The sequence below is a fragment of the Chryseobacterium sp. WG23 genome (assembly GCF_024586575.1).
Lineage (GTDB): Bacteria > Bacteroidota > Bacteroidia > Flavobacteriales > Weeksellaceae > Chryseobacterium.
In genome coordinates this window covers 115,344-173,014 of sequence record NZ_JALCZE010000007.1, presented here as the reverse complement: position 1 = coordinate 173,014, position 57,671 = coordinate 115,344, and the positions used below count along the sequence as shown (strand labels likewise).

The following is a 57,671-nucleotide window of genomic DNA, read 5'->3' as shown; positions in this document are numbered from 1 at the left end:
ATCAGTTTCCGGTAGATATGATCCAGGGCGGGGCAGGAACTTCAATCAATATGAATGCGAATGAAGTAATTGCCAATATCGTGTTGGAAAAATTAGGAAAAAACAAAGGAGAATATGAATTCTGCTCTCCAAATGATCATATCAACCTTTCTCAATCCACCAATGATGCCTATCCTACTGCTATTAAAATGGGATTATTGCACATGAATATCGGGTTGGTAGAAAGGCTTGAGAAAATTGTGGCGGCTTTCCGTGCTAAAGGAGTAGAATTCCAGGATGTCATCAAAATGGGACGTACCCAGCTTCAGGATGCTGTACCCATGACATTGGGACAGGAATTTGAAGCCTATGCAGCTACACTGGAAGAAGATATCTCTAAATTGAATAATAACGCCAGCCTTTTTGTAGAGGTAAATATGGGGGCCACAGCCATTGGGACAGGATTAAATGCTCCGGTAGGCTATGCAACCCTTTGTGCTAAGAATCTGGCCCAAATCACCGGGTTCCCGATTATTTCGGCACCGGATCTTGTAGAAGCTACACCGGATACGGGTTCTTATGTGATTTATTCATCAGCAACAAAACGCCTTGCTGTAAAATTATCAAAAATATGTAACGATTTGAGATTGCTTTCCTCAGGACCAAGAGCCGGTCTTTTTGAAATCAACCTTCCTCCAATGCAGCCGGGATCATCCATTATGCCAGGTAAAGTAAATCCTGTAATTCCGGAAGTAGTGAACCAGGTATGTTTTAAAGTATTTGGAAATGATCTTACAGTAACGTTTGCTGCAGAAGCAGGGCAATTACAGCTTAACGTAATGGAGCCGGTACTTTCTCATGCAATCATGGAAAATATCAATTTCCTTTGCAATGCTCTGGATACCCTTCGTGATAAATGTGTAGTAGGAATTACTGCCAATAAAGAAGTGTGCCTGAATATGGTAAAACACAGTATTGGTATTGTAACAGCACTTAACCCTTATATCGGTTACAAGCAGTCTACAGAGATTGCTAAAGAAGCATTATCCTCCGGAAAAAGCGTTTATAATCTTGTTTTGGAGAAAGGAATTCTTTCTCAGGAAAAATTAGATGAAATTCTGGATCCTAAAAATATGCTGAAACCGCATAACAAATAATATCAATCAATAGGTGATAAATGATGGCGATTGTTTTACATCATTTATCACTTATTATTCATCATTTATAAAATAGTAGTGAGGTTTTTAATCATCATTCCTGCCCATAACGAAGAAAATAATCTTTCATTTACTTTAGATTCTTTACAGCAGCAAAGCAGTAAAGATTTTAGAGCCGTTGTGGTTAATGACGGTTCCACAGACCGTACTGCTGAGGTTATCCGGAAATATACCGAGACTGATTCCCGTTTTGAAACCATTAGCCTTCAGAAATCTGAGCATCAGCCGGGCTCTAAAGTTGTTCATGCTTTTAAGAACGGTTTGCAGAAACAGCCTATAGATGATTTTGATATCATCTGTAAATTTGATGCCGATATCATTCTCCCTGAAAATTATCTGGAAACACTAGAAAAAGCTTTTGCCGGTAATCCTGCCTATGGATTGGTAGGTGGCTTACTGTATGTGGAGAAAGACGGACACTGGGTATACGAAGGGAACTCCAATAAAAATCATGTAAGAGGTCCAATGAAGGCCTACAGGAAGGCCTGTTTTATTCAGATCGGAGGCTTAAGGGAAACATTAGGCTGGGATAATATAGATGCTATACTCCTTGAGAACCTTGGATGGAAGGAAGTTGTTCTTCCGGAACTTCAGGTAAAGCTTATTAAAGTGAAAGGAGCCGATTATACCATACGGCCTGCCGATTACTATGGCAAATATTTTTATTTTCTGGGTTTAAACAGATTTCTGGCCTATATTGCCTCTTCCAAAGAAGCGATGAAAAGTAAATCACCATCATTTTTCTTTGACATTATTTCATCGTACGAAAGCTGCAGGGCAAAGAAAATGGAACTGAAGATCACAAAAGAAGAACAGAAGGCAGTAAATGACCAACGTTGGAAAATGCTGAAGAAAAAATGGCTTAACATGTAAGTTGAAAGATATATTCAGTAGAAACAGGCGTTAACCATTTAATAAAAAGAAAAGTCATCCGGCTTTAGTCAAGACATAAAAAGATCACCGATAATCCATGAAAAAAATTGCCTATATAGAAATAGACACCCACGCAGAAATAGCACAGTCTTTCATGGATATCATGAGGGATACTAAGGATTTTACCATAGATTATTATTTTTCAAAAAAAATTAAGGACCGGATCAGCAAAAATGAAGAAGCTGTATTTCTGTCAGACAGTTCCATGATCTTAGACCAATTAAAGGAAAAAGGATACGATCTGATTATTATTGGAACGGTTCATCGTTTTTTTAATACGTTTTTAGCCATAACAAAGAAATATAATACGGCGGTTATTGCCCATAATCTCAATTTTACCAAAGCCTCAAAGCTGGATCTGGTAAAAAGTGTCTTTAAAAAAGATGTGATGTACAGACTCAAATTATGGATGAAAGAAGGGTTGTTATATTCTTCTAAAGTATACCAGGCTTCAGGAGCACTTTTGGTTTTAGACGAGGCTATGAGTTCAGAAAAATATCAGTTTTTACCTCTTTTTTATACAAAGAATGGTCATGCTGCTGAAAACAAGGATAGGGTAGTGGTTATTCCCGGTGGTGTATCGCAGAAAAGGAGAGATTACCACTATATTTTTAAAACACTTAAAAATGCTAAGACCGATAAACCCTGTGAATTTGTATTTCTTGGAAAAGCAACAGGAAGCGAATTAAAAGATTTAGAAAGACTGTCGCAAAAATTACCGGATAATATCCGCATTACTTATTTTTCAGAAAGAGTTTCTGCTGAAGATTTTGAAAAATGGATGCAGAAAGCAGATGTTCTTTGGTGTCCTATTCAGGAACAAACGGAGTTCTTCAGTTTGAAAGAGACTTATGGGGTCACAAAAATGACCGGTAATCTCGGTGATGCTGTGGCATACGGAAAATGGGCTGTTTTCCCTGCCAGATACCCATCAAAACTAGACTTTATCATTCCTGAAAAAGGAAATATTCTGGAACAGCTGAATGAGCTTTCCTATCTTCATTTTAATTTTCAGAAGCACTATAGCAAAATAGAAATTCAGAAAAAAACAGAACAAATTTTATTCAGGCTTATTTCCAAATAACCTGGTTTGATTACAATATTTACCTATAAAAAGAAGCTCTGACTTATGTTAGAGCTTCTTTTTGTTGGGGTATTTTGGTTTTTCACAACAGGGTGTATTATTAATGATATTATATATTTTTACTATAATTATTGTAAAAATGATAAATTTCAATATTAAACTATTTTTATTTAGAAAAATTATAAATAACTTAGCGCTCTAATTATAAAAAATTGAAACGAATTGTATTAAGCACAGCCCTATTCATGGGGTCTGTTACGATTTTATGTGGTCAGGAAAAGAAGATTGACCTGAATGCCGGTACTTTTGAAGTTAAAGGTTGCAGAATGATATACGCTAATAAAGACGATATTACCTATGCAGGAGGATGTGAGGTTATTGTAAAGCAACCCGGGCAAGCTCCTAAAACTATTTTTTTAAAAAAGAATGAAAAACTTGTTGTTAAAGACGGAAAAACGGCTATTGTTTATACTGACGTTGTTTCAGATATTAGGATAGATGGAATAGAACTTACAGCCAAAAAGAAGAACTTCTCTGAAATAGAAATCAAACAGGAGGCTCTTCAGAATATACAGTCATTTTCTATTGGTGACGTCCTTCAGCAATTGCCGGGGCAGTATATACAGCCTTTTGATAATGCACAATTCAAGAATATTGTTTTTCGTACAGCAAGTGGAGCTTCGGTGACATCGAGTTCTACATCCTTAAGTGGAGATGAGGCAGGAAACAAAGCTTTTGGGGTACAGGTAATGGTGAATGACATTGCGTTGTCTAATAATGAAAATATGCAAAGCTATAATTCTGCATACGGCTCACCATTCGGACTCAACTTTACCGCCACAGCCGGAAAATCAGGTACATTGACTCCTTCACAGCCTAATTTCGGGGTTGACCTGCGCGAAATTCCTACAGAAAATATTGAAAGTATAGAAGTCATCCAGGGAATTCCTGATGCTAAATACGGAGATCTTACTTCCGGGCTGATTAAGGTGACTACATTCGCCAAAAGGTCTCCTCTGCGTTTGGATGCATCCATAAGGGAAGGTACTTATCAGCTGGGACTTACCAGAGGGTTTTCTCTGAAAAATGATCAGGCACTGAATATTTCTGCAGATTACATGAATTCTATTGTTGATCCCAGAACAAGCCTGGTAGGTTATGACAGGTTTAGCAGTAATGTTCTTTGGGGGATTAATAAAAACAGTATAAAAAATAAACTTTCTTTTGCTTTCTCTCAAAATACAAGCAATGGGAAAAGAGATCCTGATGACCTTCAGGGTATTGTAATCAGCAGTAAAAATAAAAGTTTTTCATTAAGCAATAATTTTAAATATCTTTTTAAGGGAACTAAAAAAATAGTTAGAAGTATTGGAGCAGATGTAGGACTAAGCTATGGCACTCAGCGTACGGAAAGAAAATATTTCCTGAATCAGGGAGCCCGTCCCTACGGTAATGCAATGGAAAATAGCGTGTACTATGCGCCTTATACGCCGCCAAGTTATGAAAATATGACCTATGTGGACGGAAAACCGATCAATGTTTACTTCAACACAAGTGCTGATGGTGTGTATACTACGTCTAAAAGATGGGTTCATTCCTATTCTGCGGGATTTAATTTCAGATACGGTGATAACCTTGGAAGAGGAAAATATGGTACAGCCGGACAATTCTCTACAATTGCCACTACCGGAGGAACGGCAAACGGAGTAAGAGATTATAATTATCAGGATAATGTATTGGCTAGTACGCAATACGCTTTTTATGTGCAGGATAATATTTTTAAAAGATTAAATAACAAACATGGGATAAGGGCCAATCTCGGATTGCGTTATGATATTCAGAATGGAAGATCAACCCTCTCTCCAAGGGTGAATACTTCTTACCAGATGGGGGATCTTACTTTTCGTGCCGGAGTGGGACTGACTTCCAAAGCACCTTCACTTAACCAGTTATATACAGGACCAAGGTATTTTGATATGCTGTTGGGAGATTACCGTATTCCGGGATATTACACCGTTGGAATAATGCAGACAGTGGTAACCCCCGGAGATAATGTAGACCTTAAACCTTCAAAAAGCTGGAAAACAGAATTTGGAATAGATTACAAACTGCCTTTCGCTGCCATCAACCTAACCGGATATTATAACAAACTTTTTGATGGTTTCAGTACCCTATCCGTAGCAAAAATGATGGATAAGGCTAAAGTGGAAATAACTGCAGTGGGAACCGATGTTCCTACTTTTGAGATCGTGGGTAAGGAAAAATTCCATTATTTACAAAACAGGATTATAAACGGCTATGAATCTACCGATAAAGGATTGGAGCTTATGGTATCTTTTAAAAAGATAGAAGCACTGAACCTGATAACAGGCTTTAATGCTTCCTACGTAAAGACGAAGAGTAAAAAGAATGAAGATATACCTACAATAGCAGCCCTTTCTATTCCGGACCCTGTCTTTCAGTACGGATTGTATAATGACACGTATTCCAATGCCAATATGGCAAGAGCCAGCTTTAGTTTTGATTACCACCTGCCATCTTCCGGATTGATTATAGGGCTCCGCACTGACCATTTTTTAATCGATGAAAGAATAACATCCGGCAGCAGTATTTATCCCATTGGATATATAGATTCGGAGCTTAATACGGTGATGATTCCGGAAGCGGAAAGAAGTAATCCAAAATATCAGACCCTTTTCAGAAAAGCTTCTGAAGAATCTTTATCCGGCTTGGGGAAGAAAACATTACACAATATACATCTTCGGGTTACAAAAGATTTCTTAAGCGGTTTCAGGATTTCCATATATGTCAATAATGTTTTCAACCTTAAGGCATACAATGAATACGGAACACTCTATACAAACTTTAGCCCGGCATCTTTCGGAGCTAATATTTCATATAAATTTTAATAAAAGACTTTTTGTACTATGAAAAATATAATAACTTATTTGTTTTTACCCCTTCTTATGCTTACAGGATGTAAAAGAGAAGATGATTTCGGTAGTGGGAGTGATCTTCAGCCTGTACCATTTACTATAGCCGCTAAATATGATGCAAAGTTAGATGGTAAAGAAGCTGTGAATGTCAATATCACTCTGGAAAATACCTCTACCGGAGATAAAATTATTGGAAAAACTGATATCAATGGAGAATTAAAATTCAATGCCATTCTTCCCGGAACCTATACCATTACCGCAGACATGACGATGTCTAAAGAAGATTATGAAGATATGTTTGAAATACCTACGATCAATCCTGAAGTGTATTTCGGAGGAATGCAGGAAAAAGTTATTGTTAATGTCAATGTTTCCGCAGCAGTGATCACCCTTTCTTCAGGAAGGATAGAAGATCTTGTCATCAAGCAGGTATACTATGCGGGTTCTTCTACCACTGAAGCAGCAAGCTTCAGAGACCATTTCCTGGAGATTTATAATAATTCTAATGAAATGATCTATGCTGACGGTTTATATGTGGGGCTTCTGGAAGGGAATACAAACAGTAATGTGACTTCATATACTTTATCTAACGGGCAGTATGACTGGAGTAAATCCACAGGAAACACGATCGGAGGAAGTGCCAATACGGATTTTGTATATGCCAGTACCATCATCAGAGTTCCCGGAAGCGGAAAAGAGCATCCTATCCTCCCGGGGAAAAGTATTGTAATTGCCCAGACGGCAATTAATCATAAGGCTCCGTATGATGATATTAAAGGACAGTCTGTGAGTATAAAAAAACCAGAAGAGACGGTAGATCTTAGTGGAGCGGATTTCGAAACCTACCTTGGAGATTATTTTACAGCCAATGGAGGAAGTCCTTATCTGTATGATATCCAGAATATAATGGTTCCGGATATGGAAATTGTGCATTGGGCGTTAAATTCCAAGGATATGTTACTGGGAGTTACTTCAAGACCTGCATTGATTGTTTTTAAAGCAACACCGGGAGAAATTTCTTCTTTTGCAAAAGTACCGAGTCCTAAAAATCTAAATGGGGCATTGTTCGTAAGAATTCCTAAAGAAATTATTATTGATGGGGTAGACACTACAGATAAAGAGCAGAAAGCTCCGAAAGACTTACCGGTAAGTATTGATGCTACGAGAGCTTTCATAAAAAATGATGCAGGGTCACCTTATCCGGATTACAGCTCTTATTCCATCATTCGCAAAACAAAAGAAATTATCAAAGGCAGAGTGGTTCTGGCGGATACCAATAACTCACAAAATGACTTTACAACTATAAAAGCTAACCCACGAGGAAATGCACAATAATCATAAAAACAGACTATCATTCAATAAATGTCTACTGCTATTCCTGCTGTTAATGGCGAATCAAAGCTTATTTTCCCAGGCTACGAGGCTCGATAGTATCGATATCAGTACAGTAGAAAGAAATATCAGGCTGGAAAATCCATACCTGAGCTTTTTCCATCCATTGGACTTCTCTGCTACCTCTTTTAATTATTCTGTTCACAAACAGGAATTTAAAAGAGTGCAGTCACCTGAGAAATCCGAAGGCTTTAATTTCAATTCACAAGGTGTATTTCAGCTTTCTCCGAAAGTTGCGCTTTCCGGAAGGCTTAATGCTGTCCGGGAAAAAGAACACGCTGTTCCTTTTATCTTAACAGAAGAAAGAACCACTAATCAGTCTTTTATCCATAACCCGTCCTATTTTTATGCTCCCCGGGCGGCAGATTGGTTGAAACAGGATTATAATATTTATGGAGTACTGGCATACAGGCCTTTGAATTTCCTGATTACCCAGTTGGGAGTGGAAGGTAACTTTACAAAAGCATATAGAGATGCTGATCCCCGCCCGAAAACGGACCATTATGTGTATAATGTATTTTCAAAAATCGGTCTGAACTGGAAACAGCATAGCCTTTTTGCAAAAGGAAAATATTTTAATGATTACAAGGTAAATGACATTATGTACGTCAATATGAATACCAATGTTCCTTCTAGTGACAGTGTATATATCCGCTATAATGAAGGATATGGAAATCAGTACAAGGGAACACTGTATTCTTCAACCGAATATAAGTCTGACGGTTATATCTGGGGAGGCGAATATGCATTCAATAACAGGAATATTCACTTCAGTGCCGGATATGATTATCAGTATTCTATTGAGCGGTTTTATAAAATATACACTTACAAAGATACAGACAATCAGAGTTATAGAGTTTATGATAAATATTCAGGATTAAGAACCGATAAGCATAGTATGTATGCGAACTTTTTGGGGAAATTTAATGGATATAACTGGGCTTCGAGACTCGATTTCTGGGACCAGCTGGATGATAATTTCAATTATGAACTTAAATACAGAACCTATAGGCTGCATCAGTACCAGCTGGGATGGAATAACAATCTGAGCTGGTTTAATTCAAAAAATGAATCTCAGAAAATTCGTCTGGATTTGTTGTATGGACAGAATAGTGTGAAGGATATTTCGGTTGTCCTGAACCGGGAAATTAATTATTTTCAGTACCATCTGGGATATGAAAAGGAATTCCGTATCAATTCCGATGATAAACTGGCGCTGGGAGTGGATCAGTATCTCTACCTTCCTGTTCATAAAAGCTTTGAATATACTCCTTATGAGAGTAGTAAAGAAAATATATTTGTACAGAGAATTGCCATACCGGATTATGCTTATGATGCTTCCGAAAAACTGGGGCTTACGCTTAATCTGAAATATAAAATGAACAGGGGAAAGATCCGATATGAAATGGAAGGAGTTTTAACACAAAACTGGCTGGCTGCCAATCAGTATAAACAAGCGGTACCTGGTTATAATGGGAATGCGAACTTTATTGCTAGTTTTGCACTGAAAGTATTTTATTAAAATGAAGGAAAGATATCTGGCAATACTCGCTATTGCATCAGTGATCATAATGTCTGCCTATACATCCAATGATTCCACAGGGTATACGGTAACAGAGCTGCGTGAAATGTATGGAAGCGGAAATCATGCTTTATGGCCTAAACTCTCTCTTTTTGATGAGGCTAAAGAAGGATTTCAGGATATAGGAGCACTCCCTGAAATGGAATTTCCTGCAGATAATCCGTATTCTGAAGATAAAGCAGAATTGGGAAAAATGCTTTTTTTTGATCCGCGTTTATCAGGATCCGGGCAGATTTCATGTGCCAACTGTCATAATCCGGATCTGGGTTGGGCAGATGGAAGCAGGGTTTCTTTTGGCCATAACAGGCAGACGGGAACCCGAAATGCTCCTACTTTGGTGAATATAGGGTATGCTAAAACTCTATTCTGGGATGGAAGGGCAATGACACTGGAAGAACAGGTAAAATCTCCGATTGAAAACCCTGTAGAAATGAATCTTCACTATAAGCTGGCGACAAAAAATATACGTAAGATAAAAGGCTACAGAACCTATTTTCAAAAAGCATTCGGAACTAAGGAGGTTACTGAAGACAGGATTTCCCGGGCGATTGCAACTTTTGAAAGAACATTGGTGAGCCCGGCCTCCCGATTTGATAAATTTATCGGAGGAAAGAAAAATGAACTTACCGATGCTGAGATTAACGGGCTGCATCTATTCCGTACTAAAGCGAATTGTATCAATTGCCATAATACACCTTACTTCTCGGATCAGAAATTTCATAATCTCGGTCTTACGTATTATGGCAGGAAATATGAAGATCTGGGAAGATATACGGAAACGCTGAAAAATGAAGATGTAGGAAAGTTTAAAACACCTACCCTGAGAGAAGTTGCAGATAATAAACCTTATATGCATAACGGCCTGTTTCCGGAGCTTGCCAATGTCGTGATGATGTATAATGCAGGAATGGGAAGAGAAACACCTAAGGCCAATCAGATGAATGATCCGAAATTTCCTCATAAATCAGGGATGATTGTCAGGCTGAATCTTACAGATGATGAGGTTTTTGATATTGTAGCTTTTCTGAAAACACTTAACAGCTATAAATATAAGATGAGGCCTCCTGAACTTCCTGCTCAATAGATACGGAAATCTTCAGTGCACGCTCTATTGCATAAAAAACGTTCCGAACCGGAGCGTTTTTTTATATTATTCTATGGATTTTAAGTGAAGTGGAATGCTAATATTGGTGCCGTAACGCCATTTCTAAACTATGTGTATTGTTTCTGAAATTAAATACTAGCGCATTTATTTAAATTTAAAAACACTTTTAATAAACCTCATATTCAGGTAATCTTCAATCGGGAATATCCTGGTGAAATAGTTTCCTATATAGATCAGTATCAATACGACAGCCGGTTTATAAAACAGATTGATAAGATTGCTGTTGAAGTTAGGAAGAACAATAGCTACGGTAATTGCCAAAGTACAGATAATGGAAACAAAGATCATCTCAATAGTCAGAGGAGAAACTTTAAACACGATATAATTAAAGATGATTTTGATGATATTGTAAACAGATAATGAAATAGCAGTAGATAGGGCAATTCCGATGAGTTTCAGATCAGTATTTTTAATGAAATAATAATTCAGACCAATGGTTAATCCTGCCAATAAAAGCATCACCAGAATATTGAATCGGTAGTATTTTGAGAGAGAAATAATATTTCCATTGAAGCCGGTTGCCAGATCTATTAAAACGGCAGATCCCCAGATCCAGACCACAGGCTCATATTCTCTGAGCATAGTTCCATTTTTGGGCATAAACTGGGTAAGATAAGGAAAACCCACCATAATGCATGAGAACAGCACGGCACCTAAAAAGTATAAAGAGAGTGAGGTCTTCTTGTGAAACCTGTCCAGCTCTTCCATATCTCCGTCAGCAAGTGTTTTGTTGATAATAGGAGCCGAAATATTAAATAATCCCAATTGGGGAATGGAAATCAGCGAAATAAGGGCATACAGCACAGAATAAATTCCAACCTCTTCCATACCCATAAATTCACCAATCATAAAACTGTTGATGGCCAGGTAATTTCCAAAAGTCCCCAGAAACCCGAAAAAACTGTAATTGAAAAACTTTTTCCATAAATCATCCTTCTTAAAATAATCTGTATTAAAATCGAGATGTATCTTTTCAAGCTTGTTCGTGTAATAGATATACCCAAAAAGCATTAAAGCAAAAATTCCGAAAAAGAATGCAAAAGCAATTTTTTGAGAAAGAGCAAAATAGTAAAACAAACAAAATGCTCCCAGATTAGCTATTTTGGGAAACAGGTTATCAAAAATATTGGAAACTACAATTCTTTTATAGTTCGAAGTATACTTATTGAAAATAGCACAGAACGAAAGAATCAAAATTAATGGAAGAATCATTTCTTTAATCTTCCAGGCTTCCGAATGTCTGAACTTCGGATAAAAATAAGGCAGCACAAAAAATACGGCTGCAAAAATGAGAAAATTGACAAAAACAGTGAGCAGCGATAACGAAAGCATATTCTGCTTTTTGCCGTCTTTTTCTACCGAATGAAAAAACTTTACATTAGAATAAGAAATGCCCAATACCACAAAAGGAACCAACATCTCAGCAGTAGGAAGGATATAGCGAAGTTTTCCGTAAAATTCAAAGTCGTTGGGGAAAATGAATATTGCGGAAACCGTGCCCAGCAAAAAACCAATATAACCGATAATGGAATATTTGAAGCCTTGTCTCGCTACTACGCTCATAAAGTTATTTTAAAGGTTTTTAGGTATAAAAATAATATTGTTGATATACTGAGTTTTATTTTTTTCGTCACTTGTATTTTGCAGTAAAATATCCTCTGTAAGTGTTTCCAGGATAAAGCTGTTTCTGTTAAGGTACTGAGCTTCATATCCCCAGCTTTTTACCTCAGAGATTTCATTCCATATAGGAGTTTGATGGTGTCTTTGCTCCATTTCAACCATTAGGGTCGGCAGGAACTTTCTGATGGTTTCTTGTGCTCCCAGAAGAGTCTTTATTTCATTTCCTTCAACATCTATTTTGATGAAATCCAGTTTGTCAAAATGCTCTATGGCAGCCCAGTCATCCAGCTTAATGACCTTTACTTTTTCAGTAAGGCTTTTTTCTTCTCCTTTTTCCTTATAAGAAGTGTTTAAGGTTCCCCGGGAAGCAATTGTTTTTCCATTAATAACAGGAACTTTAAATTCAGCTGTTGTATTTTCGTCAGAAAGAGCCAAAGGCAGAACCTGCATTGTGGGAAACAGCCTTTTAAGGCGCTGGTAAAGCTTTTTATTAGGTTCAAAAGCATAAATATGTTCATGATCCAGCTTGTTTTCCAGCTGATAGAGAAAAGTTCCTACATTCGCACCAATGTCAAGGATTACAGCATTCTTAGGAAGGTATTCCTTGATCCATACCAGTTCCGGTTCTACATTACGTTCCGAAAAATTATTTTTATTAAGATTTTTTAAGGTCTTAAAATATCTTTTTTTGTAGAAATTCGGACTTATATATTGTAGTTTTTCTGCAAGTTTTTGGTATAAAGACATCCTTAGCTTTTTGACGAACAGCAAAGATAAGCAAAAATGTAAAACTTATCTTAAAAAATGTTAAATATAATAGGTTGATTTTCAGTTGATAATATTTCCTGATAGTTTTGAGGGAAAATGAGATATAACAGGTTTTTTCTTTGTCCGGGAGACTCCTCTGGCTAATAAACAGCTTGTTTTAAAGATTCTGGAACAGCATAAAATGATAAAGCATAGCTGTTTTTTCTCCCCAATATTACCTGTAAGGCATATCAATGGGAGTTAAAGAGAATTTTGCAGTATCTGTAAGAATTTAACAGAACTGTTTTATGAAGCAGTTTCCGGATTGGTTACACAAAGGGAGTGTTTAGAAAATCATTAAAAGGTTTCATCAGACTAAAAATTTTTGTCAGATTCTGTACTGCTTTTTTATCTAGTATTTCTTCATCTTTTAAACGGTATAGTACGATAAAATTCTTAAGCTTCAGGTATTCTGCCATAGGATCTTCTTTTTCAAAACCCTGGGGAACTTTTTTAAGTTTACCATCCTGATCAAGCTCAGGAAAGTGCTTTTTGAAATCTTTTTGATTTAAAATTTTGAGAAAATCATCGCCATATAAAGAGACTTCCTTCCTTACCTCTTTCAAAACAGAAGATTCAGGCATGTAGATTCCGCCGGCTAGAAATGATTTACCGGGTTCAATATGAAGATAATATCCACCTTTCTGGCTGCCTTTTCCCATTCCTAAAGAGGCTCCGAAGTTGGTTTTGTAAGGAACTTTGTCTTTTGAAAATCTGGTGTCCCTATAGATTCTAAACATTGCTTTTTTAGGGTCTATTTTAGCCAGATCTTCATCAAATGCTGACATTTCTTTTATTAAATCTTCCAAAAAAGAAATCACATTTTCCTGTGATGCTGTGTATAGGCTTTTATTCTCATTGAACCATTCACGGTTATTATTAGTGGCTAACTTTTTTAGAAAGGTAAGTGTTCCTGGTTGTATTGTATTCATTTTGTGAGCTTGGTTTACTAAGGGTTGTAAGAAATGATATGCCGATTTATTTTAAACGAAGTTAAAAAATAAACTTGCGTTTACCAAAAATTAAACTGGAGTTCACGGAGCTGGGAATTTTATTTTTTAGCTTTGAGATACCAACTTATTATAACGTAAATACTATGAAAAATCTGAAAAAAATTTCAAGAATGGATTTGAAAAAATTACAGGGTGGAGCAGCTGCATACAGCTGTGGATCTTATTGCAGTAAAGAAGGGGAGCAGTGTGGAAATTACATTTACGAATGCTATTGCCAGGCGCTTAATGGAGATCCTACATTTTTAAGATGTGTACCCAACCATTAACTGTTAGCAAAACCAACACAAGGCTGTCCTTCTTGGAGGGCAGTCTTTTTTTATCATTATATTATTAAAAAAAATAATGATAAATCATAGTTATAAGGCCGAATTTCCAACGTAATTCCTAATTGTATAATAAAATATCAACAGGTTTTTACGGATAGGTTCAAAAATAATCAATCGGTTGAATAAAAGAATAAGCGTACTGTTATTTTTTAAAAACTCATAAATAACCCATAAAAAATCAATCCAATTTAATAAAAAAAAATAATGTTTAACAAGTCTTTAATTTCAAGCTTGTTTTTTTAGATTTAATTTTCAAAAAATCAAAAAAATAGTAGAGGATTCTGAATTTAAGATTGTATATTTAAAACTTTATTCAAAAACAAGTCAAATATTTATTGTATCTTTGCAAAAATTTTAAAATAGTTAATGAATTTATTTACGGAAACCAATTTAAGTCCTGATATTCTTAAGGCAATTGGCGAACTGGGCTACGAAAGCCCAACAGAAATCCAAAAACAGACTATCCCTTTTATTCTTTCAGATATTCGCGACTTGATCGCACTTGCGCAAACAGGGACAGGCAAAACAGCAGCGTTTTCGCTTCCGATTTTGGATATGATTGACGATACGAGTCGCAAAATCCAATTATTGGTGCTTTGTCCGACACGGGAATTATGTCTTCAGATTTCTAAAGACATAAAGAATTACTCTAAGTACATGAAAGACATCAAAACTACTGCAGTTTATGGTGGAAGTAGTATTGTAGATCAGATGAGATCTTTGAGGGATAAACCACAGATTATTGTGGGAACTCCGGGAAGAGTAATTGATCTTATCAACAGAAAAGCATTAGACTTTTCTGCTATTCATTGGTTGGTATTAGATGAAGCTGATGAAATGCTTTCTATGGGATTCAAAGACGAATTGGAAACCATCTTAAGCGAAACTCCGGAAACAAAACAGACTTTCTTATTCTCGGCGACGATGAATAAAGAAGTGGAAAGAATTTCCAAAAATTATCTTACAAAACCACACCGTATTTCAGTAGGTTCTATCAACGAAGTGAAGAAGAACATTACACACGAATATTACGTGGTAGGTTACCGTCAGAAAAAAGAAGCATTGAAAAGATTGATCGATGCAAACCCTAATCAGTACTCCATTATCTTCTGTAGAACGAGAATGGAAACTCAGGAGGTTGCTGATTTCTTGATGCAGAACGGGTATGCAGCAGATGCACTTCATGGAGACCTTTCTCAGGCGCAGAGAGATACGGTAATGAAGAAATTCAGATTGAAAAATATCGATATTCTTGTCGCTACAGACGTTGCAGCAAGAGGATTGGATGTAAACTCTCTGACTCACGTTATTCACTTCTCTTTACCTGATGATCCTGAAGTATTTGTTCACAGAAGTGGTAGAACAGGTAGAGCAGGAAAAGACGGTATTTCTATGGCTTTAATTAAGCCTGAAGAAAGCAGAAAGCTGAAGCAGATCAAATCTGCAACAAAGATTGATATCAACGAAAAATTCATTCCTACAGGTGAAGAGATTATCAAAGCTCAGGTAGGAGGTGTTTTCGAAAAACTATTAACAGAACACGAAGATCTTTTCGAGTTTGATAATAGCCTGATTCCTGATCTAAGCAACTTTACAAAAGAAGAATTGGTGCACCAGTTGCTACAGTTCCAATTGAAAGATCTTGCTTTATATTACAAAGACAAACACGATCTTGTTGAGCAGAAATTGAGCAGCAGAGATGATGATTACTCAAGAAGAGACCGTGGTCGTGATAGAGACAGAGATCGTGGAAGAGACCGAGACAGCAGAGATAGCCGAGACAGAGATCGCGGAAGAGACAGAGACCGTGGTGGAAAGCCAAGAAGAAAAGATGAGAATATGGTAAGATTCTTCTTTAATCTTGGAAAGAAAGATCACTTGAAGAAACTTGATGTTTTGGATATTATCAACCAGGCTACTGCTGGAGGAAAGACCAAGAAAAGAGCTGAGATTGGTGATATTGAGATCTTAGAAAAATTCTCTTTCTTCGAAGTTGAGAAATCATTCAAAGACAATGTCCTAAGCAATATTCAGTCTATGAAGTTCAAAGGAAAAGATATGAGGGCTGAAGTGGCAAACTAAACCCTTATTGACACTATATAAAACCGGCAGCAATGCCGGTTTTTTTATTTGATTATCAAATGGTAAGCGAATGTTAACAAAACTTAATGTTAGATAGTTTCAGGTCAAATCCTTTTTTAGGAAATTTGCACTCAAATTATAAATACTAAAAAATGGGAATTGGTAATATTTTCCACGCTTTTCAACCAAAGGATAAAATCTTTTTCGTGCTTTTTGAAAAAGTAACCGAAAATCTAGTTGCAATGTCTGAAGACTTCAACACAGGAATCAAAGATTTCGATCTTAATGATGACTCTATGTTGAAAAAAATGAGCGACTTTGAGCATAAAAATGATGAACTTACTCACGAGATCTTTGTAGAACTGGGGAAAAACTTCATTACTCCTTTTGACCGTGAAGATATTCACACATTGGCAACAGGATTGGATGATATCGCTGATTACATCTATGCTTCTACAAAATATATCTTTTTGTACAAATCACCTGAGATGAAGGCTTATTCAGACTTCTCTTTACTGATCCACAAGGCATGTCTTGAAATCCAGAATGCTATGAAAAACCTTAAAGGTTTTAAGAACATGGAACAGGTAAAAGAAGCTTGTATCAAAGTAAACTCTATTGAGAATATTGCTGATGACCTGCTTTCTAACTCAATGGTAGAATTGTTTGAAACCAATGATGCTATCAATATCATCAAAGTTTCATCCGTATTGAACTATCTTGAAATAGTAACTGATAAAGCAGAAGATGTTGCCAACACGATTGAGAACATCATGATTAAATACGCCTAAACAATACATAACATAGCAAAAAATGGAATTTCCTATTTTACTTACGGTTATTATTGCTTTAGCCTTAATTTTCGATTATATCAATGGTTTTCATGATGCAGCCAACTCCATTGCAACCATTGTTTCTACAAAAGTTTTAACTCCATTCCAGGCTGTACTTTGGGCAGCACTCTGGAACTTTGCCGCTTTTTTTATCGCCGCTTATATTATTGGAGAATTTAAAATCGGTAATACAATTGCAAAAACTGTTAATGAGAATTTTATCAACCTTGAAGTTATATTTTCAGGTCTTGTAGCGGCTATTGCCTGGAACCTTTTAACATGGTGGTTTGGAATTCCTTCCTCATCATCACACACCTTAATTGGTGGGTTTTTGGGAGCTGCTCTGATGCATGCCTTTATGATGGATTATCGCGATGTGGCAGCAGCTCAACCTGCTTTAGGATTCTTTGAAACCTGCAAACATGCTCTCCATCAGGTAACGACACAGAGTGTTGTAAAGTTTGATAAAGTAATTCCTATCTTCCTGTTCATCTTCATGGCACCGATTATAGGGATGATTATATCGATCATCATTACATTAATAATTGTTCATCTTTATAAAAAATCAAACCCACACAAGGCAGATCAGTCTTTTAAAAGATTACAGCTGGCTTCTTCAGCTTTATTCAGCTTGGGACATGGTTTGAATGATGCACAGAAAGTAATGGGGATCATAGGGGCCGCATTGATCTATTATCATGTTGAAATGTTGCATGACCCTATTTATCTGAATATTCCTTCTGCAGGACGTTTTGATTACTTTGCACAGCACTATCTTTGGGTTCCTTTGGTTTCCTTCCTGGCAATCGGTTTGGGTACCATGAGTGGCGGTTGGAAGATCATCAAGACAATGGGAACTAAAATTACAAAAGTAACCTCACTGGAAGGGGTAAGTGCAGAAACAGCAGGAGCAATCACTCTATTCATTACTGACCACTTCGGTATTCCTGTATCTACTACACATACGATCACAGGTTCTATCATCGGGGTAGGATTGACGAAAAGAATTTCTGCGGTAAGATGGGGAATTACAGTAAGCTTACTTTGGGCTTGGGTACTTACCATTCCAATCTCAGCTATTGTAGCAGGTATTACCTATCTTTTAGTAAGTTTCTTATCTTAAAAGAAAAATTAAAATGATCATATAAAACTTTGTCCATTTGGGCAAAGTTTTTTGTTTTATAAAGCCCCGAAAATCGTATTTTTGTTCAAATTATAAGAATTTATGGAATTTTTAGACAGATACCAGCAGATCGTTGGCGACGCCATCAATAAGTATACTTTTAAAGATAAACCCAGAGAACTTTACGATCCGATGAACTACATCATTTCTCATGGGGGAAAACGTCTTCGTCCCATTATGGTACTGATGGCATGTGATCTGTTTGGAGGAGATCTGAAAGAGGCTATAAAGCCGGCATTGGCTATAGAATTTTTCCATAATTTCACACTGATCCATGATGATATTATGGATGAAGCTCCTTTAAGAAGAAATAAACCTACCATCCATACGCTACACGGAATCAATGTAGGTATCCTTTCCGGAGACGGGCTGATGCTTAAAGCCTATAAATTTTTTGAAGATCTGGAGCCGGAAATTTTCAAAGCCTGTATCAGGATTTTTACCCATACGGGGCTTTTACTATGTGAGGGACAGCAGTATGATATCAACTTTGAGACTCAGAAAGATGTGACTTTTGATGATTATATCAGAATGATTACCTATAAAACAGGAGTTCTGAGTGCTTCTTCTTTTGAAATCGGTGCATTGATTGCCAGAGCGGATTTTAAAGATGCAAAAGCTATTTTCAATTTCGGAAAACATATTGGGATTGCTTTCCAGATTATGGATGATTATCTTGATGTTTTCGGTGATCAGGCTCAGTTTGGTAAAAAGCATGCTGGAGATATCTATGAAAATAAGAAGACCGTTCTTTATTTATTAGCAAAAGAACATGCTACGGAAGAAGAGAGAAAAGAACTGGATTACTGGTATTCTAAGAAGACAGATAATGTAGACAAAGTCTATGGTGTTGAAAAAATCTTCAGAAGAGCAAAAGTAGATGATAAAGCGCTCCGCCTGATTGAAAAGCACAATGAAATAGGACAGAGCTATCTTCAGAAAATTGATATTCCTGAAGAAAAGAAAAAGCCGTTTATAGAACTGGCCAATTATTTGTTGAGAAGAGAAAGCTAAATAAGATTTTAGATAAGAGCCAGCAGGTGGCAGGTTTCGTTAATAAGAACTTATTACCTGCTGCTTAATTTCTACTCCCCCTGAAAAAATGAAATTCAGAACAGAAGTTGATATTAAAAAATCAGAAAAGAAAATTGAGGTTGAAGATAAAATATTTTCAATAGGTTCGTGCTTTGCTTCAGAAATGACCGATTTATTAAAACAAGGACAGCTGCAAACACTTAATAATCCTTTTGGAACAATTTTCAACCCCCTTTCCATCCGTAATGAAGTAAAAATCCTTCATGATTCATTGTTTTACGAGGAAGAAGACCTGATCACTTATAATGAAGAATATATTTCACTGGATCATCATACCAGTTTTGATACACGGTATATTCATCAGACTTTAGATAAGATCAATGGGGCTATTGAAGAAGGAAATGCTTTTCTTCAGGAGACAGACTGGATTATTATTACCTATGGAACTTCATTTATCTATGAATTTATTCCAAAGAAACAGCTGGTTGCTAATTGTCATAAGATTCCCCAAAAGTTTTTCGAAAAAAAACTGCTTTCTCATCAGGAGCTGACCGATTCCATTTACAATACAATTTTGGATCTTAAGGATATTTGTAAAGAAGAGGTGCAGATTTTATTTACCGTTTCACCGGTAAGGCATACCAAAGACGGAATGATTGAGAACCAGCTGAGTAAATCCAAACTTATTACTGCTATTCATGAATCCATATCCATGTTTGAAGACTGTCATTATTTACCTGTTTATGAGATTTTAATGGATGATCTCCGGGATTATCGTTTTTATAAAGAAGATATGATCCATCCCAGTACCCAGGCTGTAAACTATATCTTTGACAAATTTGGGGATGCTTATTTTTCTGAGGATACTAAAGATTTTATTAAAGAAAATTTTAAAATTACCAAAGCCTTAGAACATACAACGAGTGATAAAAAAGATCCGAAGTTTATTGAATTTAGGGAAAAACTGGATCAGAGAATTGAAAACCAACGTACAAAAGTAAAACATAAAATATTTTCAAATGATTGATTTTACACAGATTGATTATTTGGAAAATGGAAACGAAAGACAGAAGAGGGCTTTTGAAGTGCTCACAAAATATAAAATTTTTGAAAAATTAAGTAAGTATTCGCCTTTACTGGCGGGAACCATTCCTATTGAAATAGATATTGCGGGCAGTGACCTGGATATTATCTGTGAAGCAGATCCTGGATTTGAAGAGGATTTTTTGGAAGAACTAAGGTCATGTGATCTGATTCCTCAGGAAATCGATGTTAAGGTTGAAAATATCACTTTAAATGGGGAGAGAAGTATTGTTTTAAATTTTATGCTGGAAGAATTTCCTATTGAGATTTTTGGTCAGAATAAACCTGCCAGAGAGCAGAATGCTTACAGGCATATGATTGCGGAATACAAAATATTACAGGAAAAAGGAGAAGACTTTAAAAAGAAGATAATAGAGCTGAAAAAAGGGGAATAAAGACGGAACCGGCATTTGGCATGCTGATGCATCTTGAAAATCCTTACGAAGATCTGTTAAAATGATAAGAAAATGATTGATACACATACACATTTATACGCAGAAGAATTTGATGAAGATAGAAAAGAAGCTATTCAAAGAGCTATAGATAGAGGGATTACAGAGTTTTATCTTCCTGCTATTGATTCTGAGTCTCATGAAAAGATGTTACAGCTGGAAACCGAATATCCCGGGCAGATTTTTTCAATGATGGGGTTACATCCCTGTTATGTAAAACCGGAATCCTGGGAAAAAGAACTGGATATTGTTAAAAATTATCTTGATCAAAGAAATTTTCCGGCGATAGGGGAGATAGGAATCGATCTGTATTGGGATAAAACCACCCTGGATATCCAGGTGCAAGCTTTTGAACAGCAGATTGACTGGGCGATAGAAAAAGATCTTCCCATTGTAATTCATACAAGAGAAAGCTTTGATGAAACATTTGAAGTGCTGGAAAGAAAAAAACATCCAAAGCTTAGAGGGATCTTTCATTGCTTTTCGGGTAATCTGGAGCAGGCAAGGCATGCTGTAGATCTTAACTTTATTTTGGGCATAGGAGGAGTGGTTACTTTTAAAAACGGTAAAATAGACCAGTTTCTGAACGAAATCCCTTTAGATAAGATTGTTCTGGAAACAGATTCTCCTTATCTGGCGCCGGTTCCTCACCGAGGAAAAAGAAATGAAAGTGCATACCTTGATTTAGTTGCCGGGAAACTGGTAAATATCTATGGGAAAGATTTTTCAGAGATTGACAGGATTACTACTGAAAACGCAGAAAGACTATTCAAATAGATGATTTCTATTCAATATAAGATAAAAAAGAAGCCTTTTCAAATTTTGAAAAGGCTTCTTTTTTTTTATTTCTTTCTGGTGAAACTCTTATTCTTAGGCTTTTTAAATCCTGTGGATGCAGCCGGCTTTTTATTATTGGGAGTCCTTGCTGGTCTCGGGCCCTGTCTTTCGCCTCCTCCAGACATCGGCTTATTGTTTGAATCTCTTTTTTGAGCAACCAGATCATCTGTATGGAATGGATGATCCTTTACAATCGGAATTTTCTTTCCGATAAGTTTTTCCGTATTTTTTAGATTAAGAAGATCAAGTCCGTCTACAAAAGATATTGAGTTTCCTTCAGCACCGGCTCTTCCTGTTCTTCCAATTCTGTGTACATAGGTTTCAGAAACATCAGACAATTCAAAATTGATCACAAATTTTAATTCGTCAATATCAATCCCTCTCGCTGCAATATCCGTAGCTACAAGCACTCTTGTTTTTCCGGATTTGAAATTATTCAGCGCATTTTGTCTGGCATTTTGAGATTTATTACCATGAATAGCTTCTGCAGAGATCATATCTTTTTGAAGCTTTCTTGCAATTTTATCGGCACCATGTTTTGTTCTGGCAAAAACCAATACAGAATCTGAAATGTCATTCTGAAGAATATGGGATAGCAGGTTTAGTTTATTATCTTTTTCTACAAAATAAACAGATTGTTTGATGGTATCTGCTGTAGAAGAAACAGGTGTTACCTCTACTTTTACAGGATTATTCAGGATGGAATTAGCCAGTTTCTGAATCTCCCCGGGCATGGTTGCGGAAAAGAATAAAGTCTGTCTCTTCTGAGGCAAAAGCTTAATTACTCTTTTAACGTCATGTACAAACCCCATATCAAGCATTCTATCTGCTTCATCAAGAACGAAGATCTCAATGTTTTTAAGACTGATAATGCCCTGGGCAATGAAGTCAAGAAGTCTTCCCGGTGTAGCCACCAGAATGTCAATACCTCTCTTCAATGCAGCTTCCTGGTTTCCCTGTTTTACCCCTCCAAAAATAACAAGCTGTTTTAATGGAAGATATTTACCGTAAGCATTGATATTTTCTTCTATTTGGATCGCCAGTTCTCTTGTAGGAGTTAGGATTAAGGCTTTTATATGATTGTTAGAAATTTTCTTTTTAGATAAGTTCTGTAAGATAGGAATAGAAAAGGCCGCTGTTTTTCCTGTTCCTGTTTGCGCACATCCTAAAAAATCTCTGCCATTTAAGATGTCAGGAATAGATCTTTCCTGAATGGGAGTAGGATTAGTATACCCTTGTTCCTGGATTGCTTTTGCAATAGGTTCTATTAATTGTAAGTCTGTAAAATTCAAATGAATTATTTTAAAATTTAAATAAAAATTCCTTCAGCCTGAAAGAATTACATTTTACAAAGATAATCTAAATATTTTTAAGTATTAATTTTGTTCTTATGATCCGATCAGATGTTTACTAATACTACAGTTTTAATAGTGTTTTTCGTAAAATAGTTAATTAATTTTCGTTTTATTTAGTTTTTAATTTATATTTTTAATTATATTTATTTTATTTTTGAAAAAAATATAACATTTCATTGAAACGGCATAATATCTTTAATGCTTGTGATATAGATTTGAAATGATAATAAAAACTAACCATGAGAAAAACAATCCTCCTGCCTGTATCCGTTACAGGTTTTAACACCTATATTCAATCTTGTGAATATACTGGGAATACAGGACAAAGATCTATCCAAACAAAAACATCTTCGGTATAAGCTCTTCTCCTTAATAGGTAGAAGAAATTAAGTGTACTTACTTGATCCAACAAAGGATTTAGAAACTCTGAAAAGAGGTACAGGAAATAGTAAAACTAAACATCAATCCATTTAAATAATATAATATGAAGACGAAGATTTTTCTTTTGTTTTTTTTGAGCTTTGGAGTAAATATGATATTTGCTCAGGGAGAAAATGACAATTGGTACTTTGGAACTAAAGCCGCCGTTAATTTTTCCAATGCAAGCCCGTTATCCCTTACCAACAGCCAGATGACGGCAATAGAAGCCTGTGGTACAGTGAGTGATGCCGGGGGAAATCTGTTATTTTACACCAATGGACAGACTATCTGGAATAAAGATCATCAGGTGATGCAAAATGGCTCAGGACTTGATGGGCACAGCTCAAGCGAGCAGCTTGCCATTGTAAAGCACCCCACTAATCCCAATCAGTATTTTGTAATTACCACAACAGAGAATGGGGTTTCAACAGGCAGTAATGCGATCAAATATTCTATTGTAGATATGTCTCAGGGAGCTTTGGGAGCTGTCTTGCCCCAATTTAAGAATATTACGATTGTAGATTCGTCCGGGAACAGTTTTCAATCTGAAGCTGTAACGGTAGTTCCTAATGCCAGTAATGGATCTTTGTGGGTGCTCATCCCAAATGGAACCCATATGTACAGTTATAGGGTGGACGGAAGCGGATTCCATAACGGAAATCCTGTGGTCAGTAACTTAAATCTTTCAACACCTTTAGGAAATACCAGCTTTTTTGGAGTTAAGGCATCACCAAGAGTTAACAGAAGTGTAAATTATACCCATTTTGTATGCATTTCTCTCTGGAAGCCTGTTTCTGATCTTAAAAATCAGGTGTACTCTTTTAATAGTGTAACCGGGCAGCTTACCAATGATTTCTCACTGCAAGTGAACGGGCTGGGTGGTTATCTTTCAGAATTCAATAAAGACGGCTCTGTTTTGTTTTTAGGATATGAAAATATGTATGCTGTAGATCTACTGACATCCACACCTTCCAATATTAATTATGCAATGATCCATGGTGATGTATTCGGAAATCCATTTTTCGGATTGCAAAGAAATATAAAAGGAGATGTTTATGTAAGCAGCCCCGGACAGCCATATCTTGGGAAAATAATAAATCCCAACGGAAATATATCAGCTATGAGTGTGAATATGTCTGATATCAACTTAAATGGGGCAACTACTTTTTTTGGGCTTCCTCAACTGGTGAATTCATATGAGCCGGTTCCTTATTATCCGTGTATCACCGATCTGACGTTGGCAACCCCAGAGCTCAATAATAATTTCACATACAATGTAGGAAAGGATATCAAAACAATACATAATTATACCATAGGAGGTAAACAGCGTATTATTATGAATGCTGGAAATAGCATAACACTTTTGCCTAATACTCATATTATGGCAGAAAGCTATACGGCGAAGATTGTTCCCTGTGATAGAGGCTCTGTAGATAGAATTTCAAATGAAAATAAGGGACATGTTCCCGTAAAAATGGTTTTGGAGCTTGATAAAGAAGCAAGAATAAAGCTGAATAATGATATTAAAATCTATCCAAACCCGGTTTCGGATATTCTTACCATTAGTACAGATACCGGTATTCATTCAATTGAAATATTCGATATATCCGGTAAAAAAATGGGTGTAAGCACCAACGGGAATAAAATTGATGTCAGAAATATACCGGCAGGAAATTACCTTTTATACATACAAACAAAAGGAGGGGTAATTTCTAAACCATTTATCAAAAAATAATAGTATTCCAGAGGCAGATGAAACTCATTTTTCCTCCTGTTAAAAAAATAAGTCAAAAAATAACTTTTAATCATGAAAAAGACAATCATTTTACTTGCTGCTGTTTTCAGTGTAACAGCTAATGCTCAATGGAGCCTAACCGGAAATGCCGGAACAGTTTCCGGAACAAACTTCATAGGAACAACAGACAATCAGTCTTTAGTTTTTAAGACAAATAATGCTGAAAAGGTAAAGATCACTGAAAATGGAAGATTTATATTCTTTAATGTGGCAACACCCGGGCAAGTATGGGATAAAAACCTGTTTTTTGGTGGTGGGGTAGATAACCCGTCAGGATTATACAATACTGTTTTTGGAATGGGAGCTTTAACCCAAAATACGGCAGGATCCGGAAATACAGCTTTAGGAAATAATGCACTTTCTCTTATCACAAGTGGAGATAATAATGTGTCTCTGGGAGCAAACAGTATGAGAAATACTGTATCCGGTAATTTTAATACGGCAGTAGGAATGAATGCTTTAGAGAACTTTCAGTCGGGGCTTGGAAATGTGGGGCTTGGAAATTCAACACTGGGATCAGGAGGCCTGGTAGGAGATTTTAATGTAGCAGTAGGTACCAGTGCTTTAAGATATATCCAGGTCGGAAGCTATAATACAATACTTGGGGGAGACTCATTCAGAGCTTTTGCAAAAGGATCAGGAAACATCAATGTAGGACATTCTAATGCTAAACTCATTACTTCCGGAAACAATAATATTTTTATCGGAAGCTTTATTACCCCTTATAATACAACGGCTCCAGAAAATGAACTGAATATAGGAAACTGGATCGTAGGAAACAACGGAACTATAGGGATAGGACAATTTACTACTCAGCTTCCTGCCGATGGAGTTGCTGCCGATGGACAAAAATATAAACTTTTTGTAAAAGACGGAATCCGGACAGAAAGAGTAAAAGTAGATATTGCCGCTAACAATGGGTGGGCAGACTATGTATTTGAAAAAGATTATAAGCTGATGCCATTGAATGACCTTGCCCGGTTTATCGATAAAAATGGGCATCTTCCAGAAGTTCCTACTACAGAAGAAGCCATGAAAAATGGAATTGAACTGAAAGAAATGAACATTCTTCTGCTTAAAAAAGTAGAAGAGCTGACCCTTCATTTAATTGATCAGAATAAGCAACTGGCGGATCAGAGCAGCCAGCTGAAAAAACAAAATGAAGAGATCGAAAAACTCAAAAACAAAATAAAATAAATAACCAGATAACTTTTAATCATGAAAAAAATAATCATTGTGCTTGTTGCTGTAGCAGGCTTGAATTCTAATGCTCAAGCCCAATCATGGGGCCTTACCGGAAATGCATCAACGATTCCCGGGACAAATTTTATAGGAACATCAGATACTCAACCTCTTGTTGTTAAAACAAATAATATTGAGCGGATGAGAATAAGCCTGGATGGGAGATTTATATTCCACAATATTGCAACCCCAGGGCAGGTATGGGATAAAAACCTGTTTTTCGGGGGTGGAATGGATAATTCGGTCACTACTAATAATGCTGTATTCGGAATGGGAGCACTTACCCAGCTTACAGAAGGTGGTGGCAATACAGCTATTGGAAACAATGCAATATCATTAATGACTAATGGGTTATTCAATGTTGCAGTGGGCTTTAATTCTATGAGAAATAGCGTGGCAGGAAATTCTAATACTGCGGTAGGAATGAATGCACTGGAAAATTTTCAGGGCGGAAATAATAATGTGGGTATAGGTGCGGGTGCCATAGGATCCGGCAACTTTAAAGGAGATTTTAATATAGCGTTGGGATCTAGTGCGCTGAGATATGCCAATGAGGGAAATTATAATGTGATACTTGGAGGAGACTCATACAGGGCTTTTGTTAAAGGAAGTAATAACATAGGAATAGGATATTCTAATGCAGCGCAGATCACTTCAGGGGAGAATAATATTTTTATCGGGACTAAGATTGTTCCTTATAACACCATTTCTCCTAAAAATGAGCTGAATATCGGAAACTGGATCGTAGGAAATAACGGAACTATCGGTATTGGTGGGTTTACGGCTCAGCTTCCTGCTGACGGAATTGCTGCTGATGGTCAGAAATATAAACTTTTTGTGAAAGACGGAATCCGGACAGAAAGAGTAAAAGTAGATATTGCCGCCAATAACGGATGGGCAGATTATGTTTTCGAAAAAGATTACAAGCTGATGTCTTTGAATGATCTGGCTCATTTTATCAATAAAAATGGGCATCTCCCAGAAGTTCCCACTACTGAAGAAGCCGTAAAAAATGGAATTGAACTGAAAGAAATGAACATTCTTCTGCTTAAAAAAGTGGAAGAGCTGACCCTTCATTTAATTGATCAGAACAGCCAGCTGAAAAAACAGAATGAAGAAATCGAAAAGCTTAAAAAGAAAATAAAATAAATAACCAGATAACTTTAATTATGAAAAAAATAATCATTGTACTTGCTGCTGTAGCAGGCTTAAATTCTAATGCCCAATCATGGAACCTTAGCGGGAATGCAGGAACAGCTCCCGGAACCAATTTTATAGGAACTACCGATAGCCAGCCGCTGGTTTTCAAGACTAACAACACAGAGAAAATGAAGATTACTCCTAATGGAAGGTTTATATTTTTTAATGTGACATCACCAGGGATGGTTTGGGATAAAAACCTTTTTTTTGGAGGTGGAACGGATAATGCATCGGGATCATCTAATACCGCTTTTGGAATGGGATCTCTAACCCAAAATACAACAGGTAATGGTAATACAGCGTTGGGAAATAATGCAATGTCATCAATAAGCAGTGGAGATAATAATGTGGCTGTGGGACAGAATAGTATGCGACATACAATAGCCGCTACCATGAATGTTGCAGTAGGCATGAATTCATTAGAATATTTTCAAAAAGGAGTAGGAAATATAGGAATGGGAAACAGTGCGATGGGATCAGGATCTTTATCTGGGGATTATAATATAGGAATAGGCTGGGATGCATTAAGATACTTAGTAGCAGGAAATAATAATACAGTAGTGGGAAGAAGTTCTTTAGTGAGCCTGGCAGGAGGCTCTAATAATATAGCAGTGGGTTCTTCCAATGCCAAAGCTATTCTTTCGGGGGATAACAATATTTTTATCGGAAATTTTATTACCCCCTATGTGTCTTCTCCTAACAATGAGCTGAATATCGGAAACTGGATCGTAGGAAATAACGGAACTATCGGTATTGGCGGATTTACCACTCAGCTGCCTGCTGACGGAGTGGCTCCCGACGGACAAAAATATAAACTTTTTGTAAAAGAAGGAATCCGGACAGAAAGAGTAAAAGTAGATATTGCTGCCGCTAATGGATGGGCAGATTATGTTTTTGAAAAAGATTATAAGCTGATGCCATTAAATGACCTTGCACAGTTTATCAATAAAAATGGCCATTTACCGGAAGTTCCAACTACAGAACAGGCCATTAAAAATGGAATTGAACTGAAAGAAATGAATATTCTTTTGCTGAAAAAAATTGAAGAACTGACATTGTATACTATTGAGCAACAGAAAAGAATTGAAGCTCTGGAAAAAAAGATAAAATAATATAAAACTGATCTATGAAAAAAATATATATAATACTATCATTGATTGTACCACTTTTATCTTTTGCCCAGGGTGAAAATGATAACTGGTATTTTGGAAATAATGCGGCACTCAACTTTTCATCATCCACTCCTGTGGCTTTGAATAACAGTAATATGCAAGCTCTTGAAGGGTGTGGTACCGTAAGTGATGCAAGCGGAAAGCTTCTTTTTTATATGAATGGTCAAAAAATTTGGAACAGGCAGCACCAGGTTATGCCCAATGGTACTTTGATCACGCAGCAAAACGATAGCGCCCAACAGCTTGCTATTGTAAAAAATCCTGCAAATGATAATCAGTACTATGTTTTTACAACAGGGGAAAATGCCGGAGGCTCATATCATATAAGCTATTCAATTGTTGATATGACGTTAGGGAGTATAGGTACTAACGGATCTCCCCTTGGAGATGTGCTGCCCGGGGCTAAAGATATTGCGGTATTGGATAATTTAGGGAATCATTTTGATTCAGAAGCGGTAACTATTATTCCCAATAGTACGGATCAGTCTTTCTGGGTTTTAATTCCAAATGGAACAAAGCTCTACAGTTATAAGCTGGGTAATCAGGGATTTTCTAATGGAGCACCCATTATAAGTAATCTCAATTTTCCTGTAACTTTTGGCATTTATAAATATTTTAGTGTGAGACAGTCTCCAAAGCTGAATAATGGATATTATTCTCATTATATCTGTATTTCTTTTTGGACAGATTCACAAAATCCATATCCACCTCAGAGCTATTACGTGAATAAAGTATATTCATTCAATTCCTCTACCGGACAGCTCACTAATGATTTTTCATTACAGATAAATGGATTGAGAGCCTATGTTCCTGAATTTAATAAAGATGCATCCGTATTATTCCTAGGATATGAAAATATCCATGCCGTTGATCTGGTAAATTCAACATCTTCCAATGTGCTTCATACGGAGATTTATACTGAGACTAACGCACCGCTTCACACAGGTATGACCCTTCAGAGAAATAAATACGGGGATGTGTATGTAAGTAAATCGTTTAGTTCATTTTTAGGTAAGGTGATAAATCCCGATGTATACGGATCCAATATGAGTGTGGATTTCAATGCTGTAAATTTAGGTGGCGGACAAACCCAGTATGGGCTACCTCAATTACTTCCCATGAAAGAAAATTCTGGAGGCTCCCCATGTATAGAGAATCTGCTGCTGACTACCGAGCCTAATGCGTCTTATTACTATGAAATAGGTAAGAATATAACTACTAAGGATAGGTATATTTTAAGCCCTAAACATGATATCATTATGCAGGCAGGAAACAGTATCAACCTTTTGCCGGGAACATCTATGGAAATGGGATCTAAGTATCATGCCTTTATTGCCCCATGTAGAAAACCTGAAATGGTACAAAGAAATGCACAGGTTCAATCTGCTCAGAAGGGAATGTTTTTGGAACTGGATAAAAAGGAAAGGATGCAGCAGAAAAATAATGTTGAATTATTTCCTAACCCGGCTACCGATATTCTGAACATTAGAACCTCTGCAAACATCAGTGAAGCTGAGGTATTTGATATTTCCGGTAAAAAAGTAAATATCGTTGTAAACGGTAATAGAATGGATGTGAAAAGTCTTCCATCCGGATCATATATTATCAGAATCAAAACTGAAACCGGAGTGGTCACGAAACAGTTTATTAAAAAATAAACAGAAGTTTCATATAAAAATAATGGCTGCCCGGATCCGGGCAGCCATTTGTATTGTAATCGGTAAAGATAATACGGTTATTTGAACCTATATCCTACACCAGCTTGTAAAAATCCCACTTTCGTAGGCACATGCTGACTTTTATTGGTTTCTATAAAATCAAAATTATAACGGGCATCTACAAAAAACTGATCATTAATTTTATATTCAGCTCCTAAAAAAGGAAAGAGATTAATTGTTTTTGCTCCGGTATAGTTCTCTTTGGCAGAATCACTGAAAAGACTGCTTGTTTTTACTTTTGTTGAAACATTGATTCCAATGTTCATTCCTACAGAAGCAGAAAGATTAGGAATAAAATAATACTTTGCAGAAATCGGGACCTGAATCTGGTTCATCTGGTATTCAAAATTCATATCTCCCACATTTACTACTTCACTTCCTACTAATTGGGTCCATGGATATGATTCTTTACCACCAAGTTGTGTATAAAGGACTTCAGCCTGTATTGCAAATTTTGAAGACAGGGCCTGCTCTGCTACAGCGCCTATATAGAAATAGGATTTTGAATCTAATTTACTGTCGAAAAATTTCATACTGGATAGCGTATACCCACCTTTTACACCAAAACTCATGTCCGAGCTTTGAGCATATGCAACAGCAGATACAGCAAATAATAATGCAGATAAAATGTTCTTCTTCATTTTTTTGAATTAAATGATTAATGTTTTTATAAAAAAAATAATTCCTCCCAAATGAAGGAATTATTTCTGCAAAAATAATTTAAATATTGTTAACCGAAACTACTTTACTTTAGTCCAGTCTTGATTTTTTCTGAGATCTTCAAAGAAATGATAAACTTTGGACAGTTTTTCACTTCCCCGTTTTCCATAGTCCTGTATATTTTTGGAAGTTCCGTCCGCAAAATTAATCCTTAAATAAGAAGTGGAAAGATCTGTAATATTTTTTTCACCATACTTATCTTTTAGATTTTTCACCTCTAAATCATCCAGCAGCTTGAGTAATGTATTGTAGTCCTCCTCTTTGATGGTTCCTGTAAAAGTTCCTTCCCTGGGATTAGAAAATTCATCCTTTGAAGGCTTTTCACTGAAATTAAAATGTTCAGCTTCAAAAACAGCAGTTCTGTCCGGGTTAATTGTCATTTTAAAAACAGGACAGAAGCCGAAACAAGGAGTGGCTTCATATTCAATTTTAGAATACTTCGGATTTACTTTTTGAGAAGTGCATGAAAATACGAATATCAGGGCACAGAAACTAAGGATATATTTCATAGTTTAAATTTTAAAAACTCTCTCAATAATTGTTCCAAAAAGCATTTATTTTTCCGGCTCCAGTGGAATCTTACATCAAACAACAGAATGAAAACTTAATCCCAAAACAAAACCCCGAAAAAATTCCGGGGTATTTATTTTGATGTAATCTACTCTGTAAAAAGTAAGATTGATGAATTAAGATATTCGTTTATCCATGTAATTTCTTCCAGATAGCATCTTTCAGCTCTACCAATCCTTCTCCAGTAACTCCGGAGAAAAATAAAGGCTGTCTGTTCTCAGGAAATTCTGCTGCAATTTCTTTTTTCAGCTCATCATCCAAAAGGTCGGATTTAGAAACAGAAATAATGAAATCTTTATCCAATAGTTCAGGATTATATTCTACAAGCTCATTTTCCAGGATTTTAAACTCCTGGTAATGATCTTCAGAATCTGCAGGAATTAAAAATAAAAGAATTGAATTTCTTTCAATATGTCTCAGGAATCTGTGTCCTAATCCTTTTCCTTCAGCTGCCCCTTCAATAATCCCTGGAATATCAGCCATTACAAATGATTTGTAATTTCTGTAGTCTACAATTCCTAAATTGGGAGTTAACGTAGTAAAAGCATAATTTGCAATTTTAGGCTTTGCTGCAGAAACAGATGCTAAAAGGGTAGATTTTCCGGCATTTGGAAATCCAACCAAACCTACATCTGCCAAAATTTTAAGCTCGAAAACAACATAGCCTTCCTCTCCATCCATTCCAGGTTGAGCATATCTTGGAGTTTGATTGGTGGATGATTTGAAATGCTCGTTTCCTTTTCCACCTTTTCCACCCAGCATCAAAATGATTTCCTGTTTGTCCTCAAGAATTTCCCCGATGATTTCTCCTTCTTCATTTTTAGCGATAGTTCCAATGGGAACATCAATATAAATATCAGAACCGTCAGCTCCGGTAAGCTGGTTTTTTGCTCCATTTTCACCACGATCTGCTTTTATATGACGCGTGTATCGAAGTGGAAGTAAAGTCCATTCCTGTGCATTCCCTCTCATGATGACATGTCCGCCGCGACCTCCGTCACCACCGTCAGGACCTCCTTTAGGGATATATTTTTCACGTCTAAGGTGGGCAGAACCTGCTCCTCCATGTCCGCTTTTACAATGAATCTTTACGTAATCTACAAAGTTTGACATAATTTTTAGGGTTTAGGCCTTAGGGGTTAGGGAACAGATATTTAACGATGCTAAATCCTAATCCCTAATTCTAAATCCTTATTTAATTTTCTCTACCTCAGCAAAAAGCTTTTGTGAAATCTCATCAATTTCTCCTACACCATTTACCTCCACATATTTTCCCTGCTGCTTGTAAAGTTCGGCTACTTCTGCCGTTTTAGAATAATATTCTTTAATTCTGTTTTCGATGATCTCTACATTACTGTCGTCTGATCTACCGCTGGTTTCTCCTCTTTTCAGAAGTCTTTCAACCAAAATTTTATCTTCTACCACCAATGCAAGACAGATATCAATCTTGTCATTCAGCTCTTCCTTAACTATTTTTTCCAAAGCTTCCGTCTGAGCAGTAGTTCTTGGATAACCATCAAAAATAAAACCGCTGGTATCGGAAGGCTTTCTGATTTCATCAATCAGCATATCTGTTGTTACCTGATCCGGAACCAGTTCTCCTTTATCGATGTAAGACTTTGCCAGCTTTCCAAGCTCCGTGTCGTTTTTCATATTGTATCTGAAAAGATCACCTGTTGAAACTTGCTTTAAATTGAATTTCTCGATTAGATTTTGAGCTTGGGTTCCTTTTCCACTTCCTGGAGGGCCGAACAGAACAATGTTTATCATAATTTTGATTCGCTTCCGGCAATTGGCATTTTGCTTCTGGCTACCTGCTTTTTGCTTTTGGCTTTATTTAGTTAATATTTTACTTTTATTTCGATTTAATATTTAAAGCTAAAAGCCAGTAGCTGATAGCTATAGGCATTAATGGTTGATTTGACCGTCTTCCAACTGATACAGATTAGGAAGATTTCTTCCCAGTTCATCATAATCCAGTCCATAACCAAGAACGAATTTATTTGGAATTTCCTTTCCAATATAATCCAATTTGAAATCTTTTTTATAAATCTCAGGTTTCAGTAAGAAACTTGACAGTTTTACAGATTTAGGGCGCTGTGTTTCTTTAAAGTATTTGAAAAGACTTTCCACTGTATTTCCTGTATCCACAATATCTTCAACAAGAATAATGTGACGGTCTCTTACATCTTTAGTCAGTTCCATTTTTTGGTAAACAATCCCTGTAGACTCAGTTCCCACATAAGAACTCATTTGAATGAAAGCAATTTCGCATTCACCTGGGTAATACCTTAATAGATCTGAGAAGAACATGATTACTCCGTTTAAAACGCCAATGAACACAGGAACTTCATCCTTGTAATCTTCATAAATTCTTAACGCTGTCTCTTTTACAATTTCCTGAATCTCGGCGTCCTTCAAATAAGGAACGAAAGTTTTGTCGTGAACTTTAATGCTTTCCATAAAAATTTTTAGTAGTTGGCAAAGTTACGGATTTTTGATTAAAATACTTTCCTGTTTTTATGAGTTTGAGAGTTTTCAAGATTTGAAAGCTATAGAGTTCATATGGTGGACGCAGTGTGTTTAAATGATAACCGATAAAGTTCTTAAGCATATAGCAAGTCCTGGCATTAAGAAAATGAATTTTGTCAAGGTGAAAAAAATAGGCCGTTTAATGTATGGAAGAAAAGCAGATAATAAGTCAGCAGATGATCCTTATCAGTTTATCATGTATAGAATGCATTTTATTTTTGGGTAGAATGGAGTCGCTTTTTTAGGCAGTAAATAAAGAAATAGTAAGAAATTACTATATTTGTCCTTTCAAAACCCAATATACAGACATGTAGGATATAATTTCTTTCAGACTTAATCAGGCAGTAACCAATGAGTTGCTGTTGTTTACCTAATTGTTTTAAGAAAGAAATCATGATTTTACTACAAAATATATCCTTTGGGTTCCCGGGAGGCAACCTGCTATTTAATCATATCAATCTAACGATACCATCTCAAACAAAATCTGCTTTAGTGGGAAGTAATGGTATGGGGAAATCTACCATGCTGAAGCTTATCGCTGATGAATTACAGCCACTAAACGGAAATATAAATATCCATGGAGATATTTTCTATGTTCCGCAACTGTTTGGAAATGGTAATGACCTCACTATTGCAGAATGCCTCAAGATAGATCAAAAGCTATATGCCCTTCAGAAAATTACGGAAGGAGACGTTGATGAAAAATATTTTGAGATCCTGAATGACGACTGGGATCTTGAAGAACGAAGTCGAAATGCTTTACAGTACTGGGGACTTGGGGATTTTGAATTAAACCAAAAGCTTGAAAATTTAAGCGGAGGTCAAAAAACCAAAATTTTCCTTGCCGGAATTCAGATCAATCAGCCGGAGATCATTATACTGGACGAACCTACCAATCATTTGGATCTGGAGGGAAGGAAATTATTGTATGATCTGATTGATAAAACAAACGCCACAGTAATTATTGTAAGCCATGACAGAACATTACTGAATCTGGTGGATACCATTTTTGAGTTAAGCAATCAGGGAATTGCCACGTATGGTGGAAACTATGACTTTTATACCCAGCAAAAAGAAGTTGAGGATGAGGCTTTACATAATGATATTCATGCCCAAGAGCGTGCTTTGAAAAAAGCCAAAGAGAAAGAACGGGAAACCCTGGAGCGGAAACAAAAGCTTGATGCCAGAGGAAAACAGAAGCAGGAAAAGTCCGGTGTTGCCAGGATTATGATGAATACTCTTAGGAACAATGCCGAAAAAAACACATCAAAACTGAAAAATATTCATGCTGAAAAAATCAGTGGTATTTCCGGGAATCTGAGAGATTTACGTTCATCATTAAAGAATTCTGATCAGATGAAAGTAAACTTCAATGACTCCAGCCTGCATTCCGGTAAGATTTTAATGACACTGGAAGAGGTGAATTTCAGCTATGGAGGAGAAAAACTGTGGAAAGAAAATCTAAATCTTGAAATCCGAAGCGGAGAAAGGATCTCTCTTAAAGGTCAGAACGGGTCAGGAAAAACAACCCTGATAAAGCTCTTGCTTGGAAATACAGAACCTTCTGCAGGGAAAATTATAAGAGCAGATTTCAACAGGATATATGTGGATCAGGAATACTCTCTGATTGAAAACGATTTGAGTATTTATGATTTTGTTCAGAAATTCAATGATCAGGCATTGCAGGAGTCCGAGGTGAAAACTTTATTATCCAGATTTTTGTTTGGAAAGGAAACCTGGGATAAAAAATGTGGCGTCTTAAGTGGAGGAGAACGCCTGAGAGTTTTATTATGCGGGCTTTCTGTCAGTAATAAGACTCCGGATATGATTATTCTTGATGAACCTACCAATAATCTGGATCTGCAGAATGTAGAAATTTTAACGAATACCATTAAAGATTATCATGGAACCTTGGTGGTGGTTTCTCACGATGAAGTTTTCCTGAGGGAAATTGGAATGGATAGGGAAGTGGTATTGATTTGATTGTTTTAATTTCTCCCACAGATTTCGAAGATGTGTACGTATTATATAATATGTTTAACCGGTAAAATAGGTAAAGATTTTAATCTAATATTATTCAATAGAACGGGCTTTAGCCCGTTCGTTCATTCGTTTAGGATATGATATTTTAAATTTCTCGCAGATCTCACAGATTTCGCAGATGTTTATGCATTATTTAGATGTATCAATTGGGAAAATAGGTAAGATTTTAATCTAACGTCAAAGAGAATATTCAATAGGAATGGGCTTTAGCCCGTTCGTTCGTTTGTTTAGAATAAGATATTTTAAATTTCTCGCAGATCCCACAGATTTTGCAGATATTTATGCATTATTTAGATGTTATCAATTGGGAAATAGGTAAGATTTTATTCTAATATTATTCAATAGAACGGGCTGAGCCCGTTCGTTTGTTTAGGATATGATATTTTTAATTTCTCGCAGATCCCACAGATTTCGCAGATGTTTATGCATTATTTAGATGTATCAATTGGGAAAATAGGTGAGATTTTATTCTAACGTCAAGAGAATATTCAATAGGAATGGGCTTCAGCCCATTCGTTCGTTCGTTCGTTCGCCTTTTTTTGAAATCCAGTCACAGATAGTATTCAGAACTTCCTCTCTGATTTCCTCATTCAGAATTTCGTGGCGCATCCCGGAATAGATCTCCACACTTACATCCTGGAAACCATCAGTCTTTAAATGATCCACAGTATACATCACTCCTTTGCTAAAATCACCAATAGGATCATCTTGCCCGCTTACAAATAGAAAAGGAAAAGTCTTGGAAATTGAATCAGCCCAGTTTCTTGCGGTAGCTTTTTTGTAAATACTGAATAAAGCATAGAAGGCATTGTTTGTAAACGGAATCCCACAAAGTTTATCCTGTTCAAAATTACGCCTGTTTCTTAGATTAACACTGAGCCAGCTTGTATCTCCAAAATCTTTATCCTTTGTAAACTGCTTATTGTTGACCCTGGTAAAAGTAGAATTCAAAAAAGTACGATGATGTGGAGCTATGGCATTGGCTAAAAATAAGTATCCTTTTAATAGATTGATTCCGGGTAAAGGACCGCCGGTTCCTGTAATGATGGCACCTGAAAACCTACCACTTGCTTTTTGAAGAAGACAGCGGGTAATAAAAGAACCCATAGAATGACCAAGAATAAAATGAGAAACATCAGGATATTGTTCTGCAAGATAACCCGCCATCATTTCTGCATCCGCAACTAACCTTTCATCCGGTTTCTCAAGCTGGAAAAATCCAATCTCTTTTTCATCTTTTACAGATTTCCCATGTCCCAGATGATCATACGTTAACACTGCGATTCCCTCAGAGGCAAAATAGGCTGCGATCTCAGCATATCTTCCGCTGTGTTCCTGCATACCATGAACAATCAACAGAGTAGCTTTTGCTGTTTCCGGAGAAAACAGGGTACAGAAAAGCTGGGAGTCGTTGCTTATTTTTGAAGAAAGAAATGCTGATTTTCGGGATGAAGCCATGTGAATTTATTATAAGGTAATCAAAGATAACCAAATAAGCATGTATTGAAATATGATATAAACTTATTATGGCAAATTGTTGGTCTTCTGTTTTTTTAATCTTTTGAAGACAGTTAATAAAAACCAAACTATATTAGAAGCTGCAAGTAAAACAATTGACCAATATAAGCTGGTGCCGGTCCTGGTTTCATAAGTTCCGGCTTCTTCTCGAAGAATTACTAAGTTATTAGTATTTATCCCTGTGTTGTCTATTCCTCTTTTATAATCTTCAATCTCTTCAATAGACATTCTTTTAAGAAATTTTGTTTTAAACTGATGCTTGTTGAATTGAAGTTGAGAAGAGTCAATAAAGTTATCAATCAACTGTTCTTGTTTATTTTTGTCATCAAAATATCTATTGCTAAATTTTTTGCCAATTAATAAACCAATCCATACTTGATGAGAATCATGAAATGTTTTTTCTTTATGTATAAGCGGGGAAACGTAATAGCATCCTACCCCAATTTCATTTCCTCGGTCTACGCTTGATTTTGATACAGAAAATTTATAATTACTTGTATCAATTTTTGCATTCTTAATGGAATAATACATAGTGGCTGGGTGTATAAAAATTTCTTCAGGATAATTTAAAGATGTTATTTTTCCATTTTTTCTATTTAAATAAAATGTGGAAGCTATAATTGACGCCGTTAATAGAATCCAGGTTATGAATAAAGTAAATGAGTAAAGCTTTTCACTAATGATAAGCTGTTGAAGTTTTTTTCGTAGAATAAACCAAACAATTATAGCTGAAATTGTTATAGGTAACCAATATCCAAAGTATATATCTTCAATTTCTAAGTATTTATATTGAACCCAATAAGCTATTGAAAAAAATATAAAGTAGGTAATTGAAATTATAGAATATGGAAAAATGATTCTATTTAATTTTTCTTTCATGGTTGTTAAAAGTAAATAAAAACTTTATAATTCCATGATTTTCACTTCACCTAAAAATAAAATTCATTCATAATTTGCCCACCCAATTTTTTAAAAGTAATTTTGCACGAATCTAAAAACAAAAGTAAAATATGTCAACTTATGTAGTTGTAGGTCTTCAGTACGGAGATGAAGGCAAAGGAAAAATCACGGATGTTTTATCAGCAAAATCAGATTATGTAGTACGTTTCCAGGGTGGAGACAACGCTGGTCATACGGTTTATGTGGGTGATGAAAAATTCGTTCTACACCTTCTTCCTTCAGGAGTTCTTCAATGCAAAGGGAAATGTATCATTGCGAATGGTGTAGTGGTAAACCCTAAGTCTTTCATTAGAGAAGTTGGTCAGATTGAGAGCAAAGGCTTAAGATCAGATCATATCTTTATCAGCAGAAGAGCACATGTAATTATGCCTTACCACATCCTTTTGGATACTTACCGTGAAGAGGAACACGGAGGAACTCAGATTGGAACTACCAAAAAAGGAATCGGACCTTGCTATGAAGATAAAATTGCAAGAGTAGGAATCAGAATGGTAGACCTTTTAAATCCTGAAATTTTGAGAGATAAAATTGAGAAGAACTTAAAAGTTAAGAACTCTCTTTTTGAAAAATATTACGATAAACCAACTTTAGACGTTGAAGAGATTTACAACGAATATTTGGAAATCGGAAAGCAGCTTCAGGACAGAATCGTTGATACGGAATTGGAATTGAACGAAGCGATCAGAGACGGTAAAAATGTATTGTTTGAAGGAGCTCAGGCGTTAATGCTTGATATCGACTTTGGAACATACCCATACGTTACTTCATCTTCTCCATCTACAGGAGGCGTTTGTACAGGAGCAGGTGTTCCGCCAACTTCACTTCAGAACTTGATCGGTGTAGCGAAAGCATACTGTACAAGAGTAGGAAACGGACCTTTCCCCTCTGAACTGGATAACGAATTAGGAGAGAAAATCAGACAGATTGGTGGTGAATTCGGAGCTACTACAGGAAGACCTAGAAGAACAGGTTGGTTAGATCTTGTTTCTTTAAAGCATGCTTGTATGATTAACGGGATCAATAACCTGGTTATTACGAAATTAGACGTTCTTACAGGAATTGAAAACCTTAAAATCGTTACCCATTATAAAACTGAAGACGGAAAAATCATCGATTATTTCACTTCATCAACAGAGAAGTTGTACAACTACGAACCTATCTACCAGGATTTACCAGGTTGGGGAGAAGATATCACAAAAGCAAGAAGTTATGATGAACTTCCGGACAATGCTCAGAAATACATCGAGTTTATCGAGAAGTATTTAGGAATCAATGTGTATTTGGTTTCTGTAGGTCCTGAACGAAGTCAGAACATTATCAGAAAAGAATTATTCTAATATATTTAGAAAATAAAATAACAAGAGGCCGTCATTGATGGTCTCTTTTTTTTGTTTAAAAAAATCGAAAATATTTGAACGCTGCCGGATACTGTTGTAAAATGAATCGGCCATTACCATAATATTGAATTGAAGAGGGAGCACTAATTCACTGCTCATTTTATTTATGGTGTCTGGTGCTGCATTCAATACAGGGCTTTATTTTTTGCCTTTAAACATTATAAAATATCACCATCATAATCAATTCTCCGGGATTACTATGCACATTAATTCTTCTCCTGATGTTTCTTTCTTAAATAGAATATGTTTTACCGCTGTTTTTAAACAATTACAATATTTGGAAAATGTTAAAATTGAATATTGTCATAATTTTTTTTAAAATTATATTGTTTTGATAATTTTTTGGCAGATATTTTGATATCGTATTAATGCTTATCGATAAGAATTAATGAATTAATAATGATTAACAGTTTAAATAGATTGTGATGAAACAACTGAACCAAAACCAGGAATTTCGCTTCAACGAAGTTCTTTTTGAGCACCGCAATAAAGAATACGGCGCTTATGCATTAAGAAACGAATCAGATAGAATATTAACCAAAGCCCTTTTTGTAGGAGTAAGTCTGCTGGCAGCTGTGTCCATTACCCCGTTTGTAATCTCTGCATTTAATTCAGATACAGTGGTGGCTAGAACAACTGATGATGGAAGAAGAATAATTAAGGTTGTTCAAACTCCAGAGAAAGATCCACCACCTACACAAATTGTAAAACCGGCGACTCCGCCTCCTAGTGTAAAAACTTATGATAACAGATTACCGGAGCCTAAAGCAGTGGTAAGAAATGAAAAAACGGAGGAGCTAGACAAAGTAAATGCAGTAGCAAGTGTACAAACTTCACAGGGAAAAGAAACGGAAACTACATCATATGTTCCGATTGTTCCTCAGGTTATCGGAGGAGGAACCGGACCTTCAATAAAAACAGAGACGGTAGTAGAAAAAACAGATCCTAAAAAAATTGAAACGGAACTGAGTGTAGAAGCTAACTTCCTGGGTGGGATAGATTCATTCCGAAACAAGGTAATGAACAACTTCGACAGCTCAGGATTTGAAGCAGAAGATGTAATGAAAACTACAATTACCTTTATTGTAGAAATGGACGGAACAATATCAGGGGTAAAAGCTAATGGAACCAATGCGGATTTTAACAATGAAGCAATAAGAACAATTAAATCAATTTCTAAAAATGGGAAATGGATTCCTGCAAAAAATAAAAAAGGAGAATCCGTAAGAAGTTATTTCAAATTTCCTATCTCAATGAAGTTTGATTAATCACCATAGAAAACGAATTTTAAATAGTTATCCACAAATATTTTTTTTTGTGGATAATTTTTTTAATCGCTAAAATGCTTATTAACAGTATTTTAACTCAATTTTGATTTTAGCCATTCATCGGGAGCAAAGAAAAAAGTGTATTTTTGAAACTTAAAGTTCTAATAATGGCAAAAATCATAGGTATTGCTAATCAAAAAGGGGGAGTTGGAAAAACAACCACCGCTGTAAACTTAGCAGCAGCATTAGGAGTATTGGAGAAAAAAATATTAATCATCGACGCTGACCCCCAGGCAAATGCAACGTCCGGGCTGGGAGTGGAAGATGTTCAGTATTCTACCTACAATCTACTGGAGCATAGTGCAGATACAAGAGCCTGTATCAAAAGAACAGCAACTCCGAATCTGGATATTGTTCCGTCACATATTGACCTGGTAGCAGCAGAAATTGAATTGGTAGACAAAGTAGATCGTGAGTATATGCTGAAAAAAGCATTGGCAAGTGTGAGAGATGATTATGACTACATTATCATCGATTGTGCACCAAGTTTAGGGCTCATCACCGTGAATGCCCTTACCGCTGCAGATTCAGTGATTATTCCTATCCAGTGTGAGTATTTTGCATTAGAAGGATTGGGAAAACTTCTGAATACCGTTAAAAACGTTCAGAAGATCCACAATAAAGATCTTGATATAGAAGGTCTTCTTCTGACAATGTATGACAGCAGATTGAGATTATCAAACCAGGTTGTGGAAGAAGTGAACTTACACTTCCCGGAAATGGTTTTTGAAACCATTATCAGCAGAAATGTACGATTGAGTGAAGCTCCAAGTTTTGGAGAAAGTATCCTTAATTATGATGCTGAAAGTAAAGGAGCCGTTCAGTACATTCAGTTGGCTGAAGAAGTTCTTTTGAGAAACGAAAATTTAATAAAAAATTAAATTAATAATAAATGGACCCTAAGTAATGCTGGTCATCACTTATCAAACATCATTTATCAATTATATCTATGAAGGACAAGAAAAGAGCTATGGGACGTGGTTTAGGAGCCATTTTAAGTGCTGAATCCAAAGCGAGTGTCAATTCTGCTACGGATGAAGGAGCAGATAAGTTTGTTGGAAATATTGTAGAAGTAGCACTTGAGGATATTTACCCAAACCCGACACAGCCAAGAACTTATTTTGATGAAAAAGCATTAAATGAACTGGCCCAGTCTATCAAAAATTTAGGCGTAATTCAACCGGTTACCTTAAGAAAAGATGGCGAAAAGTTTGAGATCATATCCGGGGAAAGACGTTACAGAGCAACTAAAATTGCCGGGTTAACAACTATTCCTGCATATATCCGTTTAGTTAATGACCAGGAGCTTCTTGAGATGGCTCTTGTTGAAAATATCCAGAGAGAAGACCTTGATGCCATAGAAATAGCCTTAACTTATCAAAGGCTTTTAGAAGAAATTGGCCTTACTCAGGAAAATCTTAGCCAGAGAATTGGAAAGGACAGAAGTACCATTACCAATTCCATCAGATTGCTGAGGCTGAATCCGGATATTCAGAATGCCATCAGAAGTGGTGAAATTTCTGCAGGACATGGGAGAGCGATCATCAGTCTTGAAAATGAAGAAAATCAGCAGATCCTGTTTGATTTGATCATCAAAGAAAAATTAAATGTCCGTCAGGCTGAGCAGGCTGCAACAGCATTGAAGAATCCAAAATCTCCGGCAGCGAAAAAAGTAACTGCAGAGCTTTCCAATAATTATAAAAGAGCCCAGAAGACCATTGCTGATATCCTTGATGTAAAAGTAGAAATCAAAGCTTCTGGAAACGGTAAAAAAGGTAAAATTGTTCTGGACTTCAAAAATGAAGAAGAATTGGAATATATTTTGTCCCATATTAAATAATGAAGAAAATATTTTTCACATTTTTCCTGAATCTTACGGTGCTGGCTTATTCACAAGTCGGCCCTATTGATACTGTTCGGTTACAAAGTCCTCCAAAAGCCGAAATACCCCCTGTTGTAAAACCTGGGAAAACTGAAGCTAAGATCATTGAGGATCTGGAGAAAGCCAATGGACCAACCAAAAAGACACTGAAATTGAACCCTACCAGAGCCGGATTGTATTCAGCCGTGTTCCCGGGGCTAGGCCAGTACTACAATAAAAAATACTGGAAAATTCCAATTGTATGGGGAGCAGTAGGAGCCGGAGTAGGTATTGCCGTATGGAATGACAACCAGTATAAAAAATACCGTGAGTATTATATTGCTAAGCTCAACGGGACGCCTAACGAATTTGTAGATACCCATCCGTGGCTGGATAAAAAGGCCTTGGGAAATGTTCAGGACAGAGCAAAAAGACAAAGGGATTATGCTATTGCTATTACAGGACTAATTTATATCCTTAATATTGTAGATGCCGTAGTAGATGCCCATCTTTATGAAAGCAGACATGACCCGGATTTATCCTTTAAACCGGCTGTTATTCAGGATCAGTATGGTTATGATCAGCCGAAAACAGGATTGAGTTTAAGCTACAGATTTTAACACAAAAAAAGTACACCATAAAGCTGATATATGGCATTATGGTAAAATTATAAAACAAAAATAACAGTATGAGAATAGCATTAGTTGGCTATGGCAAAATGGGGAAGATCATTGATGAGATCGCACAAAAAAGAGGTCATGAAGTAGTGGCCCGCCTTAAGGAAACTCCAACTGCTGAAAATCTTAATCATCCTGATGTTGTCATTGAGTTTTCCCTTCCGGAAGTTGCTTTTGATAACATTAAAGCCTGTCTTGAAAATAGAATTCCTGTCATCTGCGGAACGACAGGATGGCTGGAGAAAAAAGAGGAAATAGAAAAATTAGCTGTTGAAAACGGAACAGCATTCTTATACGGTTCAAACTTTAGCTTAGGAGTAAACTTATTCTTTGCTTTAAACGAAAAGCTTGCCGATCTCATGAAAAACGTTGATGAATACTCTTGTCAGCTTGAGGAAATTCATCATATCCATAAAAAAGATGCACCCAGCGGAACGGCTATTTCCATTGCAGAAGGTATTATTAAAAACAACCCGAAATTTGAAGCATGGAAACTGGAAGAAACTCAGGGAGACCAGCTTGGGATTTTTGCGGTACGTGAAGATGAAGTGCCGGGAACCCATAGTGTGTTTTACAGAAGTGAAGTAGATGAAATTGAGATTAAGCATACGGCTTTTAACAGAAACGGATTTGCATTAGGCGCAGTAGTAGCTGCAGAGTGGATTAAAGACAAGAAAGGGAATTTTGCAATGAAAGACGTTTTAGGGCTTTAATTTGTAACAAATTCTTTAAATTGCGACAAATAACAGAAATGATGAATAGTGAATTGTAAATAGCGGAAAAGCTGTGATCATTTATTACTCATCATTTTATCATTTATATTATCAGAATAGGCAAAAAAATTTATGAATTATTTTTTAACTTATACAGTATATGTTCTCATTTTATCCATATTAATGGGGATTTCAACATGGAAGCTGTTTAAAAAAATGGGGTACAGCCCTTTATTAGCATTTATACCCTTCTATAATTATTTCATTATTCTTAAAGAAACAAAACATCCGAAATGGTGGGCAATTTTGTCTTATATGCCAATTGTAGGCCCTATTATGATGTCTGTTTTTCATCTTTACTTAATGAAGAAGTTCGGGAAAACTCTTTTCAAGGACCAGATCCTTACAGTGATCCTGCCGTTTATCTATATGGCTACGGTAAACTATTCTAAAGATACAGAACTTGAAGACGAAAATGCCAATGACCTGTTTCTTACAGACGAAGAAAAAAGCGATAAAAAGAAAGATACATTTTTGGGATCTATTACTTTTGCCGTGGTTTTTGCAACCATCATCCACGTTTTTGTAACCCAGCCTTTCGGAATTCCTACAGGCTCGATGGAAAGAACACTATTGGTAGGTGACTTCCTTTTCGTAAATAAATGGAGCTATGGATACAGGCTTCCAATGCGTCCTTTAGCAATACCTTTCCTTCAGGGAACCATTACAGATACAGGACAAAAAGGAAATCCAAAGGATGATCCAAAATCTTATGTAGACGGGGTAAAATTACCTTATACAAGAATTCTGCAGTTTAATAAGCCACAAAAAAATGATGTAGTTGTATTCAACTATCCCCGTGACTCTGTGCATACTGCAATAGACAGAAAAGACCCTTATGTAAAGAGATGTGTGGCTACAGCAGGAGATACTTTCGAAATGAGAGCCGGAAGGCTTTTTGTCAATGGCAAACCTGAAACTATTTTAGGAGACCAGGAAATACAGCACAGATATATCGTAACCACTGGAAGCCAATTGGACATTCCGGCTTTATATAAGGCGTATGGTTTCTTGCCGGTTCAGGAATTACAGCAGAATAACGGAGGATACCTTTATGCTTTCCAGGGACTGACAGATAAAACGGCTAAAGAAATCAAAGAACTTCCTCAGGTAATTGATATGAAGGAAGATGTTTCTGCAAAAGGAGAAGCCGCAGTATATTATAAGGATGAACTTAAAACAAAAATTGATACTACACAGTCTATTTTTCCTATCAACAAACCATGGAATGCCGACTGGTATGGGCCGGTAAGAATTCCTAAAAAAGGAGATGTAGTAGCGATCAATAACGAGACACTTCCTATGTTCCAATGGATCATTTCAGAATATGAACACAACAGCTTGGAAAAAAAGAACGGAAAGATCTTTATCAACGGAAAAGAAACCAATCAATATACCATCCAGCAGGATTACTATATGATGGTAGGAGATAACAGAGATGCTTCGCTAGATGCAAGATTCTTTGGATTCGTTCCGGAAGAAAATATTGTCGGAAAACCAATGTTTACATGGATGAGCCTTCAGGGAGCTTTCTCAGACAGCAGCTCTACGTATCAGGCACCTTTCAAGGTTCGTTGGGATAGAATGTTTAAAGCAACCAATACCGGAGAAGCTAATAAAACTTCATACTGGTGGATTGCAGCAATGATTTTAATATTATTCTTCGGGTGGGAATATTTCGTGAAATTATTCAGAAAGAACAAAACTGAAGACGAGTTATAAATAAAATTAAGCTTAAAATAGAATGAAGTATTTGAAAAAATACTTCATTTTTGCATTATGAATATGAAGAATGTTTTATTGCCGGTATTTTATCTGCCGCCGGTGTCATGGTTTTCAGTGTTTTTAGATGCTGAAAATGAAGTTGTATTTGAACAGTTTGAAAATTTTCCAAAGCAGACGTATAGAAACAGAGCCAATATTTATGGGGCTAATGGGAAACTGTCACTGATTATCCCGATGAACCATAATGGGAAAAGAGAAATGAAAGATATGGAGATCTCCTACAGGGAAGACTTTAGAAATCTTCACTGGAAGTCCATCAAGACTGCGTATCAAAGTTCCCCCTATTTTGAATACTATGAAGATAAACTGAGAAAAATATTTGATCTGAAAGAAAAGTTCCTTCTCGATTTTAACCTTAAGGGGTTAGAGGTGATCCAAGAGATACTTAAAACAGAAAAGGCACACTCTTTGAATGAAGAATATATCAAAAATCCTGAAAGCATTAATTTCAGAGAAAAGTTCTCGGCAAAACATCCTTCCGAATTTGAAATGGAAGAATATTACCAGACATTCTCAGATAAATTCGGGTTTTTGAAAGATTTATCCGTCCTGGATCTTATTTGTAACAAAGGGCCGGAATCTCTTACTTATTTAAAGAGTATTAAACAATCGTATTAATGCAAATTGCCGGAAAGGTAAATGAAGATGACGGTTGTATGACTTTAGAAAAAATAAATATCAACATATGAAAAAGGTATTATTAGCTGCTGTTTTTTTAGCAGGTTTTAGTTTCTCTTATGCACAGGAGTCTAGCGCTAAAAGTATTGATCCGAAAGAGGATAAAGATTTGATGACATGGTATCATAAAGATTTTTCCACTTCAAAAGTATATGGTGTGAACACGGCGAACGCCTATAAATATTTAGAGTCTAAAGGTTTAAAACCTAAAACTGTTGTAGTAGGGGTTTTAGACAGTGGCGTACAGGTTGATCACCCTGGATTGGTGAAAAACCTATGGTCAAACCCTAATGAAGTTCCTGGTAACGGAAAAGATGATGACGGCAACGGATATATTGATGATGTACACGGATGGAACTTTATCGGTGGCAAAAATGGTGATGTAGATATTGATAATATGGAAGTAACAAGAGTTGTTGCTAAATATAAGCCGCTTTTTGAAGGGGATGATTCTACAAAAAATAAAGCCAATCAGGCTAAAATGCCGGAAGACTTTGCTATGTATATGAAAGCTAAAGAGCTTTTCACTAAAAAAAGCATAGAGGCAAAACAGAATTTCCAGACGTATTCCATGATTAATGAGCTGATCCCGAATATGGTAAAACTACTTGGGGGGAAAGCCGTGACAGCAGAAACTATTTCAGCGATCAAAGCACCTACTGAACAAAAAGATGCTATCGCATTTCAGGTGCTGGGCCAGGTATCTCAAAGCCCTGAGTTCAAAGGGAAATCTTCTGCAGAATTTGAGAAGCTGATCAAAGAACAGATGAAAGAAGCTATTGATTATTACGCTCCACAATCCAAGCAGTATGATCTCAGCTATGATACAAGAAAAGAAATCGTAGGAGATAACTATGACGACTATTCACAAAAAAACTATGGTAACAACCATTATGAGGGACCTGATGCAGAGCATGGAACTCACGTAGCCGGAATTATTGCCGGTCTTCCACAAGGGAATGTCATTCAGTATGGTGTAGCTTCCAAGGTAGCAAAGATTATGTCTGTAAGAACAGTTCCTAATGGAGATGAAAGAGATAAAGACGTTGCCAATGCCATCAAATATGCTGTAGATAACGGGGCTAAAGTTCTGAATATGAGCTTTGGAAAACCTGTTTCTCCGGGTAAAAATGTAGTCTGGGATGCTTTTAAATATGCTGAAGACAAAGGCGTACTCTTGGTAAAAGCTGCCGGTAACGAAAATGAAGATGTAGCAGAACACCTGGCATTTCCTACCAATTTTAAAAATGTTGCTGATGAAAAACCATTCGTAAGCAATGTTCTTGTGGTGGGAGCGAGTACCAATAAGAATAATGCATTGAGAGCAAGTTTCTCAAACTATAATAAAAAAATGGTCAATGTTTTTGCTCCGGGAGAAGAAATCTATTCTACCGTTCCTAAAAACGAATATAAGTATCTTCAGGGAACTTCTATGGCTTCACCTGTTGTAGCGGGAGCTGCAGCCATTTTATTGGCGTATATGCCGGATCTTAAACCTTACCAGGTTATAGAATCACTTGTGAAAAGCAGCAACCCCAATACAGAAAACGGATTTACTGATTATTCTCAGGCAGGAGGTGTTATTGATGTGACAAAAGCTGCAGAATATGCTTACACCAACTTTTATAACGGTAAATCATCAACTAAAACTAAGCCTTCGAAATCCGTAAAAAAGACTGTTAAAAAATAGTTTATCTACCTGTATTTAAGGCTAAACCATAAAAGGTCCGAAATTTTCGGACTTTTTTTATTTTTTATTTTCAATTTTGGCACGGTTTTTTGTAACTTTATACTAACAAAATAATAAACAACAAAATGAAAAAGTTACTACTTGCAGGGATGTTAGGAACATCCATTTTTGCAGTGTCTTGTTCCTCAGTGAATAAAGCGGCTACAGCCCAGGATCAAAAAGGAGATTTCCTTAAGATGAAAGGAGATTGGCAGATTGTTAGCGTAAATTACGATAAAGGATTTAAAATTAAGCCTTTCGACGAAGGAGCAGATGCTCAGTGTTTTGTAGGAAGTCATTGGAGACTGATTCCTAATAACTGGACAGGAGCTTATACCTTAAACGGTGGTGGAAATTGTCCGGCTATTACACAACCTATCAAGTTTGAAGTGAAAAATGGTAACACATTTATGTTTAAAAAAATTGCCGCAGGTACTAAAGCAAAACAAAATACAGCAGGATATACGCTGACATTAGTGAGCCAGACTACGGATCAGTTTTCTCTTGAACAGGATGTTCCGTTTGATGGAGAAAATGTGAAAGTTGTTTACAACTTCGAAAGAGCTGGAATGAAATAATTTATCAACATACAAGATCAAAAAAAATGAAATTTAATAAAACATACGTAGGAGCCCTTTTTTTATCATCAGCTTTGTTATTAACAAGTTGTGAAGCGGTTCAGAATTCAAACCACCAACAGAGAGGTACAGCAGTAGGTGTTGCATCAGGAGCTGTATTGGGAGGTATCTTAGGTAACAATGTAGGTAAAGGAGGTAATGGAGCTATTGGTGCTGTATTAGGTGGTATTATCGGTGGAGTTGCAGGTAACGTTATCGGTAACAAAATGGATAAGCAGGCTAAAGATATTAAAGAAACTTTACCGGGAGCTCAGGTTGAAAGAGTAGGGGATGGTATTAAGGTAACGATGAATGAAAGTATTGTAAACTTTGCTTTCGACTCTTCAAATCTTACTTCTGTAGCACAAACCAACCTGGATAAGCTAGCTAAGGTATTGGCTGATAACCCGGATACGAATATCAATATCTACGGACATACAGACAGCGTAGGTAAAGATGCTTACAACGTGGCGCTTTCTCAAAGAAGAGCAGATGCTGTAAAAGCTTATTTATCTGGAAAAGGAATAGCAAATAGCAGAATGTTCACAAAAGGTGAAGGTAAAAATATGCCGGTTGCCAGCAATGATACTGATGAAGGAAGAGCTAAAAACAGAAGAGTGGAATTTGCCATTACTGCCAATGAAAAAATGATTAATGATGCCAAACAAGGGCAATAATTAATTTAACATATAAATATTTTCGTAAAAGACCGCCCCGGCGGTTTTTTTTGTATTTTTATGCTGTCAATTTTGAATTTGCTATTTTTGTATTTGAAACAACATAAATGAAGAAATATCTTAAACTGCTCCGTGTGGAGCAATGGGTGAAAAACCTTTTTGTATTTGTCCCTCTGTTTTTCTCAGGTAATATTACCAATATAGACTTACTTTCTAAAAGTATCTTTGCCTTTGTTATTTTCTCATTAGCAGCCAGCGTTGTTTATATTCTGAATGATTATAATGACATTGAAGCAGACAGAAAGCATCCTGAAAAAAGGAGAAGACCCCTGGCGAGTGGAGCGATCTCAAAATCAAAAGCAATAGGAATTCTTCTAGGGCTGGTGATCACAGATATTGCCCTTGTATTTCTTGCGCAGTTTTATTTCCATGAAAATTTATGGAAATTTGGAGCCATCATAAGCTTTTATGTGGTGATGAACCTTGCGTATACATTCAGGCTGAAACATGTTCCTATCATTGATATTTTTATTATTGCGATAGGATTTGTACTGCGGGTTTTGGCTGGTGGTTATATTACAGGAATCAGCATTTCACAATGGGCTATTCTGTTAACATTTGTACTGGCATTGGTATTAGCCATCGGAAAGAGAAGAGGAGAGCTTATCAATGCTCAGGTTTCCGGAAAGACAAGAAAGGCACTGGATGGATATAATGTACAGTTTGCAGATATTGCACTGTCTATTTCCATAACATTGGCCATTGTTTGTTATCTGATGTTTACCCTTTCACCGGAAGTGCAGGCAAGATTTCATGAAAGAGTATTTTATACGGTCATTTTTGTCGTATTTGCTCTGTTGAGATATCTTCAGCAAACCCTGGTGTACAACAGAACAGAATCTCCTACCAAGATTGTCTATAGAGACCGTTATATACAGGTAACCCTATTACTTTGGGTTGCTGCATTTTTAATTCAAATTTACTTTAAGAAATGAAGCCGAATTTCACACAGAAGGTTACCAACTGGGGGAATTTCCCGGTAGTGGAAAAAGAGATGAGATCTGAGGACAGCTTCAAAAAAATAAAAGAGTTTGTTCTTGATCATAATGAGGTTATTGCAAGAGGTAACGGAAGATGCTATGGAGATGCCTCATTGGGAGAAACTATATTTTCTACTAAAAAATTAAATAAATTCATCAGTTTTGACCGTTTAAACGGCGTGATAGAATGCGAATCCGGGGTGTTGCTTTCAGATGTACTTGAAATAGCGGTGCCACAGGGATACTTTCTCTATGTGACACCCGGAACAAAATTTATCTCGGTAGGCGGAGCCATCGCTTCCGATGTTCATGGTAAAAATCATCATGCAGAAGGCTGCTTTTCAGAATATGTGATAGAGTTTAAACTGATGACTGAAAACGGAGAGATTATTACCTGCTCCAGAGAAGAGAATTCAGAGAAATTTTGGGCAACGATTGGCGGAATGGGTCTTACCGGAATTATTCTCACCGCAAAATTTAAGCTTAAAAATATAGAATCCGCTTACATTCGTCAGGAAAGTATTAAAGCAGATAATCTGGATGAAATTTTCAGACTGTTTGATGAAAGTGAAAACTGGACGTATACGGTAGCGTGGATAGACTGTCTTCAAAAAGGGAAAAATATCGGCAGAAGTATTCTCATGAGAGGGGAGCATGCTTTTCAGCACGAACTTCCCCAAAACTTAGCGAAAACACCTCTTAGATTAAAGAAAAAACTACAGCCTACTGTTCCTTTTTATTTTCCGGGATTTGTGCTGAATGCCCTGACAGTAAAAATCTTCAATTGGTTATATTATAAAAAACAATCCAGGAAGGAAGTCAAAAGTTTTATTGATTATGAAACATTCTTTTATCCGTTAGATGCCATTAATGACTGGAATAAAATCTATGGGAAATCCGGTTTCATACAATATCAGATGGTCATTCCTAAGCAAGCCGGAAAAGAAGGGATGAAAAAAATCCTTGAAACGATTGCTAAAAGTGGCAACGGGTCATTCCTGGCTGTACTAAAGCTTTTTGGAAAAAATAATCCGCAGGCTTATAATTCATTTCCTGTAGAAGGGTATACACTGGCTCTGGATTTTAAAGTAAATTCAAAACTTAAAAAGCTGGTAGATCAGCTGGACAGCATCGTTCAGGAGTTTGGGGGAAGAATTTATCTTACCAAAGACAGTATGAGCAGATCATCACTGACCAACTACCTGAAAAATATTAGAAACTCTAAATTTGTGTCTTTACAGCACAAAAGAATCTTAAATAACAACTCATAATGATAGTTCTGGGAAGTACATCTGAGGTGGCACAGGCTTTTGTGGAAAAAGCACTTCAGGAAGGCGAAAAGTTTGAAAAAATCTATCTTTTTACCTCAAATAAAGAAACTACAGAAAGATTTGCAAGACATTTAGATGTCAAGTTTCTGCAACAGTCTGAAGTTGTTGAGCTGGATCTTATGAAAGAAATTGATTACAATAGATTTGATAATATCAATTCAAATGTATTATTTTGTGCCGTGGGATATTTGGGAGAAGGAACAGAAGAAGGGCTTTATGATAACAAAAATACTGAGCGTATTATCGGGATCAATTATTCAAAGCTTATTCCTGTGATGAACTATTTTGCTCATAAATTTGAAAACAGGAGATCGGGAACGATTATCGGGCTTTCATCAGTAGCCGGAGACCGGGGAAGACAGAGTAATTTTATCTATGGAAGTGCAAAAGCTGCTTTTACAGCTTATTTAAGCGGTCTGAGGAATTTCCTTTTTGATAAAAAAGTACATGTTCTGACAGTAAAACCTGGATTTATGGCTACCAAAATGACAGAAGGCCTTCCTTTAAATCCTAAGCTGACGGCAAGCCCCAAACAAGCTGCTGCCTGTATTTATAAAGCCTTCAAAAAGCAGAATAATGTGGCATATGTTTTGCCGATCTGGAGTATTATGATGATGATTATCAGGAATATCCCTGAATTTATATTTAAAAAATTAAAGCTTTAAAAAAATGAAAAAATTGTATTGTTTTGATTTTGACGGAACGCTGACGTATAAAGATACCATGTTTATGTATCTGAAGTTTTACGATTCTACAAAGTACAGAATACAATTTTTAAAGCATGTTCCTCTTTTTATTTTACTGAAGCTAAAACTTGCTGAAACCGAAAAGGTGAAAAAAAGTTTTATAGGATCTATTCTGAAAGGACAGACCCAGGAAAAAATAGAAATGAAGTCTAAACAGTTTTTTGAACACCATTATCCTCAGATTGTCAGGGAAAATGCACTCGACTTTATAAAAAATATCGATAGGAATAATATACAGAGTTTATTGGTTACTGCTTCTTTGGATATCTGGGTAAAACCTTTTGCCGAAGAATTAAAAATGCAGCTTGTTTCTACGCGGGCAGAGTTTAAAAACGGGGTTTTCACAGGAAATTTTATAGGTAAAAACTGCAACGGAAAAGAAAAACTGGTAAGAATAAAAGAAGAAATAAACGATTCCAGATACGATAAAATTATTGCATTTGGTGATACTTCCGGAGATCGGCCAATGTTGAAATGGGCAAATGAGGGACATTACCAATTTTTTCATTAATTTTGGATGATAAAAGTATAAAAAATGAAAAGGCTGTTAACTGTATTTGCTGCAATGCTCATGAGCTGTACAAATACACCATCCCAAAAGGCTTCAGGTATGCAGAAAAGCGTAGAAATTCTTGTTTCTGAGTCTCAGGGAGGCGCAGACCAGGCTGGTTTCAGAATTATTAAAGACGAAAAAGATTTCCAGAACAGCATCAGACAAAGCTTTGGTGTTATAGATATGGAAAAAGAACCGGCTATTGATTACCCGAAATTTCCAAAAAATAAGAAAGTTGTTCTCTATAACCTGGGAAGTTTCAGGTCAGGAAGTCACAGAATTACAGAGATTAAAACGGTGTATGTAAGCAATAACATCCTGTATGTGGAAGTTCCTGCCGGAGAACCTTCCGGGGGAATGGAAATTCAGGTGATTTCTAATCCGTGGTTTGTTTTTGCAGTTCCTTCAGATTACCAATTTAACTCCGTAGAATTAAAATATTCAAAATAATAATGGATAAAATATATTTAGATAATGCCGCCACTACTCCTCTTGCAGAAGAAGTAATAGACGCAATGGTTGGTACGATGAAGATGAATTTCGGAAATCCATCTTCCACTCACAGCTTTGGCCAGGAAGCAAAAATACTTATTGAAAATGTAAGAAGACAGGTTGCAGACTATCTTCATGTAAGTCCTGCTGAAATCATTTTCACTTCATGTGGAACGGAATCAAACAATATGATCATTAAATCCAGCGTAGAACACCTTGGAGTAGAAAGGATCATCAGTTCTCCTTTGGAACACAAATGTGTTTCTGAAAGTATTCTGGATATGAAAAGCAGAAAGGGAGTAGAGGTAAGCTATATCCGTCCTAATGAAAAAGGAGATATTGACCTTTCTAAATTAGAGGAATTATTAAAATCCTCAGATAAAAAAACGTTGGTAAGCTTAATGCATGCCAACAACGAAATAGGAAATATCATCAACCTTAAAAAGGTGGCGCAGCTATGCAAAGAATATCATGCACTGTTCCATTCAGATACGGTACAGACAATGGCTCATATGAACCTTGATCTTTCTGATATTCCTGTAGACTTTGCTTCATGCAGTGCCCATAAGTTTCATGGGCCTAAAGGTTCAGGTTTTGCGTTTATCAGAAAAGCAACAGGGCTAAAAGGAATCATTACCGGAGGACCTCAGGAAAGAAGCCTTAGGGCAGGGACAGAAAATGTTTGTGGTATTGTAGGCCTTGGTAAAGCGTTAGAGCTTTCTCTGAATCATATGGAAGAATATACAAACCATATGCAGGAAATTAAAGACTATGCTATAGAAAGACTTTCTGCAGAAATAGAGAGGATTAAATTTAACGGAAGAAGTGCTGAAAAAGAAAACAGCCTTTACACGGTATTAAGTGCATTATTACCTTATAAGAACCCATTGATAGGTCTTCAGCTGGATATGAAGGGAATTGCCATTTCTCAGGGTAGTGCGTGCTCTTCCGGAGCCTCCAAGCCATCAATGGTCATGATGATGGTGCTTTCTGAAGATGAAATGGATCATTGTACACCATTACGTATTTCTTTCAGCCATATGACAACAAAAGCAGAGATTGAAGCTTTAGTAACAGCCTTAAAGGAAATTTCAAGTGACTACGCTATAGAAAAAACTAATGTTGAGCATAGATAGTCTTATGATGTAAAAATCGTAATTTTGAACATTCAATAGAAGAATTGAACGAGAATATAATATTAATTAAAATAAAAGAAACAAAATGGCTTTAGAAATTACGGACAGCTCATTTCAGGATACGGTTTTAAAATCTGATAAACCGGTATTAGTAGACTTCTGGGCAGTATGGTGCGGACCATGCAGAACTTTGGGACCAATCATCGAAGAAGTGGCTTCAGATTTTGAAGGAAAAGCAGTAGTAGGGAAAGTGGATGTAGACAACAACCAAGAGATTTCAATGCAGTATGGAATCAGAAATATCCCTACAGTTCTTATTTTTAAGAACGGTGAAGTAGTAGATAAATTAGTAGGTGTTACTCCAAAAGAGGTAATCGCTGAGAAATTAAGCGCACACTTATAAAAAAATAAGTTTGATAATGAATGCCTTCCAGTATTGGAAGGTATTTTTTTTAAAATAATTTGCAGTTAACAAAAAAAGGTGTAATTTTGCAACCACGAAAAAGAAACGACGTTCTTACACAAAAATGATCCGGTAGTTCAGCTGGTTAGAATGCCGCCCTGTCACGGCGGAGGTCGCGGGTTCGAATCCCGTCCGGATCGCAAAAGTTTATCAATTACTTTAAAAAAAAAATTGATCCGGTAGTTCAGCTGGTTAGAATGCCGCCCTGTCACGGCGGAGGTCGCGGGTTCGAATCCCGTCCGGATCGCGAAGTTTTATCAATTTCTTTAAAAAATTGATCCGGTAGTTCAGCTGGTTAGAATGCCGCCCTGTCACGGCGGAGGTCGCGGGTTCGAATCCCGTCCGGATCGCGAAGTTTTATCAATTTCTTTAAAAAAAAATTGATCCGGTAGTTCAGCTGGTTAGAATGCCGCCCTGTCACGGCGGAGGTCGCGGGTTCGAATCCCGTCCGGATCGCAATTACAATCAATGTAATATGAAAACTGTGAAATCTAGATTTCACAGTTTTTTTGTTTTTTAGGACTATCTGTTCTAAGGCTTAGAAAATACTTTTAATAAATTCGTTCAAGAAAACTCCTTTGGGGTCTATGTTGTTTCGTAGTTCCCGGAAATCATTTATTCCTGGAAACCTTTCTTCTAATTCTGATTTTGACAGATCTGAAAGTTTTCCCCAATTAGGAGAGGCATTATATTTTTTCATAACATCAAAAAATAACTGCATAGACGGGTGTATTTTTTTCTCACGGTATTCACGCACGCACATACCAATATAAAAAGTATCTTTTTGGTAGGAGGGGCTGAGCCATGATTCTTCGGCAGCAGTGTAACGAAGGTCTACGGGGAAATGAACCTTGTGTTCAGTATGTTCCAAAGTATCTCTGAATTCTTTTAATGCCTTTTTGTGAATGCCGTCAAGTATCGGTAGTCCATATTCTGAAACTACCATTGGTATTGTTTCATCATGTACCAATATTTCAAAACTATTTCCAATCTTTGTGCGTGGCGTGAAGAAATAATCAAGACAGTAGGCATTGATTTCCGGGATCAGGGAAGGGTCCGCATTACTCTTTATGAATAGGGGAGTGGTTAAGGTATCAATTTGGAGATCTCTGTCTTTTTGTTCCAGGGTATAGTTTTCCCATTTGCTTTTTTCGCTGTATTGTTCTTTTTCTACCCGCTCTGCTCTGAACAGATATACTTTATCTGTGTGTGGAAACCACCATGCCTTAAAATATTCATAGCGTTTGGCATAATCATCCATAGACTCAAGGAATTCATCAAATTCAATAACAGACTCTTCTGATTTCAGATAGAATAGTGGTTCACATTTTAATGTTATTTCTGTAACTATTCCAAGTGAACCCAGCGATAAGGACGCGGCTTCCAATATATTTAGGTTTTTGTTCCCGATCTTCAATATTGTTTCTTTATTTATTTCCAAAAGATCTCCTGATGCTGTTATCATGCGTAATCTTTCAATCTGCGCCGAAAGGCTTCGGTGTTTTAAGCCACTGCCATGCGTACCTGTTGCTAATGCACCGGCAACTGTCTGTTTATTAATAACTCCAAAATTGGGAAAGGATA

51 protein-coding genes and 4 tRNA genes (2 of these 55 cut by a window edge) are annotated in these 57,671 nt (G+C 36.5%); 43 read left to right on the top strand and 12 right to left on the bottom strand.

Features of this window, described 5'->3' with window-relative positions:
* From aspA to MP477_RS12495, 7 genes are all read left to right on the top strand, one after another.
* Window positions 1–1,136, top strand: the 3' portion of a protein-coding gene (aspA, locus tag MP477_RS12525; protein WP_257190698.1) for an aspartate ammonia-lyase. It extends 265 nt beyond the left edge of the window; the window shows 1,136 of its 1,401 coding nt (coding positions 266–1,401); its start codon lies off the left edge, out of view; the stop codon is at window positions 1,134–1,136.
* Window positions 1,137–1,166: 30 nt separating this feature from the next.
* Window positions 1,167–2,069 carry a glycosyltransferase family 2 protein gene (locus MP477_RS12520; protein ID WP_230036964.1) on the top strand — a complete coding sequence of 301 codons (903 nt, stop codon included), beginning with the start codon at window positions 1,167–1,169 and terminating at the stop codon, window positions 2,067–2,069.
* Between the two features lie 97 nt (window positions 2,070–2,166).
* Window positions 2,167–3,213 carry a hypothetical protein gene (locus MP477_RS12515; protein WP_257190697.1) on the top strand — a complete coding sequence of 349 codons (1,047 nt, stop codon included), beginning with the start codon at window positions 2,167–2,169 and terminating at the stop codon, window positions 3,211–3,213.
* Window positions 3,214–3,425: 212 nt separating this feature from the next.
* Window positions 3,426–6,122: a TonB-dependent siderophore receptor gene (locus MP477_RS12510; RefSeq protein ID WP_257190696.1), complete on the top strand. Its 2,697-nt coding sequence runs from the start codon at window positions 3,426–3,428 to the stop codon at window positions 6,120–6,122.
* A gap of 18 nt (window positions 6,123–6,140) precedes the next feature.
* The gene (locus MP477_RS12505) at window positions 6,141–7,484 is read left to right on the top strand and encodes a DUF4876 domain-containing protein (protein WP_257190695.1); all 1,344 of its coding nucleotides are present in this window, start codon (window positions 6,141–6,143) and stop codon (window positions 7,482–7,484) included.
* Complete coding sequence (locus tag MP477_RS12500) at window positions 7,474–9,063, top strand: DUF6850 family outer membrane beta-barrel protein (RefSeq protein ID WP_257190694.1); 1,590 nt, start codon at window positions 7,474–7,476, stop codon at window positions 9,061–9,063. The genes MP477_RS12505 and MP477_RS12500 overlap by 11 nt, the downstream gene beginning before the upstream one ends.
* A gap of 1 nt (window position 9,064) precedes the next feature.
* Window positions 9,065–10,207: a cytochrome-c peroxidase gene (locus tag MP477_RS12495; RefSeq protein ID WP_257190693.1), complete on the top strand. Its 1,143-nt coding sequence runs from the start codon at window positions 9,065–9,067 to the stop codon at window positions 10,205–10,207.
* A 165-nt stretch (window positions 10,208–10,372) separates the two neighbouring features.
* On the opposite strand, the gene MP477_RS12490 is transcribed toward MP477_RS12495, so the two are convergent.
* The 3 genes from MP477_RS12490 to MP477_RS12480 all read right to left on the bottom strand — a co-directional run bounded on the left by MP477_RS12490 (window position 10,373) and on the right by MP477_RS12480 (window position 13,647).
* A complete protein-coding gene (locus MP477_RS12490) occupies window positions 10,373–11,851 on the bottom strand; it encodes a lipopolysaccharide biosynthesis protein (protein WP_257190692.1) in 1,479 nt (492 codons plus the stop codon).
* A gap of 9 nt (window positions 11,852–11,860) precedes the next feature.
* Window positions 11,861–12,655: an FkbM family methyltransferase gene (locus MP477_RS12485; protein WP_230036950.1), complete on the bottom strand. Its 795-nt coding sequence runs from the start codon at window positions 12,653–12,655 to the stop codon at window positions 11,861–11,863.
* 329 nt (window positions 12,656–12,984) lie between these two features.
* Window positions 12,985–13,647, bottom strand: coding sequence for a DUF2461 domain-containing protein (locus tag MP477_RS12480; RefSeq protein ID WP_257190691.1), 663 nt, complete (start codon window positions 13,645–13,647; stop codon window positions 12,985–12,987).
* Between the two features lie 164 nt (window positions 13,648–13,811).
* Here MP477_RS12480 and MP477_RS12475 point away from each other — a divergent pair, with 164 nt between their 5' ends.
* The 8 genes from MP477_RS12475 (at window position 13,812) to MP477_RS12440 (ending at window position 21,499) form a co-directional block, all read left to right on the top strand.
* A complete protein-coding gene (locus MP477_RS12475; protein WP_230036946.1) occupies window positions 13,812–13,994 on the top strand; it encodes a hypothetical protein in 183 nt (60 codons plus the stop codon).
* A 426-nt stretch (window positions 13,995–14,420) separates the two neighbouring features.
* Window positions 14,421–16,136, top strand: coding sequence for a DEAD/DEAH box helicase (locus MP477_RS12470; protein WP_230036944.1), 1,716 nt, complete (start codon window positions 14,421–14,423; stop codon window positions 16,134–16,136).
* A 152-nt stretch (window positions 16,137–16,288) separates the two neighbouring features.
* A complete protein-coding gene (locus MP477_RS12465; protein ID WP_042723220.1) occupies window positions 16,289–16,927 on the top strand; it encodes a DUF47 domain-containing protein in 639 nt (212 codons plus the stop codon).
* Between the two features lie 22 nt (window positions 16,928–16,949).
* On the top strand, window positions 16,950–18,092 hold the full coding sequence (locus tag MP477_RS12460) for an inorganic phosphate transporter (protein WP_257190690.1): 1,143 nt from the start codon (window positions 16,950–16,952) through the stop codon (window positions 18,090–18,092).
* 102 nt (window positions 18,093–18,194) lie between these two features.
* The gene (locus MP477_RS12455) at window positions 18,195–19,166 is read left to right on the top strand and encodes a polyprenyl synthetase family protein (protein ID WP_257190689.1); all 972 of its coding nucleotides are present in this window, start codon (window positions 18,195–18,197) and stop codon (window positions 19,164–19,166) included.
* A gap of 88 nt (window positions 19,167–19,254) precedes the next feature.
* The gene (locus MP477_RS12450; protein ID WP_257190688.1) at window positions 19,255–20,214 is read left to right on the top strand and encodes a GSCFA domain-containing protein; all 960 of its coding nucleotides are present in this window, start codon (window positions 19,255–19,257) and stop codon (window positions 20,212–20,214) included.
* The gene (locus MP477_RS12445; RefSeq protein WP_257190687.1) at window positions 20,207–20,665 is read left to right on the top strand and encodes a DUF4269 domain-containing protein; all 459 of its coding nucleotides are present in this window, start codon (window positions 20,207–20,209) and stop codon (window positions 20,663–20,665) included. Before MP477_RS12450 ends, MP477_RS12445 begins: the two co-directional genes overlap by 8 nt.
* A 72-nt stretch (window positions 20,666–20,737) precedes the next feature.
* Window positions 20,738–21,499, top strand: a complete 762-nt coding sequence (locus tag MP477_RS12440; protein ID WP_257190686.1) for a TatD family hydrolase — start codon at window positions 20,738–20,740, stop codon at window positions 21,497–21,499.
* A gap of 65 nt (window positions 21,500–21,564) precedes the next feature.
* Here the strand turns inward: MP477_RS12440 and MP477_RS12435 are convergent, their stop codons facing one another.
* Complete coding sequence (locus MP477_RS12435) at window positions 21,565–22,851, bottom strand: DEAD/DEAH box helicase (protein ID WP_230036932.1); 1,287 nt, start codon at window positions 22,849–22,851, stop codon at window positions 21,565–21,567.
* Between the two features lie 547 nt (window positions 22,852–23,398).
* Between MP477_RS12435 and MP477_RS12430 the strand changes: the two genes are divergently transcribed.
* The 5 genes from MP477_RS12430 to MP477_RS12410 all read left to right on the top strand — a co-directional run bounded on the left by MP477_RS12430 (window position 23,399) and on the right by MP477_RS12410 (window position 30,401).
* A complete protein-coding gene (locus MP477_RS12430; RefSeq protein WP_257190685.1) occupies window positions 23,399–25,069 on the top strand; it encodes a T9SS type A sorting domain-containing protein in 1,671 nt (556 codons plus the stop codon).
* 72 nt (window positions 25,070–25,141) lie between these two features.
* Window positions 25,142–26,326 carry a hypothetical protein gene (locus tag MP477_RS12425; protein WP_257190684.1) on the top strand — a complete coding sequence of 395 codons (1,185 nt, stop codon included), beginning with the start codon at window positions 25,142–25,144 and terminating at the stop codon, window positions 26,324–26,326.
* Window positions 26,327–26,347: 21 nt separating this feature from the next.
* On the top strand, window positions 26,348–27,520 hold the full coding sequence (locus MP477_RS12420; protein ID WP_257190683.1) for a hypothetical protein: 1,173 nt from the start codon (window positions 26,348–26,350) through the stop codon (window positions 27,518–27,520).
* Window positions 27,521–27,540: 20 nt separating this feature from the next.
* Window positions 27,541–28,683 carry a hypothetical protein gene (locus MP477_RS12415; protein WP_257190682.1) on the top strand — a complete coding sequence of 381 codons (1,143 nt, stop codon included), beginning with the start codon at window positions 27,541–27,543 and terminating at the stop codon, window positions 28,681–28,683.
* 14 nt (window positions 28,684–28,697) lie between these two features.
* The gene (locus tag MP477_RS12410) at window positions 28,698–30,401 is read left to right on the top strand and encodes a T9SS type A sorting domain-containing protein (RefSeq protein ID WP_257190681.1); all 1,704 of its coding nucleotides are present in this window, start codon (window positions 28,698–28,700) and stop codon (window positions 30,399–30,401) included.
* 77 nt (window positions 30,402–30,478) lie between these two features.
* On the opposite strand, the gene MP477_RS12405 is transcribed toward MP477_RS12410, so the two are convergent.
* From MP477_RS12405 to MP477_RS12385, 5 genes are all read right to left on the bottom strand, one after another.
* Window positions 30,479–31,102, bottom strand: a complete 624-nt coding sequence (locus MP477_RS12405; protein ID WP_257190680.1) for a porin family protein — start codon at window positions 31,100–31,102, stop codon at window positions 30,479–30,481.
* Between the two features lie 99 nt (window positions 31,103–31,201).
* A complete protein-coding gene (locus tag MP477_RS12400) occupies window positions 31,202–31,690 on the bottom strand; it encodes a DUF6438 domain-containing protein (protein ID WP_257190679.1) in 489 nt (162 codons plus the stop codon).
* A 190-nt stretch (window positions 31,691–31,880) separates the two neighbouring features.
* The gene (gene obgE, locus MP477_RS12395; protein ID WP_230036916.1) at window positions 31,881–32,864 is read right to left on the bottom strand and encodes a GTPase ObgE; all 984 of its coding nucleotides are present in this window, start codon (window positions 32,862–32,864) and stop codon (window positions 31,881–31,883) included.
* Between the two features lie 78 nt (window positions 32,865–32,942).
* Entirely contained in the window at window positions 32,943–33,521 is a 579-nt protein-coding gene (locus tag MP477_RS12390) for an adenylate kinase (RefSeq protein ID WP_257190678.1), read from the bottom strand.
* Window positions 33,522–33,659: 138 nt separating this feature from the next.
* Window positions 33,660–34,214, bottom strand: coding sequence for a phosphoribosyltransferase (locus MP477_RS12385; RefSeq protein ID WP_047487041.1), 555 nt, complete (start codon window positions 34,212–34,214; stop codon window positions 33,660–33,662).
* A gap of 462 nt (window positions 34,215–34,676) precedes the next feature.
* Here MP477_RS12385 and MP477_RS12380 point away from each other — a divergent pair, with 462 nt between their 5' ends.
* Window positions 34,677–36,266, top strand: a complete 1,590-nt coding sequence (locus MP477_RS12380) for an ABC-F family ATP-binding cassette domain-containing protein (protein ID WP_257190677.1) — start codon at window positions 34,677–34,679, stop codon at window positions 36,264–36,266.
* Between the two features lie 564 nt (window positions 36,267–36,830).
* Here MP477_RS12380 and MP477_RS12375 read toward each other — a convergent pair.
* Together MP477_RS12375 and MP477_RS12370 are read right to left on the bottom strand one after the other, a co-directional pair.
* Complete coding sequence (locus tag MP477_RS12375) at window positions 36,831–37,784, bottom strand: lysophospholipase (RefSeq protein WP_257190676.1); 954 nt, start codon at window positions 37,782–37,784, stop codon at window positions 36,831–36,833.
* Between the two features lie 66 nt (window positions 37,785–37,850).
* Window positions 37,851–38,723: a hypothetical protein gene (locus tag MP477_RS12370; RefSeq protein WP_257190675.1), complete on the bottom strand. Its 873-nt coding sequence runs from the start codon at window positions 38,721–38,723 to the stop codon at window positions 37,851–37,853.
* Between the two features lie 131 nt (window positions 38,724–38,854).
* On the opposite strand from MP477_RS12370, the gene MP477_RS12365 reads away from it, so the two are divergent.
* The 22 genes from MP477_RS12365 to MP477_RS12260 all read left to right on the top strand — a co-directional run bounded on the left by MP477_RS12365 (window position 38,855) and on the right by MP477_RS12260 (window position 56,543).
* Window positions 38,855–40,141, top strand: coding sequence for an adenylosuccinate synthase (locus MP477_RS12365; RefSeq protein WP_230036906.1), 1,287 nt, complete (start codon window positions 38,855–38,857; stop codon window positions 40,139–40,141).
* Between the two features lie 485 nt (window positions 40,142–40,626).
* Window positions 40,627–41,469 carry an energy transducer TonB gene (locus MP477_RS12360; protein WP_257190674.1) on the top strand — a complete coding sequence of 281 codons (843 nt, stop codon included), beginning with the start codon at window positions 40,627–40,629 and terminating at the stop codon, window positions 41,467–41,469.
* A 167-nt stretch (window positions 41,470–41,636) separates the two neighbouring features.
* A complete protein-coding gene (locus MP477_RS12355) occupies window positions 41,637–42,410 on the top strand; it encodes a ParA family protein (protein ID WP_230036902.1) in 774 nt (257 codons plus the stop codon).
* A 68-nt stretch (window positions 42,411–42,478) separates the two neighbouring features.
* Window positions 42,479–43,369 (top strand): ParB/RepB/Spo0J family partition protein, encoded by an 891-nt coding sequence (locus MP477_RS12350; RefSeq protein ID WP_230036900.1) that lies wholly within the window; start codon window positions 42,479–42,481, stop codon window positions 43,367–43,369.
* Window positions 43,369–44,010: a DUF5683 domain-containing protein gene (locus MP477_RS12345; protein ID WP_230036898.1), complete on the top strand. Its 642-nt coding sequence runs from the start codon at window positions 43,369–43,371 to the stop codon at window positions 44,008–44,010. Before MP477_RS12350 ends, MP477_RS12345 begins: the two co-directional genes overlap by 1 nt.
* Window positions 44,011–44,078: 68 nt before the next feature.
* Entirely contained in the window at window positions 44,079–44,780 is a 702-nt protein-coding gene (dapB, locus tag MP477_RS12340; protein WP_257190673.1) for a 4-hydroxy-tetrahydrodipicolinate reductase, read from the top strand.
* Between the two features lie 132 nt (window positions 44,781–44,912).
* Window positions 44,913–46,562, top strand: coding sequence for a signal peptidase I (lepB, locus tag MP477_RS12335; RefSeq protein ID WP_230036894.1), 1,650 nt, complete (start codon window positions 44,913–44,915; stop codon window positions 46,560–46,562).
* Window positions 46,563–46,619: 57 nt separating this feature from the next.
* Window positions 46,620–47,243 carry a WbqC family protein gene (locus MP477_RS12330; RefSeq protein WP_373567425.1) on the top strand — a complete coding sequence of 208 codons (624 nt, stop codon included), beginning with the start codon at window positions 46,620–46,622 and terminating at the stop codon, window positions 47,241–47,243.
* Window positions 47,244–47,310: 67 nt separating this feature from the next.
* Window positions 47,311–48,993 (top strand): S8 family serine peptidase, encoded by a 1,683-nt coding sequence (locus MP477_RS12325; protein WP_257190671.1) that lies wholly within the window; start codon window positions 47,311–47,313, stop codon window positions 48,991–48,993.
* A 125-nt stretch (window positions 48,994–49,118) separates the two neighbouring features.
* The gene (locus tag MP477_RS12320; RefSeq protein ID WP_230036889.1) at window positions 49,119–49,610 is read left to right on the top strand and encodes a lipocalin family protein; all 492 of its coding nucleotides are present in this window, start codon (window positions 49,119–49,121) and stop codon (window positions 49,608–49,610) included.
* Window positions 49,611–49,636: 26 nt separating this feature from the next.
* Window positions 49,637–50,326: an OmpA family protein gene (locus tag MP477_RS12315; protein ID WP_047487000.1), complete on the top strand. Its 690-nt coding sequence runs from the start codon at window positions 49,637–49,639 to the stop codon at window positions 50,324–50,326.
* A gap of 107 nt (window positions 50,327–50,433) precedes the next feature.
* Window positions 50,434–51,321 (top strand): decaprenyl-phosphate phosphoribosyltransferase, encoded by an 888-nt coding sequence (locus MP477_RS12310; protein WP_230036888.1) that lies wholly within the window; start codon window positions 50,434–50,436, stop codon window positions 51,319–51,321.
* Window positions 51,318–52,637, top strand: a complete 1,320-nt coding sequence (locus MP477_RS12305; RefSeq protein ID WP_257190670.1) for an FAD-binding oxidoreductase — start codon at window positions 51,318–51,320, stop codon at window positions 52,635–52,637. The genes MP477_RS12310 and MP477_RS12305 overlap by 4 nt, the downstream gene beginning before the upstream one ends.
* The gene (locus MP477_RS12300; RefSeq protein ID WP_257190669.1) at window positions 52,637–53,362 is read left to right on the top strand and encodes an SDR family NAD(P)-dependent oxidoreductase; all 726 of its coding nucleotides are present in this window, start codon (window positions 52,637–52,639) and stop codon (window positions 53,360–53,362) included. Before MP477_RS12305 ends, MP477_RS12300 begins: the two co-directional genes overlap by 1 nt.
* Before the next feature lie 4 nt (window positions 53,363–53,366).
* On the top strand, window positions 53,367–53,954 hold the full coding sequence (locus MP477_RS12295; RefSeq protein WP_047486987.1) for an HAD-IB family hydrolase: 588 nt from the start codon (window positions 53,367–53,369) through the stop codon (window positions 53,952–53,954).
* 24 nt (window positions 53,955–53,978) lie between these two features.
* Window positions 53,979–54,446, top strand: a complete 468-nt coding sequence (locus tag MP477_RS12290; protein WP_230036879.1) for a hypothetical protein — start codon at window positions 53,979–53,981, stop codon at window positions 54,444–54,446.
* Window positions 54,447–54,448: 2 nt separating this feature from the next.
* Window positions 54,449–55,624, top strand: a complete 1,176-nt coding sequence (locus tag MP477_RS12285) for a cysteine desulfurase family protein (protein WP_257190668.1) — start codon at window positions 54,449–54,451, stop codon at window positions 55,622–55,624.
* Between the two features lie 85 nt (window positions 55,625–55,709).
* Window positions 55,710–56,027 (top strand): thioredoxin, encoded by a 318-nt coding sequence (gene trxA / locus MP477_RS12280; RefSeq protein ID WP_047099031.1) that lies wholly within the window; start codon window positions 55,710–55,712, stop codon window positions 56,025–56,027.
* 126 nt (window positions 56,028–56,153) lie between these two features.
* A tRNA-Asp gene (locus MP477_RS12275) sits at window positions 56,154–56,227 on the top strand.
* A 33-nt stretch (window positions 56,228–56,260) separates the two neighbouring features.
* Window positions 56,261–56,334: transfer RNA gene (locus MP477_RS12270), tRNA-Asp, on the top strand.
* Between the two features lie 29 nt (window positions 56,335–56,363).
* Window positions 56,364–56,437, top strand: a tRNA-Asp gene (locus tag MP477_RS12265).
* A gap of 32 nt (window positions 56,438–56,469) precedes the next feature.
* A tRNA-Asp gene (locus tag MP477_RS12260) sits at window positions 56,470–56,543 on the top strand.
* 82 nt (window positions 56,544–56,625) lie between these two features.
* On the opposite strand, the gene MP477_RS12255 is transcribed toward MP477_RS12260, so the two are convergent.
* On the bottom strand, window positions 56,626–57,671 hold the 3' portion of the coding sequence (locus MP477_RS12255; protein ID WP_257190667.1) for a D-arabinono-1,4-lactone oxidase. It continues 304 nt past the right edge of the window; only the last 1,046 of its 1,350 coding nucleotides appear in the window; the start codon falls outside the window, past its right edge; it ends in the stop codon at window positions 56,626–56,628.

Coding starts and splice junctions, on each gene's coding strand:
- MP477_RS12375 (WP_257190676.1), bottom strand. CDS start 37,784: ATGGCTTCATCCCGAAAATCAGCATTTCTTTCTTCAAAAATAAGCAAC.
- MP477_RS12500 (WP_257190694.1), top strand. CDS start 7,474: ATGCACAATAATCATAAAAACAGACTATCATTCAATAAATGTCTACTG.
- MP477_RS12315 (WP_047487000.1), top strand. CDS start 49,637: ATGAAATTTAATAAAACATACGTAGGAGCCCTTTTTTTATCATCAGCT.
- MP477_RS12345 (WP_230036898.1), top strand. CDS start 43,369: ATGAAGAAAATATTTTTCACATTTTTCCTGAATCTTACGGTGCTGGCT.
- MP477_RS12365 (WP_230036906.1), top strand. CDS start 38,855: ATGTCAACTTATGTAGTTGTAGGTCTTCAGTACGGAGATGAAGGCAAA.
- MP477_RS12385 (WP_047487041.1), bottom strand. CDS start 34,214: ATGGAAAGCATTAAAGTTCACGACAAAACTTTCGTTCCTTATTTGAAG.
- MP477_RS12445 (WP_257190687.1), top strand. CDS start 20,207: ATGATTGATTTTACACAGATTGATTATTTGGAAAATGGAAACGAAAGA.
- MP477_RS12285 (WP_257190668.1), top strand. CDS start 54,449: ATGGATAAAATATATTTAGATAATGCCGCCACTACTCCTCTTGCAGAA.
- MP477_RS12400 (WP_257190679.1), bottom strand. CDS start 31,690: ATGAAATATATCCTTAGTTTCTGTGCCCTGATATTCGTATTTTCATGC.
- obgE (WP_230036916.1), bottom strand. CDS start 32,864: ATGTCAAACTTTGTAGATTACGTAAAGATTCATTGTAAAAGCGGACAT.
- MP477_RS12470 (WP_230036944.1), top strand. CDS start 14,421: ATGAATTTATTTACGGAAACCAATTTAAGTCCTGATATTCTTAAGGCA.
- MP477_RS12425 (WP_257190684.1), top strand. CDS start 25,142: ATGAAAAAGACAATCATTTTACTTGCTGCTGTTTTCAGTGTAACAGCT.
- MP477_RS12310 (WP_230036888.1), top strand. CDS start 50,434: ATGAAGAAATATCTTAAACTGCTCCGTGTGGAGCAATGGGTGAAAAAC.
- MP477_RS12330 (WP_373567425.1), top strand. CDS start 46,620: ATGAATATGAAGAATGTTTTATTGCCGGTATTTTATCTGCCGCCGGTG.
- MP477_RS12460 (WP_257190690.1), top strand. CDS start 16,950: ATGGAATTTCCTATTTTACTTACGGTTATTATTGCTTTAGCCTTAATT.
- MP477_RS12290 (WP_230036879.1), top strand. CDS start 53,979: ATGAAAAGGCTGTTAACTGTATTTGCTGCAATGCTCATGAGCTGTACA.
- MP477_RS12325 (WP_257190671.1), top strand. CDS start 47,311: ATGAAAAAGGTATTATTAGCTGCTGTTTTTTTAGCAGGTTTTAGTTTC.
- MP477_RS12430 (WP_257190685.1), top strand. CDS start 23,399: ATGAAGACGAAGATTTTTCTTTTGTTTTTTTTGAGCTTTGGAGTAAAT.
- MP477_RS12355 (WP_230036902.1), top strand. CDS start 41,637: ATGGCAAAAATCATAGGTATTGCTAATCAAAAAGGGGGAGTTGGAAAA.
- MP477_RS12505 (WP_257190695.1), top strand. CDS start 6,141: ATGAAAAATATAATAACTTATTTGTTTTTACCCCTTCTTATGCTTACA.
- MP477_RS12415 (WP_257190682.1), top strand. CDS start 27,541: ATGAAAAAAATAATCATTGTACTTGCTGCTGTAGCAGGCTTAAATTCT.
- dapB (WP_257190673.1), top strand. CDS start 44,079: ATGAGAATAGCATTAGTTGGCTATGGCAAAATGGGGAAGATCATTGAT.
- lepB (WP_230036894.1), top strand. CDS start 44,913: ATGAATTATTTTTTAACTTATACAGTATATGTTCTCATTTTATCCATA.
- MP477_RS12495 (WP_257190693.1), top strand. CDS start 9,065: ATGAAGGAAAGATATCTGGCAATACTCGCTATTGCATCAGTGATCATA.
- trxA (WP_047099031.1), top strand. CDS start 55,710: ATGGCTTTAGAAATTACGGACAGCTCATTTCAGGATACGGTTTTAAAA.
- MP477_RS12410 (WP_257190681.1), top strand. CDS start 28,698: ATGAAAAAAATATATATAATACTATCATTGATTGTACCACTTTTATCT.
- MP477_RS12350 (WP_230036900.1), top strand. CDS start 42,479: ATGAAGGACAAGAAAAGAGCTATGGGACGTGGTTTAGGAGCCATTTTA.
- MP477_RS12455 (WP_257190689.1), top strand. CDS start 18,195: ATGGAATTTTTAGACAGATACCAGCAGATCGTTGGCGACGCCATCAAT.
- MP477_RS12440 (WP_257190686.1), top strand. CDS start 20,738: ATGATTGATACACATACACATTTATACGCAGAAGAATTTGATGAAGAT.
- MP477_RS12370 (WP_257190675.1), bottom strand. CDS start 38,723: ATGAAAGAAAAATTAAATAGAATCATTTTTCCATATTCTATAATTTCA.
- MP477_RS12515 (WP_257190697.1), top strand. CDS start 2,167: ATGAAAAAAATTGCCTATATAGAAATAGACACCCACGCAGAAATAGCA.
- MP477_RS12390 (WP_257190678.1), bottom strand. CDS start 33,521: ATGATAAACATTGTTCTGTTCGGCCCTCCAGGAAGTGGAAAAGGAACC.
- MP477_RS12360 (WP_257190674.1), top strand. CDS start 40,627: ATGAAACAACTGAACCAAAACCAGGAATTTCGCTTCAACGAAGTTCTT.
- MP477_RS12480 (WP_257190691.1), bottom strand. CDS start 13,647: ATGAATACAATACAACCAGGAACACTTACCTTTCTAAAAAAGTTAGCC.
- MP477_RS12305 (WP_257190670.1), top strand. CDS start 51,318: ATGAAGCCGAATTTCACACAGAAGGTTACCAACTGGGGGAATTTCCCG.
- MP477_RS12485 (WP_230036950.1), bottom strand. CDS start 12,655: ATGTCTTTATACCAAAAACTTGCAGAAAAACTACAATATATAAGTCCG.
- MP477_RS12450 (WP_257190688.1), top strand. CDS start 19,255: ATGAAATTCAGAACAGAAGTTGATATTAAAAAATCAGAAAAGAAAATT.
- MP477_RS12300 (WP_257190669.1), top strand. CDS start 52,637: ATGATAGTTCTGGGAAGTACATCTGAGGTGGCACAGGCTTTTGTGGAA.
- MP477_RS12475 (WP_230036946.1), top strand. CDS start 13,812: ATGAAAAATCTGAAAAAAATTTCAAGAATGGATTTGAAAAAATTACAG.
- MP477_RS12490 (WP_257190692.1), bottom strand. CDS start 11,851: ATGAGCGTAGTAGCGAGACAAGGCTTCAAATATTCCATTATCGGTTAT.
- MP477_RS12465 (WP_042723220.1), top strand. CDS start 16,289: ATGGGAATTGGTAATATTTTCCACGCTTTTCAACCAAAGGATAAAATC.
- MP477_RS12295 (WP_047486987.1), top strand. CDS start 53,367: ATGAAAAAATTGTATTGTTTTGATTTTGACGGAACGCTGACGTATAAA.
- MP477_RS12320 (WP_230036889.1), top strand. CDS start 49,119: ATGAAAAAGTTACTACTTGCAGGGATGTTAGGAACATCCATTTTTGCA.
- MP477_RS12380 (WP_257190677.1), top strand. CDS start 34,677: ATGATTTTACTACAAAATATATCCTTTGGGTTCCCGGGAGGCAACCTG.
- MP477_RS12405 (WP_257190680.1), bottom strand. CDS start 31,102: ATGAAGAAGAACATTTTATCTGCATTATTATTTGCTGTATCTGCTGTT.
- MP477_RS12420 (WP_257190683.1), top strand. CDS start 26,348: ATGAAAAAAATAATCATTGTGCTTGTTGCTGTAGCAGGCTTGAATTCT.